A 57,671-nucleotide genomic window follows, 5' to 3' on the forward strand; every position below is an offset into this window, starting at 1 on the left:
TGGGGCCCCGAACCCCAACTCGCTTTGCTTGTAGAATTTCATTATGAAATTCTCTTTGTTGGGGCCCGCCCACCAGGCAAGGATGACTAGAATTAAAAAAGCTTGTTACAAGTGCATTTTTAAATCAGTCAACTACTGCCAATATATATTTGTAGCCTGAGTCATTGAATTATGGCCCAGGCTCTTACTAAGGTAAACATAGTTTACAACTCATATTAAATTAAATGTTTTATTTATTCATAGAATTTTAAAAATTCATCAAAAGTTTCTTTTACGAAAGATAGGAAGGCTTTATCAGATTTTAATTCAGCATCTTTAGGAGAGAGGGAGCGTGCAACGAAAAACTCTCCTTTCTTAACATTCTTAACACGATCAATTGCTTTATGTAATTCATCGTCACTTAAATCTTTAATGTAGGATTTTTCAGGTTTCATGTGGTCTAAACTCACTTGATAGTCCTCAGGCAATTGTTTGAGCACATCAAAGTGTTTATCAAACACTTTTACACGTTCAGCTTTATCTTTACCTTCATGCATAACACCGAACATTAAAAATAAATGGTCTTTAAATAAACCAATTTGGAAATGAGGTAGCATCTTATATCCACGCTTATTTGGAGCAAAAGCTACCCATGTATCTACAGGGGGATTTACACTTCTACGAGCATGTTTTGCAACATGTGCATAAAAAGTTTCTCCAGTTTGAGAAGTGAAATATTCACTAAAATAATCTCCTAGTTGATTAAGTTGAGGTCTTACATATTCATTTAATGCTTCCATTCGAGCATCTAGGCCTTCAACTTCAAACGCTTTGAAATCTTTAGGTTTAAATGTATATTGTGTCATTAGCGTTGCTCCTTTTCAGAATAATTAATTTAAAGTTATTGTAGCACAGAATGACTCAATCATTCCAAAAGCAGAATTAAGGTTTCAAGCGTTTAAACTCACAATTATAAGGTATACAAAGATGTATAGATTATATTGCCAGAAATTCTGTATAATAGAAGACAACAGGAGATGATGATATGTCACTATATGAATTTGCACAAGGTTTAATACTAGAAGCGGGCAACAAAGTTAGAATAATGATGAAAGAAGATTTAAGTATTGAAACGAAATCGAACCCAAACGACTTAGTAACAAATGTTGATAAAGCAACTGAAAACTATATATACGATGCAATTCTAAGAAGTTATCCTGATCATCGCGTCATTGGTGAGGAAGGACATGGACATCATATGGAAGACGTCAATGGTGTGGTATGGGTTGTTGATCCAATTGATGGAACTTTAAATTTTGTTCATCAACAAGAGGGATTTGCGATTTCCATAGGTATTTATCGAGATGGCAAGCCATATGCAGGTTTAGTTTATGATGTAATGAAGGATGTACTATACCATGCTAAAGTTGGCGAAGGTGCTTTTGAAAACAATCATGAATTAAAAACCATTGATAACACGCAACTTAACCAGAGTTTAATAGGAATTAATCCAAACTGGGTTACTAAACCAAAAATGGGACCCATTTTTTCAGAAATTGTAAACCAAGCAAGAAGTTGTAGAGCTTTTGGAAGTGCGGCATTAGAAATTATAAGTGTAGCTAAAGGACAATTGGCTGCATATATCACGCCAAGATTACAACCATGGGATTTTGCAGGTGGTTTGATTATTTTAAATGAAGTTGGTGGAATTGGAAGTAATTTAATGGGTGAACCGCTCACTATTGAAAGTGCTAATTCTATTTTAGTTGGAAATAAAGCAACGCATAATGAGATTCTAGAAAATTATTTAAATCCTCATAATGAGGTATTAACAGAGTTACATCAACGTTTTAGAAAATAAAAAATGTCTCGGTCAGTCAACTTTGAAAGGTGAATTTCCTCCAAATTTTGCTACCGAGACATTTTTCTATATTAAAGCCAGTTATTTTCACGATATTTCTTTTTAAGCGTGAATCCAGCGCCAAAAGTTGCAATGAAAAGTATAAATGTTAAAATCATCATTGGAATACTACCAGCTCCAACACTGAAACTAAAAAGCACTAAAAATATTACTGCTATAATAGATAGCACCCAAAATATACCTTTAGACTTAGGTTTTTCCATCCCATACCCCACCTTTTTGTTATCTTTTGCTAATAATATGATATAATAAAAAAGTTGTAATTAAAAGTGGGAGTTTACTCGAGAAAGGAATAATAAAATGACTAATAGAAGAGAAGATGTACGTAATATTGCAATCATTGCGCACGTTGACCATGGTAAAACTACTTTAGTAGATGAATTACTAAAACAATCTGGAATTTTCAGAGAGAACGAACATGTTGACGAAAGAGCAATGGACTCTAATGACTTAGAAAGAGAACGTGGTATTACAATTCTTGCTAAAAATACTGCGATTGACTATAAAGGTACAAGAATTAACATCTTAGACACACCTGGACATGCTGACTTTGGTGGCGAAGTTGAACGTATTATGAAAATGGTTGACGGTGTTGTACTTGTTGTAGATGCTTACGAGGGAACAATGCCTCAAACACGTTTCGTACTAAAAAAAGCATTAGAACAAGATTTAAAACCCGTTGTAGTAGTAAATAAAATTGACAAACCATCAGCTAGACCTGAAGGGGTAGTAGATGAAGTTTTAGATTTATTTATCGAATTAGAAGCGAATGATGAACAATTAGACTTCCCAGTAGTATATGCATCAGCTGTCAATGGTACTGCTAGTCTTGATTCAGAGAAACAAGATGAAAACATGCAATCACTATATGAAACAATCATAGATTATGTTCCAGCGCCATTAGATAATCATGATGAACCATTACAATTCCAAGTAGCATTATTAGACTATAATGATTATGTAGGACGTATTGGTGTAGGACGCGTATTTAGAGGTAAAATGCGTGTCGGTGATAACGTGTCACTTATTAAATTAGACGGTACAGTTAAAAATTTCCGTGTGACTAAGATCTTCGGTTATTTTGGATTGAAACGTGAAGAGATCGAAGAAGCACAAGCTGGTGATTTAATTGCGGTTTCAGGAATGGAAGATATTAACGTAGGTGAAACAGTTACACCTACAGATCACCAAGAAGCTCTCCCTGTATTACGTATTGATGAACCAACTCTTGAAATGACATTCAAAGTAAATAATTCACCATTTGCAGGACGTGAGGGTGATTATGTCACTGCACGTCAAATCCAAGAACGTCTAGATCAACAACTTGAAACAGACGTTTCATTAAAAGTTACGCCAACTGATTCTCCTGATACATGGGTAGTTGCAGGTCGTGGTGAGTTACATTTATCTATCTTAATTGAGAATATGAGACGTGAAGGTTTTGAACTTCAAGTATCTAAGCCACAAGTTATTTTACGTGAAATTGACGGTGTTCTAAGTGAACCTTTCGAACGTGTTCAATGTGAAGTGCCTTCTGAAAATGCAGGTTCAGTAATTGAATCATTAGGTGCACGTAAAGGTGAAATGTTAGACATGTCGACTACTGATAACGGATTAACGCGTTTAATCTTTATGGTACCTGCTCGTGGTATGATTGGATACACAACTGAATTTATGTCTATGACTCGTGGATATGGTATTATCAACCATACATTCGAAGAGTTCAGACCTCGTGTTAAAGCACAAATTGGAGGTAGACGTAATGGTGCGCTTATCTCAATGGACCAAGGTCAAGCAACTGCATACGCTATCATCAATTTAGAAGATCGTGGTGTTAACTTCATGGAGCCAGGTACTGAAGTCTACGAAGGTATGATTGTTGGTGAACATAATCGTGAAAATGATTTAACTGTTAATATTACTAAAGCGAAACATCAAACAAACGTACGTTCAGCAACTAAAGATCAAACACAAACTATGAACCGACCAAGAATTCTTACGCTTGAAGAAGCTTTAGAATATATTAATGATGATGAACTAGTAGAGGTTACTCCTCAAAGTATTCGTTTAAGAAAGAAAATCTTAAATAAATCATTACGTGAAAAAGAAGCTAAACGTGTTAAACAAATGATGCAAGATGAGTAATTAAAGTTTATAACGTAAAATATAGTTTGAAGCATCAAATTTGAAAGCCAGTAAATGAAATTTTGTCATTTACTGGCTTTTTTGAGTAAAACCTAATTAAATTTACTAAAATAATTACAATTCTTCACTCTTAATAAAGTTAAACGGTTGGCGTTTGTTAAGACGTTGTTTTGGTCTATCTAAACGACTTTTACAATCATCGCACATAAAAGTTCTTATAGGATTATTTCGAAGTCGTTTGGCTTCAACCGTATTTTCATCAATTAAAACCTTTGTATCACAAATGATACACTGAACTTCACGCAAATTAGATCACCTCTATATGCGTAACATACTTAAATTCATGTGAGTATCCTTTTTCATCTGGGTTGAAAACAAAGCTGTCTACTGCATTATCATCATACATACGCTTTCCATCTTTCGCAAATTGGAAAAATAGATAAGGTAATAATTCTATTGGAACTTCAATTGAGGACTCATCATTAAATAATTTTATCGCAGTAGCATTGTCTTTTGGTTCTGCAATTTTAAAGAAAGGTGTCATATTGATTGCAAATGAATCTTCTAATACAGAACGCTTACGATATTTTATCTCTGAGTTTAAAGTAGGTGGATTCGTTTGACCTTCAAGAATCGCTCTATTCCATTCGCGATTATCTTCGAATCTAATTGGTTTCGTTCCTTCAAACACACCACTTTCAATGTCTTCAATTTTTACTTTTCTATCATCGAATATCCAAGTTGTACTATCCAAAGTGATAGGGAACTTGACTAAGCCTTTGATTTGAATCATTTTTTTGCCCACTCCCTAATTTCGTTCTAGTCATTATTTTATCACAATTAAATTCTTGTATTCACTGAATAAACTTGCTTTTTAAAAAGTAGTAAGATAAACTTTTGATATGAAGATATTTAATGATGGGGGGAGTATGTGATGCCGAAACAAACGAAGATGAGTAACGTGGCTTATGAACAATTAAATCAAGATGCTGATAGAATCTTACATTTAATTAAAGTTCAAATGGATAATTTAACTTTACCTTCATGCCCGTTATATGAAGAAGTTCTCGACACACAAATGTTTGGTTTACAAAAAGAAGTTGATTTTGCAGTTAAGCTTGGCTTAGTTGATAAAGAAGACGGCAAAAATTTAATGCTTCGTTTAGAAAAAGAATTATCTAAACTTCATGAAGCGTTTACAAATGTAAAATAACTATCGATTAAATATATAAGTAAAGTTTATTCATTTAATTTTCGTTTATAAATTTGAGTTATTTGTAATATTAATTACATACAAATTATCTCGTCATAGTGACTGAAATATTATGTTTATAATATTTTCAGTCATTTTATATTTTAAGCATTATTATCATATTAAATATAGAAATATTGAAAGTAATGAATAGATTTAAATTTAGTTTATATTTGTTAAACAACGAGCACAAAGTATATAATAGTTTAGACAGAAAATTTGGTTTAAAACGTAATTTTATTTACCATTATAATTTTAAAATTCTAGAATTGGATGATCATTTTTATGAGTAATTTAAAAAATATATTTAGATACATAGGTAGAACTGCTAAGTTCATCGATTATCCATTATTAATTACATACGTTGTTTTATGTCTTTTCGGTTTAATCATGGTTTATAGTGCAAGTATGGTTGCTGCAACTAAAGGGACGTTAACAGGTGGACTTGAAGTATCTGGCACGTATTTTTATAATAGACAACTCATTTACGTTATTATGAGTTTTATTGTCGTATTTTTTATCGCTTTTATATTGAATATTAAAATATTACAACAACCCAATATTCAAAAATGGATTATGATTATAATCTTCGTATTACTATTTTTAACACTTATTATAGGTAAAAATATTAACGGATCTAAAAGTTGGATAAATCTTGGATTTATGAACTTACAAGCATCGGAATTATTGAAAATTGCATTCATATTGTATATTTCATATGTAATAAGTAGAAAATTACCGCAAGTAAGAGAGAAAATTAAAGTAATTGCTGCGCCACTATTTTTAATAGGCGTATGCTTATTTTTAGTATTATTGCAAGGTGATATTGGTCAAACGTTGTTAATCATGATTATTATTGTTTCAATGTTTATTTTTGCAGGTATCGGTGTCCAAAAATTAGTAAGAGGACCGGTTTTGCTTATTGCAGGAAGTTTCATCGCGATTGCATTGCTCTTTATTGTAAGTGGAATGATGCCACATTATTTGAAAGCGCGTTTTAGTACATTAATGAACCCATTTAGTTCAGAAGCCGGTACAGGTTATCATTTAACTAACTCATTGATGGCAATTGGTAATGGTGGATTATTTGGTCGTGGTTTAGGCAATGGAATTATGAAACTTGGTTATTTACCAGAAGCACATACTGACTTTATATTTGCAGTCATTTGTGAGGAACTTGGTTTAGTAGGTGGATTATTCATCATTTGCTTATTATTCTTCATAGTTTATCGTGCTTTCGTATTAGCTACTAAAACACCATCATATTTCTATAAATTAATTTGTGTAGGCGTTGCTAGTTATATTGGCAGTCAGACTTTTGTCAATTTAGGTGGTATTTCAGCAACTATTCCATTAACTGGTGTACCTCTACCATTTATAAGTTTTGGTGGTTCATCAATGTTGAGTTTAAGTATCGCAATGGGTCTACTATTATTAGTCGCAAAACAAATAAAAATTGATGAAAAACGATCACAAAAAGCTAGAAAACAAAAACTAGGTATAACTAGATAATCTCTTAAATAAGGATGATAACCTTTACGTGAAATAAAGCTTAATTTCATGTAAAGGTTTTTTACATTTTTATGAAAATACAATATACAACGTCATTGTAAGTGGAGTATTATTATTTAAAATGATAATATAAAGTTATAACTAATGATAATTTTTAGTGATTACCACAGAAATATTTATTTTTAATAGTTTATTAATACGGAAATCATTTTCATTCCTTTTAGTTACTTTACAAAGTTTACAACAACTATTTAATAAATAAATATAGCTTTATTATTTGAGTTAGTATAAAATTTTATTATCTAATTAGTTAGAATATTCAAACTTTAAAAGGGGAGTGCCTTTTTTGAAAAATATAAAAAAATTATTAGTAGCTAATCGTGGCGAAATTGCAATTAGAATTTTTAGGGCAGCAACAGAATTAAATATTAAAACAGTGGCAATATACTCAAATGAAGATAAAAACGCTTTGCATAGATATAAAGCAGACGAATCTTATTTAGTAGGAAAGGATTTGGGGCCAGCCGAAAGTTATCTAAACATTGAACGTATTATAGATGTAGCTAAACGAGCTGGTGTAGATGCCATTCATCCTGGTTATGGTTTTTTAAGTGAAAATAAACAATTTGCACAACGTTGTGATGAAGAAGGAATTAAATTCATTGGTCCGCATATAGAACATTTAGATATGTTTGGAGATAAAGTGAAAGCTAGAACAACTGCAATAAATGCTAATTTGCCTGTTATTCCCGGTACAGATGGACCGATTGAAAACTTTGAAGCAGCAAAAGCATTTGCTCAAGAAGCTGGCTTTCCTTTAATGATTAAAGCTACGAGTGGTGGTGGCGGTAAAGGGATGCGTATCGTACGTGAAGAAGGAGAATTAGAAGACGCATTCCATCGAGCTAAATCTGAAGCCGAAAAGTCATTTGGTAATAGTGAAGTATATATTGAAAGATACATAGATAATCCCAAACATATTGAAGTACAAATTATTGGGGATGAATATAGTAATATTGTTCACTTATATGAACGTGATTGTTCGGTGCAACGTCGTCATCAAAAGGTAGTGGAAGTAGCTCCTTCAGTTGGCTTATCAAAAGAATTACGAGAACGAATTTGTGATGCAGCATTACAATTAATGAATAATATCAAATATGTTAACGCAGGTACGGTAGAATTCTTAGTATCAGGGGATGAGTTCTTCTTTATTGAAGTTAATCCTCGAGTTCAAGTAGAACATACAATAACTGAAATGATTACTGGTATAGATATTGTTAAAACTCAAATTTTAGTTGCTGATGGTGCTAACTTATTTGATGAACGCGTTTCTATGCCACAACAAGAAGAAATTCAAACATTAGGTTATGCAATTCAATGTCGTATAACAACTGAAGATCCATCTAATGACTTTATGCCAGATTCAGGTACTATTATCGCTTATCGATCTAGTGGTGGTTTTGGTGTACGTTTAGATGCTGGTGACGGTTTCCAAGGTGCAGAAATATCTCCTTATTATGATTCACTATTGGTTAAGTTATCAACACATGCGGTTACATTTAAACAAGCTGAAGAAAAGATGGAACGCTCTCTTCGTGAAATGCGTATACGTGGTGTGAAAACTAACATTCCGTTTCTAATTAATGTGATGCGTAATGATCAATTCCGCAGTGGGGATTATACGACTAAATTTATAGAAGAAACACCCGAATTATTTAATATTGCACCAACTCTAGATCGTGGTACAAAAACGTTAGAATATATCGGTAATGTAACGATTAACGGTTTCCCTAATGTTGAAAAAAGACTCAAACCTGATTATGAATCGACAGCTATACCACAAGTGCCACATAGTAAAATTAATACGTTGAACGGAACGAAACAGCTGCTAGATAGTAAGGGACCTAAAGCAGTAGCTGATTGGGTACGAGAGCAAAACGACGTATTAGTCACTGATACTACTTTTCGTGATGCACACCAATCACTCTTAGCAACTCGCGTTCGTACTAAGGATATGATGAATATTGCTTCTAAAACTGCTGAAGTGTTTAAAGATAGTTTCTCTTTAGAAATGTGGGGAGGCGCAACATTTGATGTCGCTTACAACTTTTTAAAAGAAAATCCATGGGAACGACTTGAAAGATTACGTAAAGCAATTCCCAATATTTTATTCCAAATGTTATTACGTGCTTCAAATGCAGTTGGCTATAAAAATTATGCTGATAATGTGATTGAAAAGTTCGTAAAAGAAAGTGCGAATGCAGGCGTAGATGTCTTTAGAATTTTCGACTCACTTAACTGGGTAGATCAAATGAAAGTTGCAAATGAAGCGGTTCAAAATGCAGATAAGATTTCTGAAGGTGCAATCTGTTATACCGGTGATATATTAAATCCTGAACGTTCAAATGTATTTACACTTGAATACTATGTAAAATTAGCAAAAGAACTTGAACGTGAAGGGTTCCATATCTTAGCAATTAAAGACATGGCAGGATTGTTAAAACCTAAAGCAGCATATGAACTTATCGGAGAATTAAAATCTGCGATAAATTTACCGATACATTTACACACACACGATACAAGTGGAAATGGTCTACTTATCTATAAAGAAGCGATAGATGCAGGTGTAGATATCATTGATACAGCTGTTGCTTCAATGAGTGGTTTAACAAGTCAACCTAGCGCCAATTCGTTGTATTATGGATTAAATGGTTTTAATCGAAATCTAAGAGCAGATATTGAAGGATTAGAAGAACTCAGTCACTATTGGAGTACTGTGCGTCCATACTACAGTGACTTTGAAAGTGACATTAAGTCTCCTAACACCGAAATTTATCAACATGAAATGCCTGGTGGACAATATTCAAATTTAGGGCAACAAGCAAAAAGTTTAGGTTTAGGTGAACGTTTCCACGAGGTCAAAGATATGTATCGACGTGTTAATTTCTTATTTGGCGATATCGTAAAAGTAACGCCATCATCTAAAGTTGTAGGTGATATGGCCCTTTATATGGTGCAAAATGACTTGGATGAGCAATCAGTCATCAAAGAAGGCCATAAGTTAGACTTCCCTGAATCGGTTGTATCTTATTTCAAAGGTGATATAGGTCAGCCAGTCAATGGCTTTAATAAGGAATTGCAAGATGTCATCCTCAAAGGTCAACAACCACTAACAGAACGTCCAGGTGAGTATTTAGATCCTGTGAATTTTGATGAAATCAGACAAGAACTTGAAGCAAAAGATTATGGTGAAGTGACTGAACAAGATGTAATCAGTTATGTATTATATCCAAAAGTATTTGATCAGTTTATGCAAACAAAACAACAATATGGTGACTTATCATTATTAGATACGCCAACGTTCTTCTTCGGTATGCGTAATGGTGAAACAGTTGAAATAGAGATTGATACTGGTAAACGATTAATTATTAAACTTGAAACAATTAGTGAGCCGGATGAAAATGGTTATCGAACAATTTATTATGTTATGAATGGTCAAGCACGTCGTATTTCTATAAAAGATGAAAATATTAAAACAAATACAAACTTGAAACCTAAAGCTGACAAATCAAATCCTAATCATATTGGTGCTCAAATGCCTGGTTCGGTAACTGAAGTTAAAGTTACAGTTGGTGAAGAAGTAAAAGTAAACCAACCTTTATTAATTACAGAAGCGATGAAGATGGAGACAACGATTCAAGCACCATTCAATGGAACTATAAAACAAGTAACGGTTGTAAACGGCGATGCGATTGCAACAGGGGACTTACTAATTGAAATTGAAAAAGCAGATTAAAATCAAAATTTATTTTAAAAATGAGCTGATTAATAGATTTCATATTGAAGTTTGAATAGATTGAGTCAGTGGAGTAATAAATATTTATAAACGTCATCGTTAATAAAATTTTAAAATAAAAAGGAGATGTGAATGAACCATTCACATCTCCTTTTATACTAATAGGTTATTTGATTTTTTCACTTCTAATGGTACGTAGCATTAACATAATAAAGTAAGCTATCATACCGAATAATATTGTGATAAATAAAGCGTGTAAAAGTGCAATGAATAAATTTACATTAGTCATTACAGATAGAGCCCCAGTAATTACTTGTAAGATGATAAGGATAAATGCAGTTGTATACCCATATCGAATTGTTCTATTCTCAGAGTAATTTTTAACTGCATGAATAAACGTTATCATTATCCAGAAGAACGTTATAAATGCCATACCACGATGCGCAAATTGTACCCAATCTTGCTCTGTATGTGGAATGATGTCATGGAAAGGTAAAGGCCAGCCTCCATATGCTAAACTTGCTTTTGCATGTCTAACTAAAGCACCAGTATAAATCGTTAAATATACAATACCTGTCATCATCCATGTTAATTTTCTTAATGGCTTTCTGATATATAGTTCATCAGCTTCATATTTTTTATCGACTTCAAAAATGATAAGCATTAAAACAAACACTGAAGAGAAACTGATTAAAGATATACCGAAGTGCAGTGCTAATACGTATGAATTTTGTTGCCAAATGACAGCTGCTGCACCAATCAATGCTTGAACTAGTAAAAATGCAATACTAATAATTGCTAATGGCTTTACCTCTCTAATATAGCCAATATGTTTCCATGCTGTAATAGCTAACCACAGTACAACGATTAATGATAAACCAGAGACGGCACGATGACTTAATTCGATAATTGTATCGATGGGTAAATTTTGAGGGAGTAATGCACCGTGACATAAAGGCCAAGATGATCCACATCCATCTTCCGAGCCGGTCTTAGTAACTAATGCACCACCAAGTTGTACAAATGCCATTATGATAGTTGCTAATACAGATAACCACTTAAGGTTTCGTTTGTTAAACAATGTTATACACCCCATCATTAATCAAGAGTATTTTGATAATGTAGATAAATTAGTACTGAATGCTCTTAATTAATGTCTATTTTTATTACAATTTTATTATTAAAATAATTATACAACAATAGGAACTAACAAAAAATTAGTGAAGTAGAATGTCGTTAAAGTGTCACAATTAAATTTGATATAAACTAGTCAATTTTTAGTAATTGCTATATCATAGTATTATATGAAAATTTTAAGGAGGGGGATCATGAGCAAAGAGCAAACTTTGTCACAACCATCGAGCCGTGTATCGTTTAAAGAGTTACAACAAATTATTAAGATGGGTTTAGTTCAAGGTAACTTAATTCCTGCATTTGCAGGTGCTTGGTTAGCTGTTGTGATGAGCAATCATTCCTTCCTATCGTCAATACCTCAAATTCTATTAATGTTGATTGGATCAACATTAATTATGGGTGGCGCTTGTGCATTAAATAATTATTATGATCAAGATATTGACCGAATAATGCCAAGTAAGCAAAATAGACCGACAGTTAATGATAGAATTTCAGATAAAAATTTATTAATTTTAAGTTTTGGTATGATGTTAGTAGGAGAAGCTTGTTTATTCTTATTAAATGTACCATCAGGTGTACTAGGACTCATCGGCATTGTGGGTTATGTGTCTTATTATTCAATTTGGTCTAAAAGACATACAACTTGGAACACAGTAGTAGGGAGTTTTCCGGGTGCAGTACCACCATTAATTGGTTGGGTTGCTATTGATGGAAATATAAGTCTTATTGCAATTGCATTATTTTTAGTTGTTTTTTGTTGGCAACCAATTCATTTCTATGCTTTAGCAATTAAACGAAGTGATGAATATTCATTAGCTAATATACCTATGTTACCATCTGTTAAAGGATTTAAACGTACTAGAATAAGTATGTTTATCTGGTTAGTCTTTTTACTTCCACTACCATTTCTATTATCAAGTCTCGGAACAACATTTGTAGTATTAGCGACATTGCTTAATTTAGGTTGGCTATATGTTGGTTTAACTTCTTTTAAGAAAGCGACAGATCAAACTAAATGGGCAACAAAAATGTTTATTTACTCCCTAAATTATTTAGTAGTATTTTTCGTTTTAGTTGTTGTTATCTCACTGATAAAAATGATTTAAAATATACAAATTAAATAAGGATGAAACATATGAATTTACCAATTCTACCGACGATTAGTACAAGTTGTATTGTGATTAGTGCTATCTTTGTTGCCATTGGATGGTGGCAAATCTGGCATAGAGATATAGATAAGCACAAGAAAACAATGTTATGGGCAGCAATCTTTGCATTAGCTTTCTTTATTATCTATGCATCAAGAACTATATTTATAGGTAATACAGATTTCGGGGGACCAGACTCAGTTAGAACGTATTATAAAATTTTCTTAATTTTCCACATTAATTTAGCTACAATTGGTGGCGTTCTAGGGTTAATTCAAATTATTACAGCATATAAAGATAAATTTAAATGGCACAGAAAAGCAGGTCCAATTGCATCAGTTATATGGTTCTTTACAGCTATCACTGGTGTAGCAGTTTACTTACTTTTATATGTATTTTACCCAGGTGGAGAAACGACTTCACTAATTAAAGCAACATTAGGATTATAATCGAATTTATTGTAACAAATTAAATACAAATTGATTGAGACTAAGACGTCATTGTCTTAGTCTTTTTTGTAACATCAATATTAATTTATTTGTAAAAGGATGACTTGGTAAAAGTAGTAATGTTAAGTAGGATGTCTTGATTAATAAAATAGTTATTTTGTACAATAGATATAATTCAAAATAGGTGGGTGAAAGATGGCAAAATTAATAATTAAAGTTTTAGGTGTAATATTTTTAGTATTATTTCTTATATATTTATTTTACTCACCAAGACTTAAATTTGATGTATTAGAAAATCCCAATAAAACTGTTTCAACTAATCATTCAGAACAAGCGCCTAAGACACATAACACCAGTGAAAATCCATCACCAAAAGAGGGTGTAGGTACTTGGATTGGTAAAGATATAGATGATTTAACTGATAAATTTGGTCAAGCAAGTCGTACATATCCATTTAAAGGGCACTATATGAATTACGTATTTAAAAAAGATGAACAATATTATATTGTTTCAACTAAAGAAAATAAAATAAAATCAGTTTATGCAACGGGAAGTAAAGCTAATGTTGCCCCTTTAAAAATTAATGAGAGTGCATCACATATTTTTGAAAATACAAGTATTAACCCGGACCCTTCTATTAAAGTGAATGGTCAAAGTTATAATTTCGAATTATCTGATGAAGATATAAAAACACAAACATTGATTAAATATGGAAATGTTTTTGCACAAGTTTATGTGGATCAACAATCGAATCAAATTATGGGTATTCGCTTTCTTGATAAAGAAGCACTAGCATTTCTTAAGCCATATCCTTTAGCTAATGAATCTGATGATAACTATAATGAAGAAGATTTTGATAGAGCTAAGAAAGATAATCTTCCTTATGAACAAAATCCTAATCAATTAATGACGCTATATGAAATTACGAATGAGATGAGAAAGTTAAAAAATATTAAACCACTAAAAGTCAATTCAGATATAGCTCACATTGCATCAGTAAACTTATATGAAGCAACAGGTTCTAATGATGTTGAATTTACTGAGGATGCTTTGAAAAGCCAATTAAGCAACGAAAACATTTCATTTATTTCTACAAGCCAAAATGTCGGATATGATTTTGATGATGTACCGACACTAATTCATAGTTGGATGAATTCTGATATGCACCGTTCTAGAATGTTGAATACTAAATATGAGGAAATGGGCGGAGAAGTTATGAAAGATTATTATTCACTTATTTTTCTAGAGAAATAATCTATTTATGAAAGGGGAACCATACATTGTATACAGAAGAAACAATGTCAATTCTTGATGATATAGAAGGACTATCGGATATGATTGTTCAATCTGAACTTTATCATGATTTTCGCGCAGCACAAGAGATGCTAAACAATGATGATGAAGCACATCTTATGTATCAGGCTTTTTTGAAATCTAAAGTTGCTTATGATGAAGTTATGCGTTTTGGGAAATATCATCCTGATTATCAAAAGGTTATGTTAGAAACAAGAAGACGTAAAAGAGCTTATGAAATGTTACCAGTCGTCATGGATTACAAATCTAAAGAGGTAGCTCTACAAAATTTAATTGATGAAGTAGTAAGTAAAATAGCATTTTCAGTTTCGGAAAATGTCAAAATTGAAGCGGGAAATCCATTCTTTAAAACAGGTCATGATGGATGTGCGACAGGTGGTACTTGTAATTGTAGTTTGTCATAAAATAAGGAGAAAGAAATCAAATGCAATATGATTTCTTTCTCCTTTTACTTTATAGCGCGTTTATTTCTCAATGTTGAGACTTGATTTGAATTGTTTACCTAAATCTGGGCGATCTGTTACTAAAGTATGAACACCTTTATGATATAAATCGGTCATAAGGTCAGTGCTATTAATTCCGTAAAATCCAGGCACTATATTTAATAAGTTTAACCATTGAATAAAACGTTTAGAAGTCAATGGAATACCTTTAAATTGGGTCGGCATTTGAAATGTATCAGCAACGGGTTGATACTTATTTCCTAATCCTAAATTAAATTTGATAAATCCTTCTGCAACTTCTTTTTGACTTGCTCCAATAGCAACTTGTCCTTTACTTAATTCTCTAAAGCGATCATTTTGTTCTTTGTAGAAGCTAGTTACAAGTACGCGATCTTGTGCTTGATTATTAATAATATCTTCATACATTTTTGTTGGCGCAACTGTTCCTTCATAACTATCTGGTGCATCTTTTAAATCAACATTAATATACATATTAGGATACATTTTTAAAAGCTCATCAAAAGTTAAAATTTTTGCTTTTTGATGACCGCGATATGGAAATTGGCCATTAATATCTTTAAAGTGATAACCAGCATCTAAACGCTTTAATTCTGAAACTCTATGATCACTTACTTTGCCTGAACCATTTGTAGTACGATCTACAGTGGCATCGTGAAAGACAATTAGTTTTTCATCTTTAGTAAGTCGAACATCCGTTTCAAAACCATCTAACTTGTTAGCGACGGCGTTATCGAATGCCAATTGTGTTTGCTCAGGTCTCACTGCCATGCCGCCTCTATGTGCAAAAATGTATGGTGCCTTATCATTAAAGAATTTAGGGATTTCTTTAGTTTTATTTACTTTACTACCTTTATTTATAAAAAATAAGCTACCCAAAAAGCTAACGCTCGCTAAACTTAAATTAAGAATCCATCGTTTTTTTGATCGTCATTTATATTGCCTCCTTGTTATTATTGAATTAAGCGTACCAAACTTCACACCAACGAAAAAGTAAATAGCTATTTGATACACAGGGATACAGTTCATGGGATTAAAGGATTTTATAATATAAATAGTCGTGGTATAGTTATTATGCATAATAAATGGAGTGTGTATAGTATGGAATTAATTCCAAGAGTGAGTTTGATCGTTTATTTAAAACATATTAAGCATGAGCGTCAAATTAGAAAGTATGGACATATTATTTATACGAATAAGCAACGTAAATATGTTGTATTGTATGTTAATGAAAATGACGCAGATGCAATTGTTCATAAATTAATGAAACTAAAATACGTTGTGGATATAGACGGATCACCTTATAAATATTTGAAAAAAACTTATGAAAAAGAAAAACATGAAATTCTATAATTTTATTGCATGGGTGGAATCCAATTTTGTAGTCGTAATACACTTATCAAATACTTAAAGTATTGGTCTAACGTGTGGAACGCTTCTGGTGGTTGTACATCTATACCGAATATAGGTACATTATATTGATTTGCTTGATTATTAATGAGTTCAAATTTTTTATTACTGTCAGGATATGGATATTTAAGCGCATCAAGCATGATGTACATAGCTTGGAAATGATTACCTGAAGTTGGATTCATAATCATTGCAACTGATGAAAGTTGTTTTGAAGATTGTGGTGTATGAAAGTATACAATTTTATTTATCCGGAGATGGTTGTATTCTATTAAGGTATTAAATTCAAATAGGTCTGTTAATCCTTCTCCCAATACGATAAATGACTGTTTCATAATATAATCCTTCTCCTTTTTACAACAAATTATAATAAATAACCTAGAGAAATGGAAGTGTAAGTCAAGATGAGAGTTATTGCTGGAAAACATAAAAGTAAAGCCTTAGAAAGTTTAGAAGGTCGTAATACACGTCCAACTATGGATAAAGTGAAAGAAGGTATATTTAATAGCTTACAAGAAGTACATGGTTTAGGTTTAGACTTATTCGCTGGAAGTGGCGCATTAGGTATTGAAGCATTATCTCGTGGTATGGAAAAAGTCATATTTGTAGATCAAAATTTTAAAGCTGTTAAAGTGATACAAGCTAATTTAAATCAATTAGACCTACGTGATCAATCTGAGGTTTATAAAAATAATGCTGATCGTGCACTGAAAGCTTTAAATAAGAGAGAGATTCAATTTGACTATATTTTTCTTGACCCTCCATATAATAAAGGTTTGATTGATAAAGCTTTAGAGCAAATTGCAGAGTTTAATTTATTGAAAGAAAATGGTATCATCATTTGTGAGTTTAGCAATCATGAGCAAATCAACACAAATGGATTTAAAGTGATTAAACAATATCACTATGGTCTTACTGATACTTTGTTACTAGAAAAAGGAGAGCAAAATGGCTAAAACGAAGGCGGTCATTCCTGGTAGTTTTGATCCTATTACATATGGACACATCGATATCATCGAGAGAAGTGCAGGGCGCTTTGATGAATTACATATTTGTGTGTTAAAGAATAGTAATAAAACTGGGACGTTTAATATTGACGAGCGAATGGCATTAATTGAAGAATCTGTAAAACATTTATCAAATGTTGAAGTACATAATTATAACGGTTTGTTAGTAGATTTTTGTGACAAAATTGGTGCTCAAACAATCATTAGAGGCTTGAGAGCAGTCAGTGATTTTGAGTATGAATTGAGACTAACATCAATGAATAAAAAACTAAATAGTAATGTAGAAACGATGTATATGATGACTAGTACAAACTATTCTTTTATTAGTTCGAGCGTCGTAAAAGAAGTGGCGCAATATAAAGCTGATATATCAGATTTTGTACCTCCAAATGTCGAGAAAGCATTAAAAGAAAAATTTAAAAAGTAATAGATGAGGTTAAAATGATTGCACTCAGAATTGTACGAGGCAAATTTAATTTGTATAGGTCTACATTTAATCCGCATATGCCGACTAGGACTGAGAAAAAGCTTTAAATTAAGCATTTCTCAGTCCTAGTTCTTTTTATTAATTATCACAGGTGTATTAAAATCGTTAGCCCTTTGACCAGATATTAAATTATAAATATGAGTTGCTTTAATTTCATTTTTAAATAAAGAGGCAGTTTCCTTGTTAATATTTGTTACATAAAAGCGATTAGGGAATTGTTTTTTTAAGTGTTTTAAATACTGTTGCCCTCTTTGATTCATGCCTAGAATTCGCACTCCTCGAATTTCATCATCAAAATCACTTTTGTTAATATTTAGTAATATTTGCATCAGAACGCGCTGTATGTGCGTGTATGTGAAACGTTTAGTTTTAATTAAGGACATAAACGTGTCGAAATCTTGCGCATTTTGTATGTTTGATTTGAGACGATGTTCAAAGCCCTCAGACATGGTATAAATGTGTGATAATTCTTCAGAGGAACGACTTAAAATATTATATTTAATAAAATTAAACGTTTGCTCCTTTAAAAGGTGAGGCGTTTCATATAACTGCTTTATATCTGATGGTACGACATCTTTCCAGGTGTTTTCTTTATTTAATAAAGCGTGTCTAATAGCTGAGCCACTTGCGAAACTGTCATGTTTAATCTCTTGATCGTGATGTGCAGTAGATTGACGTTGAATAGCGATTCTTTTTATAGTTGGAGCTATATTGTTAATGGCCTTTATGTATGCTACACCAAGTATATTGTTAGGAGAACGTAACACTTGTTGATCATCAATTAGGTCATGTACAATTTTGGCGTAAGTGTTCCCTTGTTTAATTAAATCTTGAAAATATGACGATTGTTCAAGCGAGTTAATATTAGATGCTACGTTCTCTAGACGTGAAATGTCATTGATTTCACTACCAAATGCAATAGTATCAATATCTAAATAGTGAGCTACTTTAATTGCAAAAGTTGCAAAATAATCACTCGATGAAAGACTAGCAATCGCTGGAAGTTCAACAACTAAATCAACGCCTAACAAAGCCATCTTTGTTCTCAAGAATTTATTATAAATTGCTGGCTCGCCACGCATGACGAAATTGCCACTCATAATTGCAATACTTATCTTCGCGTCGGACTGTAACTTAGATTGTTGAGCGTGATATAAATGGCCATTATGAAATGGATTATATTCTGTGATTAGTCCAACACTTTTCATTTGCAATTCATCCTTTCGATATTCATTATTAGTATTGTAACAGATGAAAGTATGTTAAGAAAAAATCTTGACAACTTATACTTGTAAAGTTAAAATAAATTTTGTGTTTGTTAGAGGTGAAGCCATATGAAATGGTCAATAACGCAATTAAGAAAATATCAAGGTAAGCCATTTGAATTCAATCAAACGGCAAATTTTGAACATTTAATAGAACCTTTAGGCTTGATTGATTTATCAGAAATCAATGTTGAAGGTGAATTAACCGTTAAAGCCAATGAAGTTATTGCAGATATTCATTTAACTGGAACATATACAATGCCTTGTGCACGTACGCTTGTACCTGTAGAAGTTCCTTTAGATGTAAGGACATCTGAAATATTTGATTTGGAAGGTTATGATAGTTATACCGATGAAGAAGTAGAAGAGGATGAACACTATCATCTAGCTACTGATGGTATGATTAATATTCGAGACATTGCTGAAGAATTGGTAATCATTGAGAAACCGATGAGAGCTTTCTCTGAGAATAGCGATCAGATGCTTACAGAAGGTAATGGTTGGGAAGTTATTGACGAAGATCAAATGATCGAACTTGAAAAAGAAAAAGACAATGATGATTCCCAAACGCAACAAGTTGATCCTAGGCTTCAAAAATTACAACAATTATACGATAAAGAGTAATAGCAGGTTGTTTTAAATTATTGTATAATGATTTAATGACCTAACACTTAAGATATGTGTTTAATATTAAGGAGGATATATCATGGCAGTACCAAAAAGAAGAACGTCTAAAACTAGAAAAAACAAACGTCGTACTCACTTCAAAATTTCAGTACCTGGTATGACTGAATGCCCAAGTTGTGGAGAATACAAATTATCTCACCGCGTATGTAAAAACTGTGGTTCTTACAACGGTGAAGAAGTCGTTTCTAAATAATCGACTTAATGATTTTAGTGAAGCATGGACAATTTAATTTTGTTCGATGCTTCTTTTTTTATCAATAATCAAATTTTATAATAATCGGCGATAAAAATGGTTATACATATAATGTTTAAGTTTCCATTATAATCGATTTAGTTATGTTAATATAAATTAGTAAACAACATCAATAATAGCTACTATAAAATGGAGAACTATATGGAACAAATTACGTCAGCACAAAATAGTAAGATAAAAAATGCGAATAAATTAAAGAAAAAGCGAGATCGTGATAAAACTGGACAAGCATTGATTGAAGGTATTCATTTAATCGAAGAAGCTTACCAAAGCGGCATTGTCATTAAGCAACTATTTGTAATTGAACCAAATAGAACAGATGAAGCGCTTAAGGATTATGCTGAAGAGACATTTGAAATTAATATGAAAGTTGCAGAATCATTATCAGGTACGATAACACCTCAAGGTTTTTTTGCTGTAATTGAAAAGCCTAAATATGATGTTACGCAAGCAAAACAAGTATTATTAATCGATCGCATTCAAGATCCGGGTAATCTAGGCACATTAATTCGTACTTCTGATGCAGCGGGAATAGATTTGATTGTAATGGAAAAAGGTACAGCCGATCCATATCAAGACAAGGTTTTACGAGCAAGTCAAGGTAGTGTATTTCATATTCCGGTTATTACCGCAGATTTGAAAACATTTATCGCTGATTTTAATGGACCAGTTTATGGTACTGCACTTGAGAATGCGCAACCATATAAGGAGGTAGCATCTCAAGATATATTTGCCTTATTACTAGGTAATGAAGGTGAAGGTGTGAACAAGGCATTATTAAATGAAACATCACAAAATTTAACAATACCAATTTACGGCAAGGCGGAAAGCTTAAACGTAGCTATTGCTGGAAGTATTTTACTTTATCATTTGAAAGGTTGACCCTGAGAAATAAAATCGGCTATACTTAGATGTACACAATAATCAATGTAAATTAATAACTTATGTTATAAAAATTGAAAATATTACCGATAAAAAGACCTTAACTGATATAAAGTGTTGTACAGGGAGAGTAAACGTGACTGCAATTTACTCCAACATATATTAGTTTCTTTCATCTTTTTGGTTACTTAAAGAAATTTAAGTCGGAGTACGTCTTCGTTACCAACGTATACAAGTGTATGCATATGCATAAATTTGGGTGGTACCACGGAAAGACTTTCGTCCCAGTTTTGGGATGGAAGTCTTTTTTTATGAAGAAATGTTAACAATAAATAGTGAATATAATGTGAGAGGTGTAAGTCAATGACTCAAAACGATTCAATGGCAGAATTAAAACAACAAGCACTTGTTGATATTAATGAAGCTCAAAATGAACGCGAATTACAAGATGTTAAAGTTAAATACTTAGGTAAAAAAGGCTCAGTAAGTGGATTAATGAAAAATATGAAAGATTTACCTAATGAAGAAAAGCCAGCATATGGTCAAAAAGTAAATGAACTACGTCAAACAATTCAAAAAGAATTAGATAAGAAGCAAGAATTGTTAAAAAACGAAAAACTAAATCAACAATTAGCAGAAGAAACTATCGATGTAACATTGCCAAGTCGACAAATTAGTATAGGTTCTAAACATCCTTTAACACGAACAGTTGAAGAAATTGAAGATTTATTCTTAGGTCTAGGTTACGAAATTGTTGATGGCTATGAAGTAGAACAAGATTATTATAACTTTGAAGCTTTAAATTTACCTAAATCCCATCCGGCACGTGATATGCAAGATAGTTTTTATATTACTGATGAAATCTTAATGCGTACACACACATCTCCAGTACAAGCACGCACAATGGAAAAACGCAATGGACAAGGACCAGTTAAAATTATTTGTCCTGGTAAAGTTTATCGCCGTGATTCAGATGATGCGACACATAGTCATCAGTTCACACAAATTGAAGGACTTGTTGTTGATAAAAACATTAAAATGAGTGATTTAAAAGGAACATTAGAATTAGTGGCGAAAAAATTATTCGGTGCAGACCGTGAAATTCGATTACGTCCTAGTTACTTCCCATTCACTGAACCTTCTGTAGAAGTGGACGTATCATGTTTCAAATGTAAAGGTAAAGGCTGTAACGTATGTAAACATACAGGATGGATTGAAATTTTAGGTGCGGGTATGGTGCACCCGAATGTACTTGAAATGGCCGGATTCGATTCCAATGAGTATTCTGGTTTCGCATTTGGTATGGGTCCTGACCGTATCGTGATGTTGAAATATGGTATTGAAGATATTCGTCATTTCTATACAAATGATGTTCGATTCCTTGAACAATTTAAAGCTGTTGAAGATAGAGGTGAAGCATAATGTTGATTTCTAATGAATGGTTAAAAGATTACGTAGATGCAGGGGTTAAGGTTGAAGATTTAGCAGAACGTATTACCCGTACAGGTATTGAAGTAGATGACATGATTGATTATACAAAAGATATTAAAAATCTAGTGGTCGGCTATATTCAATCAAAAGAAAAGCATCCTGATGCAGATAAATTAAATATTTGCCAAGTAGACATTGGTGAGGAAGCACCTGTTCAAATCGTTTGCGGTGCACCAAATGTAGATGCTGGTCAACACGTCATTGTCGCGAAAGTTGGTGGTCGCTTACCAGGAGGCATTAAAATTAAACGTGCTAAATTACGTGGTGAGCGTTCAGAAGGTATGATTTGTTCATTACAAGAAATTGGTATTTCAAGTAATGTGGTACCTAAAGCATATGAAAATGGTATTTTTGTCTTTCCGACAGAAGTTGAGCCAGGAACGGATGCATTAACAGCATTATATTTAAATGATCAAGTGATGGAATTTGATTTAACACCGAATCGCGCGGACGCATTAAGTATGGTTGGGACTGCGTATGAAGTAGCTGCGTTGTATCAAACTGAAATGACGAAACCAACTACTAAGAGTAATGAAATTTCAGAATCTGCAAGAAATGAATTATCAGTAACAATCAATAATCCTGAAAAAGTCCCTTATTATAGTGCGCGTGTTGTTAAAAACGTAAGCATAGAACCATCTCCAATTTGGATGCAAGCACGTTTAATAAAAGCAGGCATACGACCTATTAATAATGTTGTAGATATTTCAAACTATGTTTTATTAGAATATGGTCAACCGTTACACATGTTTGATCAAGATCATATCGGCTCTAAAGAAATTGTTGTACGACAAGCGAAAGATGAAGAGACAATGACTACATTAGACAATAATGAGCGCAAGCTAGTAGACACTGATATCGTTATTTCTAATGGTCAAGAACCTATTGCATTGGCAGGCGTAATGGGTGGCGACTTTTCAGAAGTAACTGAACAAACTACTAACGTGGTAATAGAAGGTGCAATATTCGACCCAGTATCAATTCGTCACACTTCACGTCGTTTAAACTTACGTAGTGAAGCCTCTAGTCGTTTTGAAAAAGGTATCGCAACAGAATTTGTTGACGAAGCGGTTGACAGAGCATGTTACTTATTACAAGAATTAGCTTCTGGTGAAGTACTAAAAGATAGAGTATCTTCAGGAGATTTAGGATCATTTGTGACACCAATCGATATTACAGCTGAAAAGGTAAACAAAACAATTGGTTTTAATTTGTCTAATGACGAAATTCAAGCTATCTTTAAACAATTAGGTTTCGAAACAACATTAAAAGGCGAAACATTAACGGTCAATGTGCCTTCACGTCGTAAAGATATTACTATTAAAGAAGACTTAATTGAAGAAGTCGCACGTATTTATGGTTACGATGAAATCCCTTCATCATTACCAGTATTTGGCAAAGTAACAAGTGGAGAATTAACGGATCGTCAACATAAAACACGTACCGTTAAAGAAACGCTTGAAGGTGCTGGATTGAACCAAGCAATCACATATTCATTAGTTTCTAAAGATCATGCTAAGGACTTCGCACTTCAAGAACGTCCAACAATCAGTTTATTAATGCCTATGAGTGAAGCACATGCTACTTTACGTCAGAGCTTATTACCGCATTTAATTGAAGCAACTGCATATAATGTAGCTCGTAAAAATAAAGATGTTAGATTATATGAAGTTGGTCGTGTATTCTTTGGCAATGGTGAAGGCGAACTTCCAGATGAAGTTGAATATTTAAGTGGTATTTTAACTGGAGAATATGCTGTTAATGCTTGGCAAGGTAAAAAGGAAGAAATTGACTTCTTTATCGCTAAAGGAGTTGTAGACCGAGTTGCGGAAAAATTAAATTTAGAATTTAGTTATAAAGCTGGAAAAATTGAAGGTTTACATCCAGGACGTACAGCGATTGTATCTTTAGAAGGACAAGACATTGGTTTCATTGGTGAATTACACCCACAAGTTGCAGCAGATAATGATTTAAAACGCACGTATGTGTTTGAATTAAATTATGATGCAATGATGCAAGTAGCGGTTGGATATATTAATTATGAACAAATTCCTAAATTCCCTGGTGTGACAAGAGATATTGCATTAGAAGTTAATCATGATGTACCTTCTTCTGAATTGAAACAAATTATTCATAATAATGGTGAAGACATCTTACAAAGTACATTAGTATTTGATGTTTATGAAGGTGAACATTTAGAAAAAGGCAAAAAATCAGTAGCAATCCGACTAAATTATTTAGACACAGAAGACACTTTAACTGATGAACGCGTATCTAAAATTCATGATAAGATTTTGGAAGCATTACAAGCTCAAGGTGCTACAATTAGATAATGAAATGAAAGAGACGAATTCTGTATTAATGGAATTCGTCTCTTTATAAATTTATTTATATTTTTTAGTCACTAAATTTTGGGCTTTTTCTCGATTTTTAAAATGTTTTTTTGAGATCATATCTAACGTTTCTATTCCATGTTTATCAATAATTTGAGCAGCTATCAAATCTACTTTATTACTAGCACCTTTAGGGATATCTTGTTTCATTTTATGTGATATATGATCCATATGTTTAACAAAGGCGTATCTTGAAATAATACTAGCAGCTGCGATTGCTAATGATTTAGATTCACCTTTCGTTTCAAATTTAGTTTTTTCTGGGTAAGGTAGTGAACTTAAAGCATAGCGTTGATAAACACCACGTACTGCAAATTGATCAATTACGATATAATTTAACTCATTGCAATTAATTTTTTGGGTGACGTTTTTGATAGCTTCATTATGTAATACAGCTTTCATTTTAACTTGGGACCAACCAATAGCCTGCCTATCGTTATATTTTGGATTATCAAGCGTTAAAAGTGAATGAGGAATAAATGTAATCAATTGTTCAGCAAGATCGATTATTTTTTGATCATTTAATTTTTTTGAATCATCCACACCAAGTGTTTTTAAAATTTTAACATTCTCCTTAGAAACATAAGCAGCACAAACAGTTAGAGGGCCGAAGTAGTCACCACTTCCTGCTTCATCACTTCCTATACAATTATAATGATTATAAGCTAATGTTTCACCTGAAGATTGGTTAGAAGATGATGAATGCTTGGAAGTAGTGGTATGATCTGGAAGTAATTGTTGGGCAACAGCTTCCGCATTTTTTCCTTGAAACATGACTTTGCCTGAATTATAAATATTTATCACAGATTGTTTGTATTTAGTTCTCGCTTTCATTCCTGGAGGTAATTGAGATGTTTCAAATGTAATTTGTTGTAAGAGATGTTGGATTTCAGATTCTGATAATTTATGAACGACGTTTGCCATAAGCTAGTTGATCCTCACTTTTAAAAATATAATAAAACATAGATAAGCATAACATATTAAGGACATTCATCAGAACAGTTATATAGTTCAAATTTACATTAATTAAAATGATTACGCGTTAGCTACTTACCAAACAACATATCCTAATGTATAATAAGTTGTGATATTCTACTACATAAATTGCGTAAAGTGCATACTAAATTGAAGTACAAGATGAGGTGGTTATTTACATGTAACCATTGATAGGCTTAAAGAATAAATAATGTCAGGAGTTATTGCTATGGGAGAATTTAGAAATCGAATCAATGTCACGATTAACGATCAGAATTATACTATCATTGGTGAAGACAGCCCCGAGCATATTCGTTACGTAGCACATTTAGTTGATGAAAAGTTAAAAGAAATGGGACGTAAATCAACAGGATTAGATACTACAAGAAAATCAATCCTAACAGCGGTTAATATTATGCATGAAAAGGTCAAATTAGAAGAAGAAAACCGTAAACTATTACAAGAAATTCAACAATTAAAACAACGAGAAGAATAGATGATTATTGATTTTACGATAGCTATTATAATTGTGTATGGTCTTATTATAGGGTATAGAAGAGGGGTATGGTTGAATAGTTTACATTTATTTTCAACGATAGTCTCATTAGTTATAGCACATCAATTTTATCAGCGAATTAGTTCGCAGTTAATTGTATTTATACCTTTTCCAAAGACAATTGCATATGATATGAAGTATGCTTTTCATTTTAATGATTTGCAGCAACGCTTTGATACAATTATTGCATTTTTACTAATTGCCTCACTTTGTAAGTTGATTTTATATCTTATAATAATTACTTTTGATAATATAGTTACGTATCGAATGATTAACCAAATCAGTAGACTATTTGGTAGTTTAATAAGTGTAGTGATGGCAGTCGTTGCAATACAGTTATCAATCTATGTGCTAGCATTGTATCCAATTGAGTGGTTACAACACAATTTACAACATGCGTACATAGGCAAACTTATCTTGTTTCATACACCATTTTTCTCGTCTTATATTTTAAATTTATAAAACAAAACTGATATAAGGTCAGGACAAGGCTACTTTGTTAAATGTCCTGGTCTTCTTTTTATGGAGTGATTGGAATGACAAAAAAAGATGTAATTCAATTATTAGAAAAAATTGCTATATATATGGAATTAAATGGGGAAAATACGTTTAAAGTATCAGCGTATAGAAAAGCAGCTCAAAGCTTAGAAATTGATGAAAGACCACTTGATGAAATTGAGGATGTTACTGAATTAAAAGGTATTGGTAAAGGTGTAGGGGAAGTCATTGATGAATATCGTAAAACAGGTGAATCAAGTTATTTAAAAGAATTACAACAACTTGTTCCAGAAGGCTTGATTCAATTAATGAAGATTCAAGGATTAGGTAGTAAAAAAATAGCTAAATTATATAAAGAACTTAATATTACAGATAAAGAAAGTTTACAATTGGCTTGTGAAAGTGGAAAAGTAAGCGAACTAAGTGGTTTTGCTAAAAAAACTGAACAAAATATACTTGAAGCAGTTAAAGCTTTAGGAGCAAAAAAAGATAGCTATCCAATAGACACTATGAGAGGTTTAAATCGTGTCATAATCGATTATTTAGAAACAATTGATAGTATTGAGAGATACTCAGAAGCAGGAAGCTTCCGTCGTTATAAAGAAATGAGTAAAGATTTGGATTATATTATTAGTACGGAGCATCCAGACGAAGTACAACAACAACTTTTAAATATACCTAATAAAGTGAAAGATGTTGCTGTTGGCCAAACGAAAGTTTCATTAGAGTTGACGTACGATGATGAGACTATTGGCGTAGATTTTCGCCTTATTGAGCCAGTTGCGTTCTATCACACATTACAACATTTTACAGGTTCTAAAGATCATAACATTCGTATAAGACAAATGGCTAAAGCGCAAAATGAAAAAATAAGTGAATATGGAATTGAACAGCAAGATGGCTCTTTACTACAGTTACAGAGTGAGGAAGAGATTTATCAACATTTCGGTAGTGAATGGATTGCACCCGCTTTACGTGAAGACGGTAGCGAATTTGATAAAGATTTAAGTGATATTATTACTTTGGATGATATTAACGGAGATATTCATATGCATACCACATATAGTGATGGTGCTTTTTCTATTAGAGATATGATTGAAGCAAATATAAAAAAAGGCTATCAATTCATGGTGATTACTGACCATTCACAAAGCCTTAAAGTCGCAAATGGGTTACAAGTTGAACGTTTATTACGTCAAAATGAAGAAATTAAGAAGCTAAATGAAGAATATGCAGAAATAGATATCTATTCAGGCACAGAGATGGATATTCTTCCTGATGGCTCGTTAGATTATGATGATGATGTGTTATCACAACTTGACTATGTTATAGCTGCGATTCACCAAAGCTTTAATCAATCAGAAGAAGAGATTATGAAACGTTTGGAAAATGCATGTCGAAATCCATATGTACGACACATCGCTCATCCAACAGGACGTATTATCGGTCGAAGAGAAGGGTACAAACCGAATATCGATCGATTAATGAAGTTAGCAGAAGAAACAAATACAATAATGGAAATTAACGCAAATCCTAAGCGATTAGACTTAAATGCTGAAACAGTTAAAAAATATCCTAATGTAAAATTAACAATTAATACAGATGCTCATCATATTGATCATTTAGACTTTATGAAATATGGTGTAGCCACTGCTCAAAAAGGGTTTGTAAATAAAGATCGAGTAATTAACACAATGTCTCGTCAAGCATTTAAGGATTTTGTTGGAAATAATAAAAAGTTGAAGAAATAGAGGGATTGTATGAGACAAAAAACATTAGACGTCTTAGAATTTGATAAAATTAAGTCATTTGTAGCTTCGGAAACAATAAGTGACTTAGGGCGTGAAAAAGTGTCTAAGATGTCTCCAGCCACTGACTTTGAAACAGTAGAATTTCAAATGAATGAGACAGATGAAATTTCACAAATTTATAATAAACATCGTTTGCCAAGTTTAAGTGGTTTAGCCAAAATTTCACCATTGATTCATCGTGCAAATATAGGTGGCGTATTAAATGTTACAGAGCTAAATTTAGTTAAACGTTTAATTCAAGTTCAAAATCAATTTAAGACATTTTATAATCAATTATTAGAAGAAGATGAACAAGTTGTTAAGTATCCAATTTTGAATGATAAAATGAACCAATTACCAATTTTATCGGATCTTTTCCAAGAGATAAATGAAAAATGTGATACACACGATTTATATGATAGCGCAAGTTATGAATTGCAAGGTATACGAAGTAAAATTTCAAGTACAAACCAACGCATACGACAAAATTTAGACCGTATCGTTAAAAGCCAATCCAATCAGAAGAAATTATCTGATGCTATTATAACGGTACGTAATGATCGTAATGTTATACCGGTTAAAGCTGAATATCGCCAAGATTTCAAAGGGATTGTTCACGATCAATCTGCCTCTGGGCAAACGCTTTATATCGAACCATCATCGATTGTAGAAATGAATAATCAAATCAGTCGTTTACGAAATGATGAAGCTGTAGAACGTGAGCGTATTTTAACAGAATTAACAGGTATGGTTGCTGCCGAAGCAGATGGTTGCTTAATTGCTGAATCAGTCATGGGACAAATTGACTTTTTAACAGCTAAAGCACGATATGCACGCTCAATTAAAGGAACGAAACCTACATTTTACAAAGATAGAACCATTTATTTACCTAATGCATATCACCCACTATTAAATAAAGATACGGTTGTAGCTAATACAATTGAATTTGTTGATGATATTGAAACTGTCATAATTACAGGTCCAAATACGGGTGGTAAAACAGTTACATTAAAGACACTTGGATTAATTATTATTATGGCACAATCAGGTTTACTAATTCCGACATTAGATGGTAGTAAATTAAGTGTCTTTGAAAATGTTTATTGTGATATAGGTGATGAGCAATCAATTGAACAATCACTATCCACTTTTTCTTCACATATGAAGAATATTGTGGAAATTTTGCAAGAGACGGATAAAAATAGTTTAGTTTTATTTGATGAATTAGGTGCAGGTACTGATCCAAGTGAAGGTGCAGCGTTGGCGATGAGTATCTTAGATCACGTTCGTGAAATAGGTTCATTAGTAATGGCTACAACACATTATCCAGAATTAAAAGCATATAGTTATAATCGTGAAGGTGTCATGAACGCTAGTGTTGAATTTGATGTTAATACGTTAAGTCCCACGTATAAATTGTTGATGGGTGTACCTGGTCGTTCAAATGCATTTGATATCTCCCGCAAATTAGGACTTAGCTTAGGTATTATTAATAAAGCTAAGACCATGATTGGGACTGATGAACAAGAAATTAATTCAATGATTGAATCTCTTGAAAAGAATTCAAAACGTGTTGATGAACAACGAATAGAATTAGATAGACTTTTAAAAGAAGCCAAAATAACTCATGACGATCTAGAGCAACAATACGAGCAGTATAAAAATTATGAGAAAAGATTGATGGATGAAGCTAAAGAAAAAGCAAATCAACGTGTTAAATCTGCTACTAAAGAAGCGGATTCAATCTTAAAAGAGTTAAGAACATTACGTGATCAAAAAGGTGCAGATGTCAAAGAACACGAACTTATTGATAAAAAGAAACAATTAGATGATCAATATGAAGAGAGATCAATAAAACAAGATGTGCAAAAACAAAAATATGATGAAATACATGAAGGTGACGAGGTCAAAGTATTATCATATGGTCAAAAGGGCGAAGTATTAGAACTTGTAAATGAAGAAGAAGCAGTTGTTCAAATGGGTATTATTAAAATGAAATTACCTATTGAGGACCTTGAAAAAACTAAAAAGAAAAAAGAGAAGCCAACTAAGATGGTAACTCGACAAAATCGTCAAACAATTAAAACTGAATTAGATTTACGTGGTTATCGTTATGAGGAAGCGGTTGGTGAATTAGATCAATATATTGACCAAGCTGTCTTGAGTAATTATGAGCAAGTTTATATTATTCATGGGAAAGGTACCGGTGCACTTCAAAAAGCCGTACAGAATCACTTGAAAAAACATAAAAGTGTTAAATCATATCGTGGTGGTATGCCAAGTGAAGGTGGTTTTGGTGTGACAGTAGCTGAACTTAAATAAGGTATATTTAAGTGTAAGCAGTGTTGTTGATTTTTTTAGAAAATAACGTACAATTAAGCCAGTGAAAATAAAATGATATGAGTGAGATTCGACAATTATTGACAGATAGTTAATAAGTGAGCAACTGCAATGCACGTACTACTAAAGTCTGTTATAATTTGCTCATCATTCAAAATTTAAGGAGGATTGGCATTTATGGCAATCGTAAAAGTAACGGATTCAAACTTTGATGAAAATATTCAATCAGGCGTTAAATTAGTTGATTTCTGGGCAACTTGGTGTGGACCTTGTAAAATGATCGCACCAGTTTTAGAAGAATTAGCTGGAGATTATGATGGAAAAGCTGATATTTTAAAATTAGATGTTGATGAAAACCCATCAACAGCAGCTAAATTTGAAGTAATGAGTATCCCAACTTTAATCGTATTTAAAGACGGTGAACCAGTTGATAAAGTAGTAGGTTTCCAACCTAAAGAAAACTTAGCTGAAGTATTAGATAAACATCTTTAAGAATAATTTGAACGTATATGAGACTGGGGCATTACATAGAATGTAATAGCTCCGTCTTTTTTATGTGTAGTTAATTTTATGGGAAGGAGGATAAATGTTGTCAGACTACAAAGAGAAAATTAAAAATAAATTAAGTGTAGTTCCATTTGAACCGGGTTGTTACTTAATGAAAGATCGTAATGATCAAGTGATTTATGTCGGCAAAGCCAAGCGATTAAGAAATAGATTACGTTCATACTTCACAGGTGCACATGATGCAAAAACTACTCGGTTGGTAGGAGAAATCCGAAATTTTGAATTTATAGTAACTTCAAGTGAAACTGAATCCTTGCTTTTAGAATTAAATTTAATTAAACAGTATCAGCCTCGCTACAATATTCTATTAAAAGATGATAAAAGTTATCCATTTATAAAAATTACTAAAGAAAAGCATCCAAAGTTAATTGTTACGCGTACAGTTAAAAAAGGTACTGGAAAATATTTTGGACCATACCCTAATGCTTATTCAGCTCAAGAGACAAAAAAGTTATTAGACCGTATTTATCCTTTTAGAAAATGTGATAAAATGCCTGATAAATTGTGTCTTTATTATCACATTGGACAATGTATGGGACCATGTGTATATGATGTTGATCAACAAGTTTATGCACAAATGACTCGTGAAATAAGTGATTTTTTAAATGGTGAAGATAAAACTATACTTAAAAATTTAGAAGATCGTATGATGGATGCTAGCGAAAAATTAGATTTTGAACGTGCAAAAGAATATCGTGATTTAATACAACATATTCATAATTTAACTAAAAAACAAAAAATTATGTCATCTGATAATACGATTCGAGATGTGTTTGGTTATAGTGTCTCTAAAGGGTGGATGTGCATTCAAGTCTTCTTTATTCGTCAAGGTAATTTGATACAAAGAGATGCTACAATGATTCCTTTACAACAGCAATCTGAAGAAGAAGAATTTTATACATTTATAGGTCAATTCTATAGTTTAAATCAGCATATATTACCCAAAGAAGTACATGTTCCTAAAAATTTAGATAAAGATATGATTCAATCTGTAGTAGATACTAAAATTGTACAGCCAGCTCGTGGCGCAAAAAAAGAGATGGTAGATTTAGCAAACCATAATGCTGAAGTCGCTCTTGAAAATAAATTCGAGCTAATTGCTAGAGATGAATCACGTACAATAAAGGCAATAGAGGAGCTCGGTGAACGAATGGGTATACAAACACCTATTCGTATTGAAGCATTTGATAACTCAAACATACAAGGTGTAGACCCTGTGTCTGCTATGGTAACCTTTGTTGATGGAAAAGCAGATAAAAAAGGTTATAGAAAATATAAAATTAAAACAGTTGATGGACCTGATGACTACAAGTCAATGAGAGAAGTTGTTCGTCGTAGATACACACGTGTTCTAAATGAAGGCTTACCATTACCTGATTTGATTATAGTTGATGGTGGGAAAGGACATATGTCAGGTGTATTAGATGTTCTTGAGAATGAACTAGGACTGGATATTCCGGTCGCTGGATTAAGAAAAAATGATAAACACCAAACGTCTGAGTTACTTTATGGACCAAATGCAGAAGTTGTACCATTGAAGAAGAATAGTCAAGCATTCTATTTATTACATCGGATTCAAGATGAAGTACACCGTTTCGCAATTACATTCCATCGTCAAACACGTCAAAAAACAGGATTACAATCAGTATTGGACACTGTTGATGGAATTGGAAGTAAACGTAAGACAAGTTTATTAAGAACATTTGGCTCGATTAAGAAAATGAAGGAAGCAAGTGTAGCGGATTTGAAGAAAGCGGGTCTTCCTGAGAAGGTTGCACTAAACTTACAACAAGCATTATCAAATGATTAATTAAAAAAAGGGCTATGAGAATTATTCTCATAGCCCAAAAACATATAAAAAATGTTACAATACAGTTAACAAAAAGTTTATTTTTTTAAGGAAGTATGGAAGCGTTTTCTAATTGAGAAACATTATCATTAAAGTGTTTTTATTAATGATTAATGTAATACTAGCATTTCTCATTAAAACAAATATGATTTATTTACTTTTTTAAGTCCTACTTGTTTACATAGTTCTTAATAGAACCGATATTTATTGATTATTGTCACAATAATTTAACAATGGACAAGTACTAAATAAAATAGTAAATCATTGTGATGTTTCTTGATTGAAAAGACTTTCTTATAAATAAACTATTTAAATCAATAGTTTTACAGGGGGGACTCCTTTTGGCAAAGTCTAAAAATGAATTCTACCTTAGACGTGTTCACTCGTTACTAGGTATTATTCCAATTGGTGCATTTTTAGTTGTTCATTTAATTGTGAACCATCAAGCAACACAAGGGGCAGAGGCTTTTAATAAGGCAGCTGGCTTTATGGAATCAATTCCATTTTTATTAGCAGTTGAATTTTTATTAATTTATATTCCAATTTTATATCACGGTTTGTATGGTATTCACATTGCATTTACAGCTAAAGAAAATATCGGTCATTATTCTTTATTTAGAAACTGGATGTTTGCATTACAAAGATTTTCAGGTATTGTGACATTCGTATTTATCTTCATGCATTTATGGCAAACTACAATTCAAAAATACTTCTTTGGTAAAGCAGTTGATTTTGAATTGATGCACAAAACACTTGAAAATCCAATTTGGGTTATCGTATATATCGTTTGTGTTTTATGTGTTATTTTCCATTTCTCAAATGGTTTATGGTCATTCTTTGTAACATGGGGATTCTTACAATCTAAACAATCACAACGTGTATTCACTTGGATTTCTTTAATCGTATTCTTAGTTCTAGGATACATTGGAGTATCTGCAATTTTCGCATTTGTATAAAACACAATTTGTAATCATATATAGTACGTTGAATTTTAGATAAGTATTTATATCAAGTACTTATTAAATGAGCTTAAGCAATTACGTTAAGCTATCGATATATTTTAGGGGAGTGACTTTTCTATGGCAGAGAAAAAAATTATTGTTGTCGGTGGAGGACTTGCCGGTCTGATGTCAACAATTAAAGCTGCAGAACAAGGTGCGCATGTAGATTTATTCTCAATCGTACCTGTTAAACGTTCGCACTCTGTTTGTGCCCAAGGTGGTATTAACGGTGCGGTAAATACCAAAGGTGAAGGGGATTCTCCTTGGATTCACTTTGATGATACAGTTTATGGTGGGGACTTCTTAGCAAACCAACCACCTGTTAAAGCTATGGCTGAAGCTGCTCCATCAATCATTCATTTATTGGACCGTATGGGCGTTATGTTTAGTAGAACAAAAGAAGGTCTATTAGACTTTAGACGTTTCGGTGGTACGCTTTATCACAGAACTGCTTTTGCAGGTGCAACTACTGGTCAACAATTATTGTACGCGCTTGATGAACAAGTACGTTCATTTGAAGTAGATGGATTAGTAACTAAGTATGAGGGTTGGGAATTCCTAGGAATTGTTAAAGATGAGGACAATGCTGCAAGAGGCATCGTAGCTCAAAATATGACAACTTCTGAAATTAAATCTTTTGGTTCAGATGCCGTTATTATGGCAACTGGTGGACCTGGTATCATCTTCGGTAAAACAACAAACTCAATGATTAATACAGGTTCAGCGGCATCAATTGCATACCAACAAGGTGCTAAATATGCAAATGGTGAATTTATTCAAATTCATCCAACAGCTATTCCTGGTGATGATAAATTACGCCTAATGAGTGAATCAGCACGTGGTGAAGGTGGTCGTATTTGGACATACAAAGACGGTAAACCTTGGTACTTCTTAGAAGAGAAATATCCTGATTATGGTAACTTAGTACCTCGTGATATTGCAACGCGTGAAATCTTTGATGTATGTATCAATCAGAAATTAGGTATAAACGGGGAAAACATGGTTTACCTTGATTTATCTCATAAAGATCCACATGAATTAGATGTTAAACTTGGTGGTATTATTGAAATTTATGAGAAATTTACGGGTGATGACCCACGTAAAGTACCAATGAAAATCTTCCCGGCCGTTCACTATTCAATGGGTGGCTTATACGTAGACTATGATCAAATGACTAATATTAAAGGATTGTTCGCAGCTGGGGAATGTGATTTCTCTCAACATGGTGGTAACCGTTTAGGTGCCAACTCATTATTATCTGCAATCTACGGTGGTACTGTAGCTGGCCCTAATGCAATAAAATATGTTGAGAATGTAGAAACAACATATACTGAATTAGATGACAGCATTTATCAAAAACGTGTCGATGAAGAGCAAGAACGTTTTGATAAATTATTAAATATGCGTGGAACTGAAAATGCATATAAACTTCACCGTGAACTTGGTGAAATTATGACAGCGAACGTAACAGTTGTTCGTGAAAACGATAAATTATTAGAAACAGATAAAAAAATCGTCGAATTAATGAAACGTTATGAAAATATTGATATGGAAGATACACAAACTTGGAGTAACCAAGCTGTATTCTTCACTCGTCAATTGTGGAACATGTTAGTTTTAGCACGTGTAATTACAATTGGGGCTTACAATCGTAACGAATCTCGTGGGGCACATTACAAACCAGAATTCCCTGACCGTAATGATGATGAATGGTTAAAAACAACATTAGCTGAATATCAAGGTAGAGAAGAAGCGCCTAAATTTACTTATGAACCAGTTGATGTAAGTTTAATTCCACCACGTAAACGTGACTATACAAGTAAGTCTAAAGGAGGTAAAAAATAATGGCTGACAATCAATCAGTAAAAGACACTCCCGAAGAACTTCGCCAAAATGATAGCAATACAAATGAAAAAGAGCAAAAAGAGCCAAAACAAAAATCAATTAAGTTGATTATCAAACGACAAGATAATCAAGATTCTAAACCGTATGAAGAAACGTTTGAAATTCCTTATAAAGAAAATATGAACGTAATCGCATGTTTAATGGAAATCAGACGTAATCCAGTAAATAACAAAGGTGAAAAAACAACACCTGTTACATGGGATATGAACTGTTTAGAAGAAGTTTGTGGTGCTTGTTCAATGGTCATCAATGGACGTGCTAGACAATCATGCTCAGCAATTGTTGATCAATTAGAACAACCTATTCGTCTTGAACCAATGAGTACTTTCCCTGTTATTCGTGACTTACAAGTGGATCGTACTAGAATGTTTGATAACTTAAAACGTATGAAAGCTTGGATTCCGATTGATGGTACGTATGATTTAGGACCAGGACCACGTATGCCTGAGAAAAAACGTCAAACAGCTTATGAGTTATCTAAATGTATGACGTGTGGTGTTTGTTTAGAAGTTTGTCCTAATGTAACGCAAAATAATAAATTCGTTGGTGCTCAGGCAATTTCTCAAGTTCGTTTATTCGACTTACATCCAACTGGTGCAATGACTAAAGACGAACGATTAGACGCTTTAATGAGTGCTGGCGGTTTGCAAGAATGTGGTAATTCTCAAAACTGTGTAAATGCTTGTCCGAAAGGTATTCCTTTGACAACTTCTATCGCAGCTATGAACAGAGAAACAACATTCCATATGTTTAAATCATTCTTCGGTTCAGACCACAAAGTAGATTAATATATACATTTAATTATAATTTAAAAGTAGTTAATGATTCTTAATTGAATTGATTAACTACTTTTTTCTTTATAAAGCATTTCAAGTTATGTATATGAATGCTTAATCGGATTAGTCAAACTCTTAGCATGTATATGATAAAATAAATGTATTATGTGTTATAAGGATGAATGAAGATGAACAAACCAATTGGTGTTATAGATTCAGGTGTTGGCGGGTTGACAGTTGCTAAAGAAATCATGCGTCAATTACCCAACGAAACAATTTACTATCTAGGGGATATTGCAAGATGTCCTTATGGTCCAAGACCTGGTGATGAAGTTAAACAATTTACTACTCAACTTGCTAATAAATTAATGCAATTTGATATTAAAATGCTTGTAATAGCTTGTAATACAGCTACCGCTGTAGCATTAGAACATTTGCAACAAATGTTGCCTATTCCAGTTATTGGAGTTATTGAGCCAGGGTCAAGAACAGCTATTATGACTACTAAAAATCAAAATGTTTTAATTTTAGGGACTGAAGGAACTATTAAATCTGAGGCGTATAGACATCATATTAAGCGCATTAATCCAAACGTCCATGTTTATGGTGTAGCTTGCCCAGGGTTTGTTCCACTAGTTGAACAAATGCGCTACGATGATCCTACAATTACAAGTATTGTCATTCATCAAACGTTAAAGCAGTGGAGAAATACAGATGCAGATACGATAATTTTAGGTTGCACACACTATCCATTGTTATATAAGCCTATAAATGATTATTTTGGAGGAGAGAAAAAAGTTATTTCCTCTGGATTAGAAACAGCACGTGAAGTTAGTGCTTTATTAACTTTTAGTAATGAACATGCGAGCTATACACAACATCCAGAGCATAGATTCTTTGCTACTGGAGATACAGTACATATTAAAAATATCATTTTACAATGGTTAAAATTAGATGTTGAAGTTGAACGCATCAGTGTAGATAAATAATCAAGGAGGAATATGAATGGCAGACATCGTAATTGCTACAAATAATAAAGGTAAAATTAATGATTTTAAATCAATTTTTCCCAATGACAATGTGATAGGTATATCAGAACTAATAAAAGACTTTGATGTAGAGGAAACGGGAACAACTTTTGAAGAGAATGCGCGATTAAAGTCTGAAGAAGCTGCAAAAGTATTGAATAAACGTGTGATAGCAGATGATAGTGGATTAGAGGTATTAGCTCTAAATGGCGAACCTGGCGTTTATTCAGCTAGATATGCAGGATTAGATAAGAGTGATGATGCTAATATTGATAAATTATTAAAAAATTTAGATGGTATCGAAAATCGAGATGCACAATTTGTTTGCGTCATTAGTATGAGTGCACCTAATGAAACTACTCAAACTTTCAAAGGTACTGTTTCTGGAGTGATTGCTACTGAAAGACATGGTGAGCATGGTTTTGGTTATGATCCTATTTTCTATGTGCCTGAAAAAGGTAAAACTATGGCTCAACTTACTGCAACTGAAAAGAGTGAAATCAGTCATAGAGGTAATGCAATTAAGAAATTGAATGCTTATTTGGAGAGTGGAAAGTAATGACAAAGTGGCTTATCGTCAGTGACAATCATACAGAATCTGGTATTTTATATCACTTATATGAAGCGCATAAGGATGCTGATGTTTTATTACATTTAGGGGATTCAGAATTTGAATATAATGATACTGAACTCAGTCTATATAGAAGAGTAAAAGGGAATTGTGACTTTTATCCTGAATTTCCTAATGAAGAAGAAGTGGAAATTAAAGGTATAAAGGCTTTATATACTCATGGACATTTGTATTCAGTAAATCAAACTCGTATGAATTTAGCACAAAAAGCTAAATCTCAGGGATGTCAATTTGCATTTTATGGTCATACTCATGTTGCAAAATATGAGCATTTAGATGGTGTACATGTCATAAATCCAGGCAGTATATCACAATCTCGTAGTAGTATTGAAGAAACGTTTGCCGAACTCGTTATTGATGAAGTAAATGGTAGTGCTATTCTAAACTATAGAAATCGAGATAATCATATTATAGAAACGATTGAATTTGAAGTTTGATATATAGACACTTAAGCATTTAATTAACACCTAAGTGATTATTCCGATACATATAATATTGGTTAATAGAATATTAATATTGAAAGGAGTTTTTAAATTGAGAAGTGAAAAACTAACGTCTTTAACGTTTTATCTTGCAATAGTCACATTGGTCATTTCAATAATTAATTTAATACTTACATTTAAAAACTAAATTTTTTAGGTAAAAAGTTGTTGATCACGTGTCAAATATGTGTCAAAAATTTTTAAACTAACAGCATAATAATATTATCTTAGAAACTCGTCATAACATGGCGGGTTTTTCTATTTTGGTGCAGTTTAGCTTAGTTTCTACGGTATCTAATTACAAGACAAAATAAAAAGAACGCCGTCATAACAGCGTTCTCAACCTAAAAATATATGTAATTTTTAGTTAATGACGTCCTGGGAGGGATTCGAACCCCCGACCGATGGCTTAGAAGGCCATTGCTCTATCCAGCTGAGCTACCAGGACATGAATTTTTAACACAAGAATTATTATAGCTAAAGAAACCTTATTTAGCAATAGCTTTAATATAAAAAAAGTTTATATTTTTCACTAATTATGTGTATTTGTAACTCATATCGACTATGTGCAAGTGCAATAACACATAAAGTCGAGCAATTGAATTAATATCTCCAAGCCATATGGACTCAGAAGTAATCAAATGTATAGAACCAATAGGAGGCATTATAAGAAACTATGAACAAACTATGAACATCTATGAATGAATAAAGTAATAAAGAGATCCTAAGTGTTGAAATAATTCTCATCTACTATTCATATACTCAATCCAATTACTAAATAAAAGTATCATGATAAATAGTGAAAAACAGAAATTAATAAAGTTGCAATGATTAACATTACGATTAATTAAATGGTTGAAAAGGACTAGAATATATTCACTTGTCTGTTTAAATAAATGGTTGTATTGAGAATCCTAGACTTGCAATGGATCTACTAGTAGGTTAAAGCGTTTATAAAACAAGGTGAATTTTAAAGAAATATAAAGCCAATGTAAAGGTCTTGTAAACGTTTGCAGAATTGTCAGATTTTGCACAACATATATGAATGCCTAAGTGTGTTTTATATAATCAAAGGCCTACAGTTTTGATGTCTAATTTATAAGTTAAGAAAGATAGAACGCAAATAGCATAAATCACTATATAGTATAAGTAACAAAACGATAGGTAAACAAAAACTTACCAATTAATCGTTTTTGGTTTTTAAGAAATAGCTTAATGTATCTATTGAATTTCATACATTAAGATTTAAATACTTTAAATAAAAAGAAATGGAGCGATTTAAATGTCAAAATTAGTACAAGCAATTTCAGATGCAGTTCAAGCAGGTCAAAACCAAGATTGGGCTAAATTAGGTACAAGCATTGTAGGTATCGTAGAAAACGGTGTTGGCATTTTAGGTAAATTATTCGGATTCTAAGTTTCCACATATAACATTTATTGAAAATATAAATAAACATTATAAAGGAGATAGTAATCATGGAAAAAATCGCAAACGCAGTAAAAAGTGCAATCGAAGCAGGTCAAAACCAAGACTGGACTAAATTAGGTACAAGCATCTTAGATATCGTTTCAAACGGTGTTACAGAATTAAGTAAAATCTTCGGTTTCTAAAACTAAAAGGCAAACAATTTAAATATATAAAATTAAATGAATGGAGCGATTTAAATGTCAAAATTAGTACAAGCAATTTCAGATGCAGTTCAAGCAGGCCAAAACCAAGACTGGGCTAAATTAGGTACAAGCATTGTAGGTATCGTAGAAAACGGTGTTGGCATTCTAGGTAAATTATTCGGATTCTAAGTTCGACTGATAACATTTTATTAATATAAATAAACAATACAAAGGAGATAATGATCATGGAAAAAATCGCAAACGCAGTAAAAAGTGCAATCGAAGCAGGTCAAAACCAAGACTGGACTAAATTAGGTACAAGTATCTTAGATATCGTTTCAAACGGTGTAACTGAATTAAGTAAAATCTTTGGTTTCTAATTTAACGTTTAATTTAAAACTTAGTTTAAATCATAAAAAAATATAGAGAAATGGAGAGATAAATATGCAAAAATTAGCAGAAGCAATTGCAGCAGCAGTACAAGCAGGACAAGATAAAGACTGGGGTAAAATGGGTACAAGCATCGTAGGTATCGTAGAAAATGGAATCAGTGCTTTAGGTAAAATTTTCGGCTTCTAATTTGAAATTTTAATTATCATGGACCAGGGCAAGCGCTCTGGTCTTTTTTAATTTATAAATATATTTCTGTTAAAATAGATTTTAGAAAATAAACGTTAAGGATGAAAATATGAAATATAATACAATATTATTAGACTTCGATGATACATTAGTTGATTTTTATGATGCTGAAGATAAAGCTTTTCACAATATGGCCAAACATTATCATCATTACCCAACAGCAGAAGACTTTCAATTTTTTAAACAAATTAATCAGGCACATTGGGAGGCTTTTCAAAAGAATAAACTAACTAAAGAAGAAGTTCTTTCACACAGATTCATTGAATATTTTAATTATTATGGTATTGAAGTGGATGGTAAACAAGCAGATGTTACTTTTAGGGATGAATTAGCTAAAGCACCCATTAAGCATTTTGATTCCACTCTAGAAACGATAGATCGATTAGCTCAAAACAATGAGCTTTATATTGTTACTAATGGTGTTACAGATACTCAAAAAAGACGTATTGCTCAATTACAATTTAAAGACACATTTGATGGTGTATTTATATCAGAGGAAACGGGTTATCAAAAGCCAATGATTGAGTTTTTTGATTATGTGTTTGAAAAAATTGGTAAGGACAAACGAAAATCTACCATTATTGTAGGTGATTCATTAACTTCAGATGTATTAGGCGGAAAAAATGCGGGAATAGCTACATGCTGGTTTAATGTAAGAAATAAAAAGAATAATTCTGATATAAATCCAGATTACGAAATTAAATCATTGAGTGAATTAGTTGATTTAATTGAAAATGAGTAAAAACATTTTATGCAAAAAGTTGGAGTGGTAAAGATTCTGATAGAACTTTTATCACTCCATAGCTTTTCCATATTCTATTTAATTATTTAGGAGCCCATACGAGTACATCATGACCTTCAGGATTTTTAGCGTGTACGTCCTCAAAATCTTGATTCATAAAAAATTCTTTAGAATTTTGACGTGCAATGGCTTTGATAGGCATATTATAAGATTTTGCATAATCAATAAGTGACTGACCGTACCCTTTATTTTTATAGTTATCTAAAACTTCTAGTTTCCAAAGTAGTAAATAATCATCGAATTCTGGGAAGTAAATTTCTTCAACGTCACCCTTTTTTAGTAAAGCCATTCGGGCAACAAGGTTTTCACCGTGAAAGATGCCATAGAATGGTGATTCAGAACTGGCATCGATCATTTGGCCTTGTAGTTCTTCAACCATGTATAAATCTTTGTTACCAAATTCTCTAAAAGCTTCAAACAATTCGTCTGTTTTATAATTAATTTCAAGATGTTTTACTTCACTCATTTGCGTTATCCCCCTTATTTCTTTTGTTATATTATAACTTAAATAATATGTAAATTTCATTCAATTGTATTTTCAGGACGAAAGGGTAAATTTCACTTCAAAAATTACAAATTTTTAAGCCGTTAAATTGTCATACAATGCTATAATCTTTATACTATATGAGTAATAGCTATGTTGAAGGAGTATAGATATGGACTGTCGAGTAACTCATTTTAAAGAAAAAGATTCATTTATTTCAAAATTAAAAGAAAGTGATAAAAGTTTATTAGAATTTTATCAATATAACCCAGTTGAGACAGCTAGTTTCACGACTAGGATGAAACGTCCTAATAATGGTAGAGAAAAACAATTAGCACAAATCATTAAAGACTATATGGCCGATTTGAAATTAACTACTTCTCAGCTAGAGCATATTGAGGCGCTTGAACAAGGAGCTAAAGTAGTTATTGGAGGTCAACAAGCAGGATTGTTTGGGGGACCTTTATACACTTTCCATAAAATTCTTTCGATAGTAACGTTAAGTAGTCAACTAACTAAAGAATATGGTGAAACGGTTGTTCCTGTGTTTTGGATTGCTGGAGAGGATCATGATTTTGATGAAGTGAATCATACGTATGTTTATAATGCAAAAGAGGCGCAATTAAAGAAAGTGAAGTACCATACAATGACGCCTCCAGAAACAAATGTTTCAAGATATACTCCTGATAAGGAAGCTATGCTTAATGCATTAAATCTTTTCTTCGAAGAATTAAAAGAAACTAATCATTCTAAACCTTTATATAAATTATGCGTGGATATAATTAATGAGTTTGATACTTGGACTGATATATTTAAGGCTTTATTGCATGCGGTCTTTAAAGAACACGGTGTGCTACTCATCGATGCACAGAACGATAAGCTTAGACAACTTGAAAAACCATTACTCAAACAAATAGTAACTAATCATTCTAAAATTAATCAAGTATTCAGACAAACACAAGAGCAAACCATTGCATCAGGATTAACACAAATGATACAGACAGATACTAATGTACATTTGTTCCTTCATGAGGATGGTATGCGTCAATTAATATCAAAAGAAGATAATCTTTTTAAATTAAGTAAATCTGATATTACTTACTCTGAAGAGGAATTAATTGAATTAATAGAGACAGAACCGGAGCGTTTCTCAAACAACGTCGTTACGAGACCAGTCATGGAAGAATGGTTATTTAATACAGTAGCATTCATAGGTGGTCCAAGTGAAATTAAATATTGGGCAGAACTAAATAATGTATTCAAATTACTTAATGTAGAAATGCCGATCGTTCTTCCACGTATGAAGATGACATATATGATGGAAAGAACACAAAAACTACTTAAACAATACAGCCTAAATGTTGAAAAAGTTATTCAAAATGGTATCGATGATGACAAAAATGAATTTGTACGTGAAAAAGCTTCTGATACGTTTATACAACAAGTAGAAGAATTGAAAGCAAAACATGAAAATGTGTATCAACAATTAATAAATGAAGTTAAGGAAAATCAAGATAATTTCAATTTAGTAACTAAAAATGAAGAAATTCATAATAAACAATTTGATTATTTATTGAAACGCTATTTGTTAAATATTGAACGTGAGAATGATATTAGTATGAGACAATTTAGAGAATTGGATTTAGTATTACATCCTCACCACGGATTACAAGAAAGAATCTGGAATCCACTACAAATTATGAATGATTTTGGGATTGATGTGTTTAGTCCCTCCACTTTCCCACCACTTGAATACACATTTGATCAAATCATTATTAAACCTTAATAAATCAAGCTTTAGACCTATTTTATCGAAATGATAAAATAGGTTTTTTTTTGTATAAAAAAAAGAATTTTAAGATATTTTACAGAATTAGTGGAGGATAGTGGGGATATGTGGTAAATTATAAATAAGGTGAGGTGATAATAATGTTCATGGGAGAATACGAACATCAACTTGATGCTAAAGGACGTATGATAATTCCATCTAAGTTTAGATATGACTTAAACGAACGTTTTATTATCACGCGAGGCCTTGATAAATGTTTGTTCGGTTACACACTTGAAGAGTGGCAACAAATAGAAGAAAAAATGAAAACCTTACCTATGACAAAGAAAGACGCACGTAAGTTTATGCGTATGTTCTTCTCAGGTGCCATCGAAGTAGAATTGGATAAGCAAGGGCGTATTAACATTCCTCAAAATTTGAGGAAGTACGCTAGTTTAACTAAAGAATGTACAGTAATAGGTGTTTCAAATCGAATTGAAATTTGGGATAGAGAAACTTGGAATGATTTTTATGATGAATCTGAAGAGAGTTTCGAAGATATTGCTGAAGATTTAATAGATTTTGATTTTTAATGGAGGAATAAGTCGTGTTTCATCATATTAGCGTCATGCTTAACGAAACAATTGATTATTTAGACATCAAAGAAGATGGTATTTACGTAGACTGTACGCTTGGTGGCGCGGGTCATGCACTCTATTTATTAAATCAATTAAACGATGACGGTAGATTAATTGCGATTGATCAAGACACTACAGCATTAGATAATGCTAAAGAAGTATTGAAAGATCATCTACATAAAGTCACGTTCGTACATAGTAACTTTAGAGAATTAACTGACATTTTAAAAAACTTAAACATTGAAAAGGTAGATGGAATTTATTATGACTTAGGCGTTTCTAGTCCACAGTTGGATGTTCCAGAGCGAGGATTTAGTTATCATCATGATGCTAAACTTGATATGAGAATGGATCAAACGCAGCAACTTAGCGCATACGAAGTAGTCAATCAATGGCCATATGAAGCACTAGTGAAGATTTTTTATCGCTATGGTGAAGAAAAATTTTCTAAACAAATAGCGAGACGAATCGAAGCACATCGTGAACATCAGCCTATCGAAACTACATTAGAGCTAGTTGACATCATTAAAGAAGGCATTCCTGCTAAAGCTCGAAGAAAAGGTGGTCATCCTGCAAAGCGTGTATTTCAAGCTATACGTATTGCTGTTAATGACGAATTATCTGCATTCGAAGATTCAATTGAGCAGGCAATCGAGCTTGTAAAAGTTGGAGGCAGAATTTCAGTAATCACTTTCCACTCTTTAGAAGACAGATTATGCAAACAGATGTTTCAAGAGTATGAAAAGGGTCCTGATGTGCCTAGAGGGTTACCAATTATTCCTGAAGCTTACACACCTAAACTCAAGAGAGTAAATCGCAAACCAATTACGGCAACGGATACAGATTTGGATGAAAATAACAGAGCGCGCAGTGCAAAATTACGTGTTGCAGAAATTTTAAAATAAGGAGTAATTGACGATGGCTGTAGAAGAAATATATGAACCATATGAAGACGTCCAGCACAATAGTATACCGAAACAACAACCTCAATCGGAACCACAAACAAGAACAGTTACTAAGAAGGTTGTAGTTCAACTCACAAGATTTGAGAAATACTTATACATAACACTTGTTACTGCAATTGCAGTTATTGCTATTTATATGCTATCTTTAAAAATGGATGCGTATGATACGAATGGAAAGATTGCAGATTTAGACTCCAAAATTGAACAACAATCAAGTGAAAATAGCGCAATTCAATCTGAAATTAAAAAAAGTTCTTCTTACCAACGCATTTACGACAAGGCTAAAGCACAAGGTATGAGCCTAAATAACGACAATGTAAAGGTAGTGCGTACAAATGGCGAAGCGAAAAATTAAAATTAGAAAAAATAAATTAGGAGCAGTCCTCCTTGTTGGTATATTCGGACTGCTCTTTTTTATATTGGTTTTAAGATATTCATATATTATGATCACAGGGCATTCTGATGGACAAGATTTAGTAATGCGAGCGAATGAAAAATATTTAGTTCAAAACAATGAACAAGCTGAACGAGGCAAGATTTATGATAGAAACGGTAAAATTCTTGCCGAAGATGTCGAAAGATATAAAGTTGTAGCGGTAGTCGATAAAAGCGCAGGTAAAAGTGGAGACAAACCTCGCTATGTAGAGGATAAAAAGAAGACAGCTAAAGAACTTTCTAAAATTATAGACATGAAACCGGAAGAAATTGAAAAACGACTTAATCAGAAAAAAGCATTCCAAGTGGAATTTGGTCAAAAAGGAACTAATTTAACTTATCAAGATAAACAGAAATTGGAAAAAATGGACTTACCAGGTATTACATTATATCCAGAAACTGAACGCTTTTATCCAAATGGTAATTTTGCGTCTCACTTAATAGGAATGGCACAAAAAAATCCAGATACAGGAGAATTAAAAGGTGCGCTTGGTGTTGAAAAAATCTTTGATAGTTATTTAAGTGGAACTAAAGGTGCATTATCTTATATACAAGATATTTGGGGATATATTGCTCCAAATACTAAAAATGAAAAATCACCTAAACGTGGTGATGATGTTCATTTAACAATTGATTCAAATATTCAAGTATTCGTTGAGGAAGCATTGGATGATATGGTTAAGAGATATCAACCAAAAGATTTATTTGCTGTTGTCATGGATGCTAAAACAGGTGAAATCTTAGCATTCAGTCAACGTCCTACGTTTAATCTTGAGACAGGTGAAGATTTTGGGAAAAAATGGGCGAATGACTTATATCAAAATACGTATGAACCAGGTTCTACTTTTAAATCATTTGGTTTAGCGGCAGCTATACAAGAAGGTAAGTTTGATCCTAAGAAAAAATATGAGTCTGGACATCGTGATATCATGGGTTCTAGAATCTCCGACTGGAATAAAACTGGTTGGGGCGAAATTCCAATGTCATTAGGCTTTACTTATTCTTCAAATACACTGATGATGCACTTACAAGACTTAGTAGGTGCTGACAAAATGAAATCATGGTACGAAAGATTTGGCTTTAGCAAACCAACTGGTGGTCTATTTGATGGTGAAGCAGAAGGTAATATTGCTTGGTCGAATGAATTACAACAAAAAACGTCAGCATTCGGGCAATCTACAACTGTTACGCCGGTACAAATGATTCAGGCACAATCTGCTTTCTTTAATAAAGGGAATATGCTTAAACCATGGTTTGTGGATAGTATTAAAAATCCAATTTCCAAAAAGACATTCTATCAAGGCAAAAAAGAAATTGCTGGCAAACCAATTACTGCTTCTACCGCAAGTAAAGTGGAAACAGAATTAGATAAAGTAGTTAATAGTAAGAAGAGTCATGCGATGAATTATAGAGTAGATGGTTATGATATTGAAGGTAAGACAGGTACTGCCCAAGTGGCGGATGAAAAGAGCGGCGGATATGTTAAGGGTGAAAATCCATACTTTGTAAGTTTCATTGGTGATGCGCCTAAGAAAAATCCTAAAGTTATTGTTTATGCCGGTATGAGCTTAGCTCAAAAGAATGATCAAGAAGCTTATGAAATGGGTGTAAGTAAGGCTTTCAAACCAATTATGGAAAATACACTTAAATATTTAAATGTAGGTTCTAAAAAAGATGAAACTAAATCTGCACAATATTCAAAAGTACCAAATGTAACTGGACAATCTATTGATAAAGCAAAAGAAAGTTTAAAATCTGAAGATTTACAAGCAACCGTTATTGGTAATGGAGATAACGTCAAATCTCAATCAATTAAAGCCAATAAAAAATTATTGCCTAATAGTAAGGTGCTCTTATTAACTGATGGTGATATTACAATGCCAAATATGAAAGGTTGGACAAAAGATGATGTACTTGCCTTCCAAGAATTAACTGGCATTAACGTTACAACTAAAGGTAGTGGCTATGTAACAAAACAATCGGTTAACAATGGAACTACATTAAAAGACAATAGTAAGGTTGAAATTGAATTATCTCCAGAAGATCCTGACGATACATCGACGAATACGAATGACAATGAGACAGCATCAAATGACTCTTCTAATAAAGATGAAGCCAGTTCTTCTTCAGACGATAAGGAAAAAGACAATAAGAATGATACTTCAAGCTCTTCTGAACAAGAACAACAGACAAACAATAGTCAAGATTCTAACGAGTAATTATAATTTGACTTGAAAAAGTAGATGATAAGTTATGAGAATTGAATGAACGTCTAAAAGTTGTGACAAGCACAGTGAGTATTGGTTACAAAATAGAACTTTAGTAGCAAATATAAGTGAGCGGGGGTTATATCATTCCCTTCTCAGCTCGTGTTACTTCAAAGGACGTCATTCGATCTCATACAAATTTTAAATGAATTTACTTTAAAATATTGATAAAATGAACGAGATATTATCAATTAATAAACTCAGAAGACAAAACTAAAATTAAATATGTAAAGGAGACAATTATGCTTTTTATACTTGCGGTAATCGCACTATTAATTACTTTTATCTTAGTACCTATTTTAATTCCAACGCTTAAGCGAATGAAATTTGGACAAAGCATTCGTGAAGAAGGTCCACAAAGCCATATGAAAAAAACAGGCACACCGACAATGGGTGGTTTGACTTTTCTAATTAGTATTATCATTACCTCAATTATTGCAATTTTCTTTGTAGATAATTCAAATCCAATCATTTTATTATTATTTGTGACAATTGGTTTTGGTTTAATAGGTTTTATTGATGATTACATCATCGTAGTTAAGAAAAACAACCAAGGTTTAACAAGTAAGCAAAAATTTTTAGCACAAATTGCAATTGCAGTTGTATTCTTTTTACTAAGTGATGTTTTCCATCTTGTAGAATTTTCAACTAATCTAAACATACCTTTTACAAATATTAGTATTCCATTATCTTTTGCATATGTGATTTTTATTGTTTTTTGGCAAGTTGGATTCTCAAATGCTGTGAATTTAACAGATGGTTTAGATGGTTTAGCAACAGGATTATCAATTATTGGTTTTACAATGTACGCCATTATGAGCTTTGTTTTAGATTCACCAGCAATTGGAGCATTTTGTATTATAATGATTTTTGCATTATTAGGATTTTTACCGTATAACCTTAATCCTGCAAAGGTATTTATGGGAGACACTGGTAGTTTAGCTTTAGGTGGAATTTTCGCAACGATATCAATTATGCTAAATCAAGAATTATCATTGTTACTAATTGGACTAGTATTTGTAATTGAAACAGCTTCAGTTATGTTGCAAGTTGCTTCATATAAACTTACAAAAAAGCGTATTTTTAAGATGAGCCCGATTCATCATCACTTTGAATTAAGTGGTTGGGGAGAATGGAAAGTAGTGACAGTGTTCTGGACAGCAGGTTTAATTTCAGGATTAATCGGATTATGGATAGGAGTGCATTAGCATGCTCAATTATACAGGATTAGAAAATAAAGATGTTCTTGTAGTAGGACTAGCCAAAAGCGGATATGAAGCAGCTAAGTTATTAATCAAATTAGGTGCCAATGTGACTGTAAATGATGGCAAAGACTTGTCACAAGATCCTCATGCCAAGGATTTAGAGGCGCTAGGAGTTAAAATAGTTGATGGTGGACATCCTTTATCACTATTAGATAATGAGCCAATTATAGTAAAAAATCCTGGTATTCCTTATACAGTTTCTATAATTCAAGAAGCATATCAGCGACATTTAAAAATATTAACTGAAGTAGAATTAAGTTATTTAATATCAGAAGCACCGATTATAGCTGTAACTGGAACTAATGGTAAAACAACTACGACTTCTTTAATTGGCGATATGTTTAAGAAAAGTAGATTGACTGGGAGACTCTCTGGAAATATAGGCTATGTAGCATCTAAAGTAGCACAAGAAACATCACCTAATGAATATCTAATAACTGAATTATCTTCATTCCAATTATTAGGTGTAGAGCAATATCGTCCGCATATTGCGATTATCACAAATATATATTCTGCTCATCTAGATTATCACGAAACACTTGAAAACTATCAAAACGCAAAGAAACAGATTTACAAAAATCAAACAGAAAATGATTACCTAATATGTAATTATCATCAAAGACATTTAATTGAGTCTGAAAATTTGAAAGCTAAAACATTGTATTTCTCTACTCAACAAGAAGTAGACGGTATTTATATTAAAGATGGGTTTATTGTTTACAAAGGAATAAGAATCATTAATATAGATGATTTAGTATTACCTGGGGAACATAATTTAGAAAATATTCTAGCTGCAGTATTAGCTTCAATCTTAGCTGGTGTTCCAATAAAAGCAATTATAGATAGTTTAACTACATTCTCTGGTATAGATCACAGATTACAATATATAGGTACAAATCGCACTAACAAGTATTACAATGACTCTAAAGCTACAAACACACTTGCTACACAATTTGCATTGAATTCATTCAAGCAACCAATAGTTTGGTTATGTGGTGGCTTAGATCGTGGTAATGATTTCGATGAATTAATACCTTATATGAAGAATGTACGTGTCATGGTTGTTTTTGGTCAAACTCAAGAAAAATTTGCTAAGCTTGGCAATAGTCAAGGTAAGTTAGTGGTGAAAGCTACAGATATTGAAGACGCTGTTAAAAAGGTACAAGATGTAGTCGAACCGAATGACGTTGTCTTACTATCACCTGCATGTGCAAGTTGGGATCAATATAAAACATTTGAAGAACGTGGTGAAAGATTTATAGAAAGTTTCCGTGCCCACTTACCATCTTATTAAAGGTTGTGAAATCAAGTGAAAGATAAACGACGTAAAGATAATAAGGTGAGCTCGATTCAAAGTCTTATTGAAAAAAGAAATCGAGAATTAAACAATGAAGAACACCTTTCAAATCATGATGCTAATCATAAGGATAAGAATAAAATTTCCACAGATGACGCTCAATTGTATAAAATTAATAAGCCTAATGAGACCTCTAAACAACAAGATCAAAATCAATCAATAGACGAAGATAACTTTAATAATCAATCCAATGAATCCGAACAATTGGAACAAAATGAAGCAATTGAACAATCTAACGAAACATCTGATGAAGATGCTCAAAGCGTTGAAAGTACAAAAACGAATGATAGTCACAGACTCTCCATTAATTCTAGTGAAAACACATATAAGCTATCTATTAAAGATAGAGTTAAAGAGTTCAATGACAATCGTAAAAGAAAAAAACATGCCAAGAGTACACAATTTGATCATTTATCACCACAAGAGAGAAAAGAACAATTAAGAATTCAGCGAAGGAAGCGTCAAAAAAGAATTCAGTACGTTATCATTACATTTTTAGTATTATTAATAATTTTATTTTTACTCTACATGTTTACACCACTAAGTAGAATTTCTAATATTAAAATTAGTGGAAATAACAATGTGAGTAACAGTCAAGTTGAAAAAGCTTTGGATGTAAAAGATAATTCAAGAATGTATACGTATAGTAAACGTAAAGGTATTCAAAATCTGAAGAAGAATGATTTAATAAAAGACGTAAAAATTAAAAAGCAATTACCGAATACGTTAAAAGTGCAAATAACTGAAAATCAAGTTGTGGGTGTTGTTAAAGAAAAGAACAAATATGTGCCAATTATAGAAGGAAATCAAGAATTGAAAAACTTTGATGGTAATATTGCCGGAAGTGGACCTATTTTAGAAGGATTTAAAGGTGAAGAAAAAAGCAACATGATTAAATCTTTATCTAAGATGTCTCCAGACATTAGAGATATGATTTCAGAAATTAAGTACGCACCTAAGCAAAATAGCCCTAATCGAATTCTTTTATATATGCAAGATGATATGCAAGTAGTTGGCAACATAAAAACGATTGCTAATAAAATTAAATATTATCCTCAAATGTCACAATCTTTATCAAAAGACGACTCTGGTAACTTGAAAACCCAAGGTTATATAGATTTATCTGTAGGTGCATCATTTATACCGTATAATGAAAACAGTAGCGGAGATTCAAAATCCGATCAAAATGTTCGTCAAAAATCACAACAAGAAACTGATGCAAAAGATGAGTTACAAAGCGCTTTAAATAAAATTAACGAACAATCAGATTCAAATAATTAAAAAATTTCGATATTAATATGTGTTTATAGTTCACAAGCCTTACGACGTATTGTAAACTAAACATAGTGTATTTTAATAGTAATTTGTCAGGAGGTGCCTATCTATGGAGGAACATTACTATGTAAGCATAGATATTGGTTCATCAAGTGTAAAAACAATAGTAGGCGAAAAATTTCACAATGGAATAAATGTGATAGGTACAGGACAAACCTACACTAGCGGTATCAAGAACGGATTAATTGATGATTTCGACATTGCTAAACAAGCAGTTAAAGATACAATTAAAAAAGCTTCTATCGCATCAGGTGTAGACATTAAAGAAGTTTTCTTAAAATTACCTATCATAGGTACTGAAGTATATGATGAAGCAAATGAAATTGATTTTTATGAAGATACTGAAATAAACGGCACACACATTGAAGAAGTGCTAGAAGGTATTCGTCAAAAAAATGATGTAGCGGATACTGATGTAATTGATGTATTCCCTATTCGTTTTATTGTGGATGGGGATAATGAAGTATCAGACCCTAAAGAATTGATTGCTAGACACTCATTAAGAGTTAAAGCAGGAGTTATTGCAATTCATAAATCTATTTTAATCAACATGATTAAATGTGTAGAATCATGTGGCGTAGATGTTTTAGATGTTTATTCAGATGCTTATAATTATGGCTCAATTCTTACAGCTACTGAAAAAGAATTAGGAGCATGTGTAATAGATATTGGTGAAGATTTAACTCAAATTGCCTTTTATGAGCGTGGAGAATTAGTAGACGCTGATTCAATTGAATTAGCAGGTCGCGATATTACTGATGATATTGCTGAAGAACTAAATACTACATATGAAACGGCTGAAAAGATTAAACATCAATATGGTCATGCTTATGCTAATTCTGCATCAGATCAAGATGTATTTAGTGTAGATCAAGTAGACAGTGATGAATTAGTTGAATATACTCAAAAAGATTTAAGTGCTGTAATTGAGAGAACAATGCAAGATATCTTTGATGAGGTGTTTGATGTATTAGTTGACTTAGGATTAACTAGAGTGAACGGTGGTTTCATTGTAACTGGCGGTTCTTCAAACTTATTAGGAGTTAAAGAATTACTTAATACGATGGTAAATGAAAAGATTAGAGTTCATACACCGTCACAAATGGGTATCAGAAAGCCAGAATTTACATCAGCTATTTCTACTATATCTAGTAGCATCACTTTTGATGAGTTGCTCGATTATGTTACAATGAGTTATCAAGATAATGATGAGTTTGAAGAAGAAGTTATTGGAGATAACGAGAGAGAACATACTTCTAAATCAGGTGGATTTGACTGGTTTAAACGTAAGTCAAATAAAAATGAAGATACTTATGAAGAAGACTACAACGAACCACATGAAAGAACAGATAAAGTAGACGACTATGATAAGTATGATAGCAACGAAAGTCATCACGATACGACAGAACATTATGATGATGATCAAGAGCAACCTCAAAAAGAAGAGGGCAAATTTAAAAAACTTATGAAATCTCTATTTGAATGATGGGCCAAAAAGACTAGGAGGAAATATAAATGTTAGAATTTGAACAAGGATTTAATCATTTAGCGACATTAAAAGTCATCGGTGTAGGTGGCGGTGGTAACAACGCTGTTAACCGTATGATTGACCATGGCATGAACAATGTAGAATTTATTGCAATTAATACAGACGGACAAGCTTTAAACTTATCTAAAGCAGAATCTAAAATCCAAATTGGTGAGAAATTAACACGCGGACTTGGTGCTGGTGCAAATCCAGAAATTGGCAAAAAAGCAGCTGAAGAGTCACGTGAACAAATTGAAGATGCAATCCAAGGTGCAGATATGGTATTCGTAACTGCTGGTATGGGTGGCGGTACTGGTACAGGTGCTGCACCAGTAGTAGCTAAGATTGCTAAAGAAATGGGTGCATTAACTGTTGGTGTAGTAACACGTCCATTCGGTTTTGAAGGACGTAAACGTTCAACTCAAGCAGCAGCTGGTGTTGAATCTATGAAAGCAGCAGTTGATACACTAATTGTTATCCCTAACGATCGCTTATTAGATATCGTTGATAAATCAACTCCAATGATGGAAGCATTTAAAGAAGCAGACAATGTATTACGTCAAGGTGTTCAAGGTATCTCTGACTTAATCGCTGTATCAGGTGAAGTAAACTTAGACTTTGCTGACGTTAAAACAATTATGTCTAACCAAGGTTCTGCTTTAATGGGTATTGGTGTCTCTTCTGGAGAGAACAGAGCAGTTGAAGCAGCTAAAAAAGCAATTTCATCACCATTACTTGAAACTTCAATCGTTGGTGCTCAAGGTGTGTTAATGAACATCACTGGTGGGGAATCACTATCATTATTTGAAGCTCAAGAAGCGGCTGACATCGTGCAAGATGCTGCAGATGAAGATGTAAATATGATCTTTGGTACAGTTATCAATCCTGAACTACAAGATGAAATCGTAGTAACTGTAATTGCTACTGGTTTTGAAGATAAACCAACTTCACAAGGACGTAAAGCTTCAAGTACTGGTTTCGGAACAAGTGCAACTTCAAGCACTTCAACACAAACAAGTACGCCAAGAGAAGAATCATTCTCTCAAAGCTCATCAAGCTCTCGTTCTTCTGAAAGTGTATCAGAAAGAAGTCATACTACTAAAGATGACGATATTCCTAGCTTTATCAGAAATAGAGAAGAAAGACGTTCTAGAAGAACTAGACGTTAATTGAAAATAAGTTTTGTCTATATTTCGTTGTATGATTAAGTGTATTTATCGTCTTAATCATTCCTAATTGGGAGTAGAACGGCGAATTCACTTGTGGATTCATGTTCGCTCCCTTTTTTATTTACTTTCAAGTAAAGTGAAGATTGTTATATAATATATCTATATTCAATTTTAGAGTAAGCTTTTTAGAAATCGACAAAAATAAAACTTTTAATTAAGGTGGTTTGATCTCGTGTCAGAGAAATTTGTAAAGTATCCCCATCACTTGAAATATGAATCTCAAGACTTGAAGCATGTTAAATTAGGATTCACTACAAGAGAAGGTGGCTATAGTCTATATCCAGAATCATCATTCAATATGGCAAGATATGTGGATGATAATCCTGAAAATATTACTAAACACCAAGAAATGTTGGCGGACGCGATTGGGTTTGAAAGAGCACAATGGGTATTTCCAATTCAAACTCATGAAAATCGAGTAATGGAAATTTCGCAAAGTCATCGTGGAACTAACATCGATACATTAACAGATGATATGTATGGTATTGATGGGATTTATACATATGAACCTGATACGTTATTAACGATGTGCTACGCTGATTGTGTACCAGTTTATTTCTATAGTGAAAAACATCACTATGTAGGATTAGCACATGCTGGCTGGCGAGGTACATATGGTCAAATTGTTAGTGAAATGTTAAAGCAAATTGATTTTGATTATAATGATCTAAAGATTGTAATTGGGCCATCTACATCAACTACATATGAAATTAATGATGATATTAAAACGAAGTTTGAAACATTACCAATTAATGTTAAAGATTATATTGAAACTCGTGGAGAAAATCGACATGGTATTGATTTAAAACGTGCTAATGCGCTATTACTTAATCATTATGGTGTACCATTCGAAAATATATATATAACTGATTATGCTACATCAGAGGATTTATCACTTTTCTTTTCATATCGAGTTGAAAAAGGTCAAACAGGTAGAATGTTGGCTTTTATAGGCCAAAAATAATCTCATTAGATTAGTCATATAAATAATAAATATTTAAATACATATGTATTTATTAGTGATAACTAAACTTAACAAATGGTGAAGAGGTTGAGTAGAATATGGATGTAAAACAAAATTTAAGAAACATTGAAAGTGAAATACAATCACACTTCAAAAATAGTGAAGCGTCTACCTTGCCAAACGTGATTGCAGTAACAAAATATGTTACAATAGACCGTGCTAAAGAAGCTTATGATGCTGGCCTTAGACATTTTGGTGAAAATAGATTAGAAGGCTTTTTAGAGAAGAAATCTGCTTTGCCAAACGATGTTACTATGCACTTTATAGGTTCTTTACAATCTAGAAAAGTAAAAGAAGTCATTAACGAAATTGATTACCTACATGCACTAGATAGACTTAGTTTAGCTAAGGAAATTAATAAAAGAGCGGATCATGAGATTGCCTGCTTCATACAAGTCAATGTCTCAGGAGAAGAATCTAAACATGGTATTGCTTTGAATGAAGTTAATCACTTTATAGAACAAATTGAACAATATGATAAAATAAAAATTGTCGGATTAATGACAATGGCAACTTATACAGAAGACACTACATATATTCGACAGTTATTTAAACAATTACGAGTAAAACGAGATGAAATCAAAAACCTTAATTTAGATTATGCACCATGCGACTATTTATCTATGGGAATGAGTAATGATTATACAATTGCTGTAGAAGAAGGTGCTTCATTTATAAGAATTGGGACTAAACTTGTAGGAGAATAGGAGTGAGCCCCGTGGCTATTAAAGATTTATTTAATAATTTTTTTCTAATGGATGATGAAGAAGAAGTAGAAAGCCCTGAAGAGCGACAACGTCGTGTAGTTCAGAATGAAGAAAATGAAACAAACAATGTTCAACAGAATCAACCGCAACAATCAGAACGTTCATATAGTAATCAAAGTAAATTGAAAACAGTACCACAAAAGAAAACAACAAGAAATTATAACTCAGAAGAA

The 57,671-nt window shown here is 32.5% G+C and carries 58 protein-coding genes and 1 tRNA gene (1 of these 59 running past the window's edge); 48 read left to right on the forward strand and 11 right to left on the reverse strand.

What is annotated here, in order from left to right; genetic code table 11:
* Positions 1-233: 233 nt before the first annotated feature.
* Positions 234-845, reverse strand: coding sequence for a YktB family protein (locus tag F1592_RS04540; protein ID WP_011276122.1), 612 nt, complete (start codon positions 843-845; stop codon positions 234-236).
* Between the two features lie 179 nt (positions 846-1,024).
* On the opposite strand from F1592_RS04540, the gene F1592_RS04545 reads away from it, so the two are divergent.
* Positions 1,025-1,840 (forward strand): inositol monophosphatase family protein, encoded by an 816-nt coding sequence (locus F1592_RS04545; protein ID WP_037536186.1) that lies wholly within the window; start codon positions 1,025-1,027, stop codon positions 1,838-1,840.
* A gap of 71 nt (positions 1,841-1,911) precedes the next feature.
* Here the strand turns inward: F1592_RS04545 and F1592_RS04550 are convergent, their stop codons facing one another.
* A complete protein-coding gene (locus tag F1592_RS04550) occupies positions 1,912-2,103 on the reverse strand; it encodes a DUF5325 family protein (RefSeq protein ID WP_011276120.1) in 192 nt (63 codons plus the stop codon).
* Positions 2,104-2,200: 97 nt separating this feature from the next.
* Between F1592_RS04550 and typA the strand changes: the two genes are divergently transcribed.
* A complete protein-coding gene (gene typA / locus F1592_RS04555; protein WP_011276119.1) occupies positions 2,201-4,045 on the forward strand; it encodes a translational GTPase TypA in 1,845 nt (614 codons plus the stop codon).
* Between the two features lie 114 nt (positions 4,046-4,159).
* Here the strand turns inward: typA and F1592_RS04560 are convergent, their stop codons facing one another.
* Together F1592_RS04560 and F1592_RS04565 are read right to left on the reverse strand one after the other, a co-directional pair.
* Positions 4,160-4,351: a YlaI family protein gene (locus F1592_RS04560; RefSeq protein WP_037536190.1), complete on the reverse strand. Its 192-nt coding sequence runs from the start codon at positions 4,349-4,351 to the stop codon at positions 4,160-4,162.
* A gap of 1 nt (position 4,352) precedes the next feature.
* Positions 4,353-4,838 (reverse strand): hypothetical protein, encoded by a 486-nt coding sequence (locus F1592_RS04565; protein WP_037536192.1) that lies wholly within the window; start codon positions 4,836-4,838, stop codon positions 4,353-4,355.
* 141 nt (positions 4,839-4,979) lie between these two features.
* On the opposite strand from F1592_RS04565, the gene F1592_RS04570 reads away from it, so the two are divergent.
* From F1592_RS04570 to F1592_RS04580, 3 genes are all read left to right on the forward strand, one after another.
* Complete coding sequence (locus tag F1592_RS04570) at positions 4,980-5,258, forward strand: Fpa/YlaN family protein (RefSeq protein WP_053017972.1); 279 nt, start codon at positions 4,980-4,982, stop codon at positions 5,256-5,258.
* A 324-nt stretch (positions 5,259-5,582) separates the two neighbouring features.
* Positions 5,583-6,809 (forward strand): cell division peptidoglycan polymerase FtsW, encoded by a 1,227-nt coding sequence (ftsW, locus tag F1592_RS04575; RefSeq protein ID WP_053017973.1) that lies wholly within the window; start codon positions 5,583-5,585, stop codon positions 6,807-6,809.
* 346 nt (positions 6,810-7,155) lie between these two features.
* A complete protein-coding gene (locus tag F1592_RS04580; protein WP_149809525.1) occupies positions 7,156-10,605 on the forward strand; it encodes a pyruvate carboxylase in 3,450 nt (1,149 codons plus the stop codon).
* A 166-nt stretch (positions 10,606-10,771) separates the two neighbouring features.
* Here F1592_RS04580 and F1592_RS04585 read toward each other — a convergent pair whose 3' ends face one another.
* Complete coding sequence (locus F1592_RS04585; RefSeq protein WP_053017975.1) at positions 10,772-11,686, reverse strand: COX15/CtaA family protein; 915 nt, start codon at positions 11,684-11,686, stop codon at positions 10,772-10,774.
* Positions 11,687-11,933: 247 nt separating this feature from the next.
* Here F1592_RS04585 and cyoE point away from each other — a divergent pair, with 247 nt between their 5' ends.
* From cyoE to F1592_RS04605, 4 genes are all read left to right on the forward strand, one after another.
* On the forward strand, positions 11,934-12,845 hold the full coding sequence (gene cyoE, locus F1592_RS04590; RefSeq protein WP_037536202.1) for a heme o synthase: 912 nt from the start codon (positions 11,934-11,936) through the stop codon (positions 12,843-12,845).
* A gap of 29 nt (positions 12,846-12,874) precedes the next feature.
* A complete protein-coding gene (locus F1592_RS04595) occupies positions 12,875-13,336 on the forward strand; it encodes a DUF420 domain-containing protein (protein WP_149809526.1) in 462 nt (153 codons plus the stop codon).
* 195 nt (positions 13,337-13,531) lie between these two features.
* Entirely contained in the window at positions 13,532-14,590 is a 1,059-nt protein-coding gene (locus tag F1592_RS04600) for a CAP-associated domain-containing protein (protein ID WP_053016979.1), read from the forward strand.
* 26 nt (positions 14,591-14,616) lie between these two features.
* Positions 14,617-15,054 (forward strand): YlbF/YmcA family competence regulator, encoded by a 438-nt coding sequence (locus F1592_RS04605; protein ID WP_037536210.1) that lies wholly within the window; start codon positions 14,617-14,619, stop codon positions 15,052-15,054.
* A gap of 60 nt (positions 15,055-15,114) precedes the next feature.
* Here the strand turns inward: F1592_RS04605 and F1592_RS04610 are convergent, their stop codons facing one another.
* Positions 15,115-16,023: a lysophosphatidylglycerol phospholipase D gene (locus F1592_RS04610; protein WP_149809527.1), complete on the reverse strand. Its 909-nt coding sequence runs from the start codon at positions 16,021-16,023 to the stop codon at positions 15,115-15,117.
* A 189-nt stretch (positions 16,024-16,212) separates the two neighbouring features.
* Here F1592_RS04610 and F1592_RS04615 point away from each other — a divergent pair, with 189 nt between their 5' ends.
* Entirely contained in the window at positions 16,213-16,464 is a 252-nt protein-coding gene (locus F1592_RS04615) for a DUF2129 domain-containing protein (RefSeq protein WP_037536213.1), read from the forward strand.
* A 2-nt stretch (positions 16,465-16,466) separates the two neighbouring features.
* On the opposite strand, the gene F1592_RS04620 is transcribed toward F1592_RS04615, so the two are convergent.
* Positions 16,467-16,856 carry a DUF7147 family protein gene (locus F1592_RS04620; protein WP_037536215.1) on the reverse strand — a complete coding sequence of 130 codons (390 nt, stop codon included), beginning with the start codon at positions 16,854-16,856 and terminating at the stop codon, positions 16,467-16,469.
* Positions 16,857-16,925: 69 nt separating this feature from the next.
* On the opposite strand from F1592_RS04620, the gene rsmD reads away from it, so the two are divergent.
* Both rsmD and coaD read left to right on the forward strand, forming a co-directional pair.
* Entirely contained in the window at positions 16,926-17,477 is a 552-nt protein-coding gene (gene rsmD, locus F1592_RS04625) for a 16S rRNA (guanine(966)-N(2))-methyltransferase RsmD (protein ID WP_037536216.1), read from the forward strand.
* Positions 17,470-17,955 (forward strand): pantetheine-phosphate adenylyltransferase, encoded by a 486-nt coding sequence (gene coaD / locus F1592_RS04630; protein ID WP_011276104.1) that lies wholly within the window; start codon positions 17,470-17,472, stop codon positions 17,953-17,955. The genes rsmD and coaD overlap by 8 nt, the downstream gene beginning before the upstream one ends.
* A 125-nt stretch (positions 17,956-18,080) precedes the next feature.
* Here coaD and F1592_RS04635 read toward each other — a convergent pair whose 3' ends face one another.
* Positions 18,081-19,223 carry a nucleotidyltransferase gene (locus F1592_RS04635; protein WP_053016981.1) on the reverse strand — a complete coding sequence of 381 codons (1,143 nt, stop codon included), beginning with the start codon at positions 19,221-19,223 and terminating at the stop codon, positions 18,081-18,083.
* A 126-nt stretch (positions 19,224-19,349) separates the two neighbouring features.
* On the opposite strand from F1592_RS04635, the gene F1592_RS04640 reads away from it, so the two are divergent.
* From F1592_RS04640 to pheT, 5 genes are all read left to right on the forward strand, one after another.
* The gene (locus tag F1592_RS04640; RefSeq protein ID WP_037549425.1) at positions 19,350-19,904 is read left to right on the forward strand and encodes a YceD family protein; all 555 of its coding nucleotides are present in this window, start codon (positions 19,350-19,352) and stop codon (positions 19,902-19,904) included.
* Positions 19,905-19,986: 82 nt separating this feature from the next.
* Positions 19,987-20,160 (forward strand): 50S ribosomal protein L32, encoded by a 174-nt coding sequence (gene rpmF, locus F1592_RS04650; RefSeq protein WP_002435373.1) that lies wholly within the window; start codon positions 19,987-19,989, stop codon positions 20,158-20,160.
* Positions 20,161-20,361: 201 nt separating this feature from the next.
* Positions 20,362-21,102, forward strand: a complete 741-nt coding sequence (locus F1592_RS04655) for a TrmH family RNA methyltransferase (RefSeq protein WP_037536222.1) — start codon at positions 20,362-20,364, stop codon at positions 21,100-21,102.
* A gap of 363 nt (positions 21,103-21,465) precedes the next feature.
* Positions 21,466-22,524 carry a phenylalanine--tRNA ligase subunit alpha gene (pheS, locus tag F1592_RS04660; protein WP_149809528.1) on the forward strand — a complete coding sequence of 353 codons (1,059 nt, stop codon included), beginning with the start codon at positions 21,466-21,468 and terminating at the stop codon, positions 22,522-22,524.
* Positions 22,524-24,926, forward strand: coding sequence for a phenylalanine--tRNA ligase subunit beta (pheT, locus tag F1592_RS04665; RefSeq protein ID WP_149809529.1), 2,403 nt, complete (start codon positions 22,524-22,526; stop codon positions 24,924-24,926). Before pheS ends, pheT begins: the two co-directional genes overlap by 1 nt.
* Positions 24,927-24,977: 51 nt before the next feature.
* Here pheT and rnhC read toward each other — a convergent pair whose 3' ends face one another.
* A complete protein-coding gene (gene rnhC, locus F1592_RS04670) occupies positions 24,978-25,910 on the reverse strand; it encodes a ribonuclease HIII (protein ID WP_037536229.1) in 933 nt (310 codons plus the stop codon).
* 280 nt (positions 25,911-26,190) lie between these two features.
* Between rnhC and zapA the strand changes: the two genes are divergently transcribed.
* The 12 genes from zapA (at position 26,191) to F1592_RS04730 (ending at position 39,339) form a co-directional block, all read left to right on the forward strand.
* Complete coding sequence (zapA, locus tag F1592_RS04675) at positions 26,191-26,457, forward strand: cell division protein ZapA (RefSeq protein ID WP_011276097.1); 267 nt, start codon at positions 26,191-26,193, stop codon at positions 26,455-26,457.
* Positions 26,458-26,979 carry a CvpA family protein gene (locus F1592_RS04680; protein WP_037536231.1) on the forward strand — a complete coding sequence of 174 codons (522 nt, stop codon included), beginning with the start codon at positions 26,458-26,460 and terminating at the stop codon, positions 26,977-26,979.
* Positions 26,980-27,053: 74 nt separating this feature from the next.
* Positions 27,054-28,766 (forward strand): DNA polymerase/3'-5' exonuclease PolX, encoded by a 1,713-nt coding sequence (gene polX, locus F1592_RS04685; RefSeq protein ID WP_053016985.1) that lies wholly within the window; start codon positions 27,054-27,056, stop codon positions 28,764-28,766.
* A gap of 9 nt (positions 28,767-28,775) precedes the next feature.
* Entirely contained in the window at positions 28,776-31,127 is a 2,352-nt protein-coding gene (locus tag F1592_RS04690; protein WP_053016986.1) for an endonuclease MutS2, read from the forward strand.
* A 195-nt stretch (positions 31,128-31,322) separates the two neighbouring features.
* Positions 31,323-31,637, forward strand: coding sequence for a thioredoxin (trxA, locus tag F1592_RS04695; protein ID WP_011276093.1), 315 nt, complete (start codon positions 31,323-31,325; stop codon positions 31,635-31,637).
* A 97-nt stretch (positions 31,638-31,734) separates the two neighbouring features.
* Complete coding sequence (gene uvrC, locus F1592_RS04700; protein WP_053017113.1) at positions 31,735-33,522, forward strand: excinuclease ABC subunit UvrC; 1,788 nt, start codon at positions 31,735-31,737, stop codon at positions 33,520-33,522.
* Positions 33,523-33,902: 380 nt separating this feature from the next.
* Positions 33,903-34,517, forward strand: coding sequence for a succinate dehydrogenase cytochrome b558 subunit (locus F1592_RS04705; RefSeq protein ID WP_011276091.1), 615 nt, complete (start codon positions 33,903-33,905; stop codon positions 34,515-34,517).
* 123 nt (positions 34,518-34,640) lie between these two features.
* A complete protein-coding gene (sdhA, locus tag F1592_RS04710) occupies positions 34,641-36,407 on the forward strand; it encodes a succinate dehydrogenase flavoprotein subunit (RefSeq protein ID WP_053016987.1) in 1,767 nt (588 codons plus the stop codon).
* Positions 36,407-37,255, forward strand: a complete 849-nt coding sequence (gene sdhB, locus F1592_RS04715) for a succinate dehydrogenase iron-sulfur subunit (RefSeq protein WP_016930705.1) — start codon at positions 36,407-36,409, stop codon at positions 37,253-37,255. Before sdhA ends, sdhB begins: the two co-directional genes overlap by 1 nt.
* Before the next feature lie 176 nt (positions 37,256-37,431).
* Positions 37,432-38,232 carry a glutamate racemase gene (racE, locus tag F1592_RS04720; RefSeq protein WP_053041069.1) on the forward strand — a complete coding sequence of 267 codons (801 nt, stop codon included), beginning with the start codon at positions 37,432-37,434 and terminating at the stop codon, positions 38,230-38,232.
* Between the two features lie 16 nt (positions 38,233-38,248).
* A complete protein-coding gene (locus tag F1592_RS04725; protein ID WP_149809530.1) occupies positions 38,249-38,830 on the forward strand; it encodes an XTP/dITP diphosphatase in 582 nt (193 codons plus the stop codon).
* Positions 38,830-39,339: a YfcE family phosphodiesterase gene (locus F1592_RS04730; RefSeq protein ID WP_053016989.1), complete on the forward strand. Its 510-nt coding sequence runs from the start codon at positions 38,830-38,832 to the stop codon at positions 39,337-39,339. The genes F1592_RS04725 and F1592_RS04730 overlap by 1 nt, the downstream gene beginning before the upstream one ends.
* A gap of 419 nt (positions 39,340-39,758) precedes the next feature.
* Here F1592_RS04730 and F1592_RS04735 read toward each other — a convergent pair.
* Positions 39,759-39,832 (reverse strand) — tRNA-Arg (locus tag F1592_RS04735).
* Positions 39,833-40,666: 834 nt separating this feature from the next.
* Between F1592_RS04735 and F1592_RS04740 the strand changes: the two genes are divergently transcribed.
* The 6 genes from F1592_RS04740 (at position 40,667) to F1592_RS04765 (ending at position 42,376) form a co-directional block, all read left to right on the forward strand.
* Positions 40,667-40,801 (forward strand): phenol-soluble modulin PSM-beta-3, encoded by a 135-nt coding sequence (locus tag F1592_RS04740; protein WP_011276028.1) that lies wholly within the window; start codon positions 40,667-40,669, stop codon positions 40,799-40,801.
* Positions 40,802-40,860: 59 nt separating this feature from the next.
* Positions 40,861-40,995 carry a phenol-soluble modulin PSM-beta-2 gene (locus tag F1592_RS04745; protein ID WP_011276027.1) on the forward strand — a complete coding sequence of 45 codons (135 nt, stop codon included), beginning with the start codon at positions 40,861-40,863 and terminating at the stop codon, positions 40,993-40,995.
* Positions 40,996-41,049: 54 nt separating this feature from the next.
* On the forward strand, positions 41,050-41,184 hold the full coding sequence (locus F1592_RS04750; protein ID WP_011276028.1) for a phenol-soluble modulin PSM-beta-3: 135 nt from the start codon (positions 41,050-41,052) through the stop codon (positions 41,182-41,184).
* Between the two features lie 56 nt (positions 41,185-41,240).
* The gene (locus tag F1592_RS04755) at positions 41,241-41,375 is read left to right on the forward strand and encodes a phenol-soluble modulin PSM-beta-2 (protein WP_011276027.1); all 135 of its coding nucleotides are present in this window, start codon (positions 41,241-41,243) and stop codon (positions 41,373-41,375) included.
* A gap of 64 nt (positions 41,376-41,439) precedes the next feature.
* The gene (locus F1592_RS04760; RefSeq protein ID WP_037536258.1) at positions 41,440-41,574 is read left to right on the forward strand and encodes a phenol-soluble modulin PSM-beta-1; all 135 of its coding nucleotides are present in this window, start codon (positions 41,440-41,442) and stop codon (positions 41,572-41,574) included.
* A 109-nt stretch (positions 41,575-41,683) separates the two neighbouring features.
* Complete coding sequence (locus tag F1592_RS04765) at positions 41,684-42,376, forward strand: YjjG family noncanonical pyrimidine nucleotidase (RefSeq protein ID WP_037536260.1); 693 nt, start codon at positions 41,684-41,686, stop codon at positions 42,374-42,376.
* Positions 42,377-42,458: 82 nt separating this feature from the next.
* Here F1592_RS04765 and F1592_RS04770 read toward each other — a convergent pair whose 3' ends face one another.
* The gene (locus tag F1592_RS04770; protein ID WP_053017044.1) at positions 42,459-42,902 is read right to left on the reverse strand and encodes an N-acetyltransferase; all 444 of its coding nucleotides are present in this window, start codon (positions 42,900-42,902) and stop codon (positions 42,459-42,461) included.
* 190 nt (positions 42,903-43,092) lie between these two features.
* On the opposite strand from F1592_RS04770, the gene bshC reads away from it, so the two are divergent.
* The 13 genes from bshC to F1592_RS04835 form a co-directional block, all read left to right on the forward strand.
* Positions 43,093-44,706: a bacillithiol biosynthesis cysteine-adding enzyme BshC gene (gene bshC, locus F1592_RS04775; protein WP_149809531.1), complete on the forward strand. Its 1,614-nt coding sequence runs from the start codon at positions 43,093-43,095 to the stop codon at positions 44,704-44,706.
* Between the two features lie 143 nt (positions 44,707-44,849).
* Entirely contained in the window at positions 44,850-45,281 is a 432-nt protein-coding gene (mraZ, locus tag F1592_RS04780) for a division/cell wall cluster transcriptional repressor MraZ (protein WP_011276022.1), read from the forward strand.
* Between the two features lie 14 nt (positions 45,282-45,295).
* A complete protein-coding gene (rsmH, locus tag F1592_RS04785; protein WP_033080059.1) occupies positions 45,296-46,231 on the forward strand; it encodes a 16S rRNA (cytosine(1402)-N(4))-methyltransferase RsmH in 936 nt (311 codons plus the stop codon).
* A gap of 13 nt (positions 46,232-46,244) precedes the next feature.
* On the forward strand, positions 46,245-46,646 hold the full coding sequence (ftsL, locus tag F1592_RS04790; RefSeq protein ID WP_016930703.1) for a cell division protein FtsL: 402 nt from the start codon (positions 46,245-46,247) through the stop codon (positions 46,644-46,646).
* Entirely contained in the window at positions 46,627-48,945 is a 2,319-nt protein-coding gene (locus tag F1592_RS04795) for a penicillin-binding protein (protein ID WP_149809532.1), read from the forward strand. The genes ftsL and F1592_RS04795 overlap by 20 nt, the downstream gene beginning before the upstream one ends.
* A 290-nt stretch (positions 48,946-49,235) precedes the next feature.
* On the forward strand, positions 49,236-50,201 hold the full coding sequence (mraY, locus tag F1592_RS04800; protein WP_011276018.1) for a phospho-N-acetylmuramoyl-pentapeptide-transferase: 966 nt from the start codon (positions 49,236-49,238) through the stop codon (positions 50,199-50,201).
* 1 nt (position 50,202) lies between these two features.
* Positions 50,203-51,552 carry a UDP-N-acetylmuramoyl-L-alanine--D-glutamate ligase gene (murD, locus tag F1592_RS04805; RefSeq protein ID WP_037536269.1) on the forward strand — a complete coding sequence of 450 codons (1,350 nt, stop codon included), beginning with the start codon at positions 50,203-50,205 and terminating at the stop codon, positions 51,550-51,552.
* A gap of 15 nt (positions 51,553-51,567) precedes the next feature.
* Positions 51,568-52,896 carry a cell division protein FtsQ/DivIB gene (locus tag F1592_RS04810; protein WP_149809533.1) on the forward strand — a complete coding sequence of 443 codons (1,329 nt, stop codon included), beginning with the start codon at positions 51,568-51,570 and terminating at the stop codon, positions 52,894-52,896.
* 103 nt (positions 52,897-52,999) lie between these two features.
* A complete protein-coding gene (ftsA, locus tag F1592_RS04815; RefSeq protein WP_149809534.1) occupies positions 53,000-54,436 on the forward strand; it encodes a cell division protein FtsA in 1,437 nt (478 codons plus the stop codon).
* A 29-nt stretch (positions 54,437-54,465) separates the two neighbouring features.
* Positions 54,466-55,647: a cell division protein FtsZ gene (gene ftsZ / locus F1592_RS04820; protein ID WP_011276014.1), complete on the forward strand. Its 1,182-nt coding sequence runs from the start codon at positions 54,466-54,468 to the stop codon at positions 55,645-55,647.
* A gap of 232 nt (positions 55,648-55,879) precedes the next feature.
* Positions 55,880-56,671, forward strand: a complete 792-nt coding sequence (gene pgeF, locus F1592_RS04825; protein WP_053018972.1) for a peptidoglycan editing factor PgeF — start codon at positions 55,880-55,882, stop codon at positions 56,669-56,671.
* A 98-nt stretch (positions 56,672-56,769) separates the two neighbouring features.
* Positions 56,770-57,438, forward strand: a complete 669-nt coding sequence (locus F1592_RS04830; RefSeq protein WP_149809535.1) for a YggS family pyridoxal phosphate-dependent enzyme — start codon at positions 56,770-56,772, stop codon at positions 57,436-57,438.
* An 11-nt stretch (positions 57,439-57,449) separates the two neighbouring features.
* Positions 57,450-57,671 carry the beginning of a cell division protein SepF gene (locus F1592_RS04835; protein WP_011276011.1) on the forward strand. Its footprint extends 372 nt past the window's final position, so the window shows 222 of its 594 coding nt (coding positions 1-222); it begins with the start codon at positions 57,450-57,452; the stop codon falls past the right edge of the window.

Origin of the sequence: Staphylococcus sp. GDX7P312P (assembly GCF_008385775.1) — a bacterium.
GTDB classification, from domain to species: domain Bacteria; phylum Bacillota; class Bacilli; order Staphylococcales; family Staphylococcaceae; genus Staphylococcus; species Staphylococcus haemolyticus.

What these genes read in the sequence shown, in the direction of transcription:
- F1592_RS04680 (WP_037536231.1), top strand. Translation starts at nt 26,458, where the DNA reads ATGATTATTGATTTTACGATAGCTATTATAATTGTGTATGGTCTTATT.
- ftsA (WP_149809534.1), top strand. Translation starts at nt 53,000, where the DNA reads ATGGAGGAACATTACTATGTAAGCATAGATATTGGTTCATCAAGTGTA.
- F1592_RS04745 (WP_011276027.1), top strand. Translation starts at nt 40,861, where the DNA reads ATGGAAAAAATCGCAAACGCAGTAAAAAGTGCAATCGAAGCAGGTCAA.
- pheS (WP_149809528.1), top strand. Translation starts at nt 21,466, where the DNA reads ATGACTCAAAACGATTCAATGGCAGAATTAAAACAACAAGCACTTGTT.
- typA (WP_011276119.1), top strand. Translation starts at nt 2,201, where the DNA reads ATGACTAATAGAAGAGAAGATGTACGTAATATTGCAATCATTGCGCAC.
- F1592_RS04540 (WP_011276122.1), bottom strand. Translation starts at nt 845, where the DNA reads ATGACACAATATACATTTAAACCTAAAGATTTCAAAGCGTTTGAAGTT.
- F1592_RS04730 (WP_053016989.1), top strand. Translation starts at nt 38,830, where the DNA reads ATGACAAAGTGGCTTATCGTCAGTGACAATCATACAGAATCTGGTATT.
- F1592_RS04635 (WP_053016981.1), bottom strand. Translation starts at nt 19,223, where the DNA reads ATGAAAAGTGTTGGACTAATCACAGAATATAATCCATTTCATAATGGC.
- F1592_RS04545 (WP_037536186.1), top strand. Translation starts at nt 1,025, where the DNA reads ATGTCACTATATGAATTTGCACAAGGTTTAATACTAGAAGCGGGCAAC.
- F1592_RS04600 (WP_053016979.1), top strand. Translation starts at nt 13,532, where the DNA reads ATGGCAAAATTAATAATTAAAGTTTTAGGTGTAATATTTTTAGTATTA.
- F1592_RS04620 (WP_037536215.1), bottom strand. Translation starts at nt 16,856, where the DNA reads ATGAAACAGTCATTTATCGTATTGGGAGAAGGATTAACAGACCTATTT.
- sdhB (WP_016930705.1), top strand. Translation starts at nt 36,407, where the DNA reads ATGGCTGACAATCAATCAGTAAAAGACACTCCCGAAGAACTTCGCCAA.
- bshC (WP_149809531.1), top strand. Translation starts at nt 43,093, where the DNA reads ATGGACTGTCGAGTAACTCATTTTAAAGAAAAAGATTCATTTATTTCA.
- F1592_RS04750 (WP_011276028.1), top strand. Translation starts at nt 41,050, where the DNA reads ATGTCAAAATTAGTACAAGCAATTTCAGATGCAGTTCAAGCAGGCCAA.
- murD (WP_037536269.1), top strand. Translation starts at nt 50,203, where the DNA reads ATGCTCAATTATACAGGATTAGAAAATAAAGATGTTCTTGTAGTAGGA.
- zapA (WP_011276097.1), top strand. Translation starts at nt 26,191, where the DNA reads ATGGGAGAATTTAGAAATCGAATCAATGTCACGATTAACGATCAGAAT.
- F1592_RS04725 (WP_149809530.1), top strand. Translation starts at nt 38,249, where the DNA reads ATGGCAGACATCGTAATTGCTACAAATAATAAAGGTAAAATTAATGAT.
- F1592_RS04830 (WP_149809535.1), top strand. Translation starts at nt 56,770, where the DNA reads ATGGATGTAAAACAAAATTTAAGAAACATTGAAAGTGAAATACAATCA.
- cyoE (WP_037536202.1), top strand. Translation starts at nt 11,934, where the DNA reads ATGAGCAAAGAGCAAACTTTGTCACAACCATCGAGCCGTGTATCGTTT.
- F1592_RS04640 (WP_037549425.1), top strand. Translation starts at nt 19,350, where the DNA reads ATGAAATGGTCAATAACGCAATTAAGAAAATATCAAGGTAAGCCATTT.
- F1592_RS04755 (WP_011276027.1), top strand. Translation starts at nt 41,241, where the DNA reads ATGGAAAAAATCGCAAACGCAGTAAAAAGTGCAATCGAAGCAGGTCAA.
- ftsW (WP_053017973.1), top strand. Translation starts at nt 5,583, where the DNA reads ATGAGTAATTTAAAAAATATATTTAGATACATAGGTAGAACTGCTAAG.
- F1592_RS04655 (WP_037536222.1), top strand. Translation starts at nt 20,362, where the DNA reads ATGGAACAAATTACGTCAGCACAAAATAGTAAGATAAAAAATGCGAAT.
- F1592_RS04795 (WP_149809532.1), top strand. Translation starts at nt 46,627, where the DNA reads ATGGCGAAGCGAAAAATTAAAATTAGAAAAAATAAATTAGGAGCAGTC.
- mraZ (WP_011276022.1), top strand. Translation starts at nt 44,850, where the DNA reads ATGTTCATGGGAGAATACGAACATCAACTTGATGCTAAAGGACGTATG.
- trxA (WP_011276093.1), top strand. Translation starts at nt 31,323, where the DNA reads ATGGCAATCGTAAAAGTAACGGATTCAAACTTTGATGAAAATATTCAA.
- coaD (WP_011276104.1), top strand. Translation starts at nt 17,470, where the DNA reads ATGGCTAAAACGAAGGCGGTCATTCCTGGTAGTTTTGATCCTATTACA.
- F1592_RS04550 (WP_011276120.1), bottom strand. Translation starts at nt 2,103, where the DNA reads ATGGAAAAACCTAAGTCTAAAGGTATATTTTGGGTGCTATCTATTATA.
- F1592_RS04595 (WP_149809526.1), top strand. Translation starts at nt 12,875, where the DNA reads ATGAATTTACCAATTCTACCGACGATTAGTACAAGTTGTATTGTGATT.
- pheT (WP_149809529.1), top strand. Translation starts at nt 22,524, where the DNA reads ATGTTGATTTCTAATGAATGGTTAAAAGATTACGTAGATGCAGGGGTT.
- polX (WP_053016985.1), top strand. Translation starts at nt 27,054, where the DNA reads ATGACAAAAAAAGATGTAATTCAATTATTAGAAAAAATTGCTATATAT.
- F1592_RS04570 (WP_053017972.1), top strand. Translation starts at nt 4,980, where the DNA reads ATGCCGAAACAAACGAAGATGAGTAACGTGGCTTATGAACAATTAAAT.
- F1592_RS04690 (WP_053016986.1), top strand. Translation starts at nt 28,776, where the DNA reads ATGAGACAAAAAACATTAGACGTCTTAGAATTTGATAAAATTAAGTCA.
- sdhA (WP_053016987.1), top strand. Translation starts at nt 34,641, where the DNA reads ATGGCAGAGAAAAAAATTATTGTTGTCGGTGGAGGACTTGCCGGTCTG.
- F1592_RS04770 (WP_053017044.1), bottom strand. Translation starts at nt 42,902, where the DNA reads ATGAGTGAAGTAAAACATCTTGAAATTAATTATAAAACAGACGAATTG.
- F1592_RS04740 (WP_011276028.1), top strand. Translation starts at nt 40,667, where the DNA reads ATGTCAAAATTAGTACAAGCAATTTCAGATGCAGTTCAAGCAGGTCAA.
- F1592_RS04565 (WP_037536192.1), bottom strand. Translation starts at nt 4,838, where the DNA reads ATGATTCAAATCAAAGGCTTAGTCAAGTTCCCTATCACTTTGGATAGT.
- rpmF (WP_002435373.1), top strand. Translation starts at nt 19,987, where the DNA reads ATGGCAGTACCAAAAAGAAGAACGTCTAAAACTAGAAAAAACAAACGT.
- F1592_RS04765 (WP_037536260.1), top strand. Translation starts at nt 41,684, where the DNA reads ATGAAATATAATACAATATTATTAGACTTCGATGATACATTAGTTGAT.
- ftsZ (WP_011276014.1), top strand. Translation starts at nt 54,466, where the DNA reads ATGTTAGAATTTGAACAAGGATTTAATCATTTAGCGACATTAAAAGTC.
- mraY (WP_011276018.1), top strand. Translation starts at nt 49,236, where the DNA reads ATGCTTTTTATACTTGCGGTAATCGCACTATTAATTACTTTTATCTTA.
- F1592_RS04615 (WP_037536213.1), top strand. Translation starts at nt 16,213, where the DNA reads ATGGAATTAATTCCAAGAGTGAGTTTGATCGTTTATTTAAAACATATT.
- rnhC (WP_037536229.1), bottom strand. Translation starts at nt 25,910, where the DNA reads ATGGCAAACGTCGTTCATAAATTATCAGAATCTGAAATCCAACATCTC.
- ftsL (WP_016930703.1), top strand. Translation starts at nt 46,245, where the DNA reads ATGGCTGTAGAAGAAATATATGAACCATATGAAGACGTCCAGCACAAT.
- rsmD (WP_037536216.1), top strand. Translation starts at nt 16,926, where the DNA reads ATGAGAGTTATTGCTGGAAAACATAAAAGTAAAGCCTTAGAAAGTTTA.
- racE (WP_053041069.1), top strand. Translation starts at nt 37,432, where the DNA reads ATGAACAAACCAATTGGTGTTATAGATTCAGGTGTTGGCGGGTTGACA.
- F1592_RS04760 (WP_037536258.1), top strand. Translation starts at nt 41,440, where the DNA reads ATGCAAAAATTAGCAGAAGCAATTGCAGCAGCAGTACAAGCAGGACAA.